This is a genomic window from Bacillus sp. FSL M8-0166, assembly GCF_038008825.1.
GTDB lineage: Bacteria > Bacillota > Bacilli > Bacillales > Bacillaceae > Bacillus > Bacillus safensis.
The window spans coordinates 1608931-1664949 of record NZ_JBBOZZ010000001.1 but is presented as its reverse complement, the minus strand read 5'-3'; the positions used below and the strand labels follow the sequence as shown (position 1 = coordinate 1664949).

Genomic DNA, 56019 nt, shown 5'->3' with positions numbered 1-56019 from the left:
AGGGAATGGGCGCACTTGTTGCCATGAGCCTTGCTGAGGAGATGCCTGAAGTGCTAAGGTCCATTGCGATGGTGAATCCATGTCTGCATCTCTCTGCACAACGAGAAAGAGAAAAAGAACACAAATTCTTTTATAAGCAGCTGATCAAAGAGTTAGCAGAGAGCTATGGCTGTTCTGAAAAGGAAGCTGAAACGTATCCACTGCCTTCTTGCCCTGTTCATTCTGCTCATGTACCGATTCATATATGGCAAAGACTAAACGGCGCACCTTATGCATATGAACTTCACGCAAAGCCTTTTATTGATCAGCATATGAAAAATCCAGAACATTGTCAGATCGATCTCACGCTGCATATGTTTGATCATCCGAGAAGAATCTTTCAATCCATTCACAAGTTTTATAAATCGCATGAAAGAGAATTGTGATGAATAGGATGATAACAGCCCTTCATAGAAAGGGCTCTTCTTTTTATTCGATATAAAAAAGGGGACATGAACATGGAAACAGGACTGATCATAGGGGCAGATGAGTTTTTTGGCCTGACACTTTGTGAATATATGATGAAAGAGGGCATTCAAGTGGATATCACGCGTCCTCATGATCTTAAAGAAGAACAAAAGGGACTGTTAGAAGAGCGGATGATGTGGCTGGGCAGAAATGATCTCGTTCGAGTCATTGACCTTCAGGATAGCAAAGACACGTATGACCTCATTTTTATTCAATCAGAGGAACCGTATAACAGGAAGGAAGAACTCAAAGCAAAGAATGGCATGTACCGGATTCTTTATGAAAAACCTGAAAACGAATCAGCGAAACAGCATGTGCCGGCAGTTATTCTTCCTCGCATGTTCGGACCATGGACACTCAATGAAGATCAAACAAAGCGTGCTGATTCACTTTTTGTAGAAGATGTGGCAAAGGACTTGTTACAATGGGCATCGGACACAGAACAAAGACAGGACATGACGTATGAATTGAAGGTAGAAAGCCAAACAGATGACAAACAAGCAGAAGACATGATTGCTGAATGGAAAAGACAAAACTCAACATTTTTCGACAAAAAGCAAGAATGATCTTCCATCTTATCTTTTTTCAGTATAAAATAAACCTATATTTAACATACAGGTTCATCACTGCATGTTGCAAAAGGGAGTTGAACATGGCATGAAGTACCAGCGGCTTGTCATGATCTTTTCGTTCCTTCTTCTATTATCTGCCTGCTCGCAGGCTCCTTTAAAAGGAAAAATTGAGAAGGTGGGTTTACTCGTCCCCGATACGATTAATGATCAAGTTTGGGGAACGAAAGGTTATAAAGGCTTATTAAGTATCCAATCAACATTTGGTGTAGATGTTTATTATAAGGAAGGAATGGTCGACAAGGAGAAAATCGTTGATGCCATTGAAGAATTCCATAAAAAAGGAGTCAATTTGATTATTGGCCATGGCAATGAATACAGTGAAATTTTCAACTTGATCAGTGAAGATTATCCAAACATACAATTTATTACGGTCAATGGAAACAAGCCTCAGGCGGACAATGTCACAAACGTGACGTTTAAAGGTGAAGCAATGGGCTTTTTCGGAGGCATGACAGCTGCACATATGTCAAAAACAAAAAAGATTGGTATTCTTGCTACATATGATTGGCAAAGTGAAGTAGACGGCTTTATCAAAGGGGCAAAATATCAAGATGAACATGTACAAGTGTTAGCGGAGTTTGTTGAAAACTGGGATGATGCTGACAAAGCGGTGGAGCTCTATCAAAAATTAAAAAAGCAGGGCGTAGATGTTGTGTATCCAGCAGGTGATGGTTATAATATCCCTGTCATTGAACAAATCAAAGCCGATAATTTATCAGCGATCGGGTATGTCACCGATCAATCCAACCTCGGCAGCCATACGGTTTTAACGAGCACTGTACAGCATGTTGATAAAGCGTACAGTATCATTGCAAAGAAGTTTAATGAAGGCAAGCTAAATGAACAAGGTGAGTACTCCTTTGATTTTAAAGAAGGAGTGATCGAAATGGGGAAATTTAGCTCCACCATAGACGACGCTTTTGTGAAAGAGATTGAAAGTGATATTGCGTCTTACAAAAAAACAGGCAAACTGCCAAATGAAAAGTGAGGAGACGACGACATGCAGCACGAAAAATCGATGGAATTTTTACAAATTGCCATGAAGTATTTTCCGCAGGCGAAGGAAGAGTTAGATAAAGCAGGGATTCAGCTTGAGCCTGAAGCACTACAGCCGCTTCTAACATTATTTACATCTGTCATGCAGGAAGCATACGAGCTTGGAAAAGCAGATGCAGAATCAGAAAAAGCCACAGAATAGTGGCTTTTTTTTATGATAATTTTTTCTTAAAAGCACTAATCATAGGCCCAACATCTTTAAACACAGGCTTCAGCTCATCGATGGAGTTCATAATGTTTCCAATTTGATTCATGACATGCATGTAGTCAATCGAGTCATCACTTGAAGATGTCTCCGCACGTTCCTCCTTTGCCTCTGTCTTACTTTTCTCCTTTTCAATCGGCTGTCCAAACATCATTGCTGAGAAAATATCTTTTTGCGCCATATCACATGTTCCTTTCTACTATTGGTATATATCATTAATCTATGAAAAAAGTGAGAGGAAAGGTTAGACGTTTGTATTGCCAAGAAGAAAAAAATAAGGTAAAATTAGTACCAGATACTAATATAAGATCACAATATCACATGCTCGTATGAGTAAAAGGAGTCTTATTCAATGAATGCTGGAATTATTGGCCTTGGCCGCTATATACCTGAAAAAGTATTAACAAATCATGATTTAGAAAAAATGGTTGAAACTTCTGACGAGTGGATTCGTACTAGAACAGGTATAGAAGAAAGAAGAATTGCATCTGATGATGTCAATACATCTCATATGGCGCTTGCTGCTGCAAAAAAAGCATTAGCTGACGCAGATGTGGCTGCAGAAGATATCGATATGATTCTTGTGGCGACAGTCACGCCAGATCAAGCATTTCCGACAGTTGCTTGTATGATTCAAGAGCAGCTCGGTGCACATAAAGCATGTGCAATGGATATTAGCGCTGCGTGTGCTGGCTTTATGTATGGGCTTGTTACTGGAAAACAATTTATCGAATCAGGAACTTTCAAACACGTGCTTGTCGTCGGTGTAGAAAAGCTTTCTCGCATTACCGACTGGGATGACCGCAATACAGCTGTTTTGTTTGGAGATGGAGCTGGAGCTGCTGTGCTGGGAGAAGTCAGCGAAGGCAAAGGAATTCTATCATTTGAACTTGGAGCAGATGGAAGCGGCGGGAAGCACTTGTACTTAGATGAAAAAGATCATACAATCATGAATGGACGAGAAGTATTTAAATTTGCTGTAAGACAAATGGGCGAGTCAAGTGTAAACGTCATTGAAAAAGCTGGACTATCAAAAGAAGACGTTGATTTCTTGATCCCGCATCAAGCAAATATTCGCATTATGGAAGCAGCACGCGAACGCTTAGAGCTGCCAGTTGAAAAAATGTCGAAGACTGTCCATAAATATGGAAACACATCAGCAGCTTCTATTCCAATTTCACTATGTGAAGAAATCGAAGCCGGAAAAATTCATGACGGCGATGTGATTGTAATGGTTGGTTTTGGTGGCGGATTAACTTGGGGCGCAATCGCTATGCGATGGGGCCGATAAAAGAGTGGGGTGCACAAATTAATGGATAAGAAACGAGTAGTTGTTACAGGATTAGGTGCTTTGACACCACTTGGCAACGATGTAGAGTCAACATGGAAAAATGCTTTAGCGGGTGTATCAGGGGTTGGGCCGATCACACGTGTCGATTCAAGTGAATATACCGCAAAAGTAGCTGCAGAACTAAAAGATTTTAACATTGAAGATTACATGGAGAAAAAAGAAGCGCGAAAAATGGCGCGCTTTACGCAATATGCAGTCGTTGCTGCTCAAAAGGCGCTGGAAGATTCACGTCTTGAAATCACAGATGAAATCGCACCGCGTGTTGGTGTATGGGTTGGGTCTGGTATTGGCGGACTTGAAACATTTGAAGAGCAGTTCGAAGTGTATTCAAATAAAGGGGCAAGACGCGTAAGTCCATTCTTCGTCCCAATGATGATTCCTGATATGGCGACAGGCCAAATCTCTATTGCACTTGGCGCAAAAGGGGTTAACTCTTGTACAGTGACAGCATGTGCAACAGGTACAAACTCAATTGGTGATGCATTTAAAGTTATTCAGCGCGGAGATGCAGATGCGATGATCACAGGCGGAACAGAAGCGCCGTTAACAAAAATGTCGTTTGCAGGCTTCTGTGCGAACAAAGCCCTTTCGACAAATCCTGATCCAGAGACAGCAAGCCGTCCATTCGACAAAAACCGTGACGGATTTGTCATGGGTGAGGGTGCAGGGATTATTGTTCTTGAAGAACTTGAGCATGCGTTAAAACGTGGTGCGACCATTTATGCAGAAATCGTTGGTTATGGTTCAACTGGTGATGCCTACCATATTACAGCGCCAGCTCCAAATGGTGAAGGCGGCGTCCGTGCAATGCAAGAAGCGATTCGAGATGCAGGTTTGTCTGTGGAAGACATTGATTATATCAATGCCCACGGTACAAGCACACCTTACAATGATAAATTTGAAACAATGGCGATTAAAGAAGTGTTCGGAGAGCATGCGAACCAGCTTGCAATCAGTTCGACAAAATCAATGACAGGTCACTTACTTGGCGCAGCAGGCGGAGTAGAAGCCATTTTCTCTATTCTTGCGATTAAAGACAGCGTCATTCCTCCAACCATTAACCTTGAAACACCGGATGAAGAATGTGATCTTGATTATGTAGCAAATGAAGCACGTTCAAAAGAAGTGCAAGTTGCTTTAAGTAACTCACTTGGTTTTGGCGGGCATAATGCGACAATTATTTTCAAAAAATACGAAGCGTAATACTTCCTGAGAAAGCGGCGATCGATAAACAGATCGCCGCTTTTTTGCATATGATGAAAATGGAGGTGTTCAGCGGTATGGGTCTGATCAATACACAATATCTCATTCATCAATCATCATCATTTCAGGAGCTTGCGGCGCGCTTTGTTCCTTATTTTAAAGGGGCCGAGGAAAAAGAATGGTCGTCTATCCTCGCTCACCTGCAGCATCATGGGATGGTTCGGTCTTGGAGTTCGTGCAAAAACATGATCGACAAGCTCAAGGAAAAAGGGTACTTCAAGCTTGTCATGAAAGAATACCAAACGCTTCAAAAGCAGTGGAAAGGCCCTGACATTCCTGTGTTTATTTTACCTGTCAACGAGAGCAGCAGAGAAATCAGAGAGCAATTTTATTATCAATCCGGCATGGCATTTGATGACAAGGTCTTTCTTTTTTTGTCTCCAAATACCCCGAAGGAGCGAATCGGTACATTGCTGACTCATGAATATCACCATGTATGCAGGCTGCATTTTCTCTCAAAAGAAGAAAAAGACTTTACATTCCTCGATACAATCATGATGGAGGGGCTCGCTGAATATGCTGTGTATCATAGATATGGAGAAAGCTATACAGCGAAATGGACCACCTTCTATAGCGAAGCTCAGCTTCAGCGCATGTACAAGAAATGGGTATCTGGTCATCTAGATCAAAAAGTCCAGGACGACGAAAGGCTGATACAGAATCTTCTTTATGGAAAAGGGAACTACCCTAAAATGCTTGGTTACGCCACTGGGTTTTATATCGTGAAAAAGTATTTCAATGAGCACCGAATCAGCGAGGAGTCTATGATTGCAGAGCCGGCAGAAACCTTTTTAAAGGCGATAGAATCACAAAGTGAATAATTCACATAAAAAAAGACATATTACAAATTTACTAAATACTTCTTGATTTCGTCATAACGATGTAATAATATACAAATAATTCTTTTTATTTTAAAAAGACGGAATATTCAGGTTCAATTCTATTGATCTATGGAGAAAGGGGCGAATGAATGAGCACGCTGCTTGAAGTGCAAAACTTAAAAACTTATTTTTTTCGAAAAAAGGAACCAATACCTGCTGTTGATGGCGTTGATTTCAGCATCAACAGAGGAGAAACTGTCGCATTAGTCGGTGAGTCTGGGTCTGGCAAAAGCATTACGTCCTTATCCATTATGGGTTTGATTCATGGAACGGGTGGGAAAATTATGGACGGTTCCATCAAACTTGATGGAAAGGACCTTGTTACATATAGTGAAAAGGAATTATGCAGCATCCGTGGAAATGATGTATCTATGATCTTTCAGGAACCCATGACCTCACTTAATCCCGTCTTAACCATCGGAGAACAAATAACAGAAATCCTCATCTATCACAAAAAACTTTCAAAAAAAGAAGCGGTCAAAAAAGCGGTTGATCTGCTGAAGCTTGTTGGTTTTTCCCGCCCGGAGCAAATCATGAAAGATTATCCGCATCGTTTATCAGGCGGCATGCGGCAAAGAGTGATGATTGCCATTGCGCTAAGCTGTGATCCGAAGCTTCTCATTGCAGATGAACCGACAACTGCCTTAGATGTAACCATTCAAGCCCAGGTACTCACATTAATGAAAGATTTATGCTCTACCTTTGGTACATCTATTCTTCTTATCACACATGATTTAGGTGTCGTGTCTGAAGTTGCAGATCGTGTGATTGTCATGTACTGCGGACAGGTTGTTGAAAATGGGACTGTCGAAGAGTTGTTTGAACAGCCGCTTCATCCTTACACAGAAGGGCTGCTTGAATCGATTCCTGTCATTGACGGAGACATACAGCCGTTAACAGCGATCAAAGGGAATGTTCCTGCGCCAGATCAGCTTCCAGCCGGATGCCGCTTTGCTCCTAGATGTCCGCAAGTGAAGGAACGCTGCCTGGGAGAACTGCCTAAGCTGAGAACATTTGAAAATGGCAGAAGCGTCAGATGTTTCTTATATGAGGAGGCAGACCAAACATGACCCTTGCTCAAAATCAATCACAAATAACGGAATTACCAGAGAAAGAAACGATTCTTGAACTGAAACAGATTCGAAAACATTTTCCGATTAAAGCGGGCGTCTTTCAGAAGAAAGTCGGTGCAGTGAAAGCTGTTGACGGCATAGACTTGAAGATTTATAAAGGTGAGACGTTAGGTATTGTTGGGGAGTCAGGATGCGGTAAATCCACATTAGGCCGGACAATGATCCGCCTATATGAACCAACTGACGGTCAAATCTTTTTTAAAGGGCAAGACATCTCGCGCGTATCAGAATCAAAGCTAAGACAATCTACACGAAAAAACATCCAAATGGTTTTTCAAGATCCCTTTGCATCACTCAACCCTAGAAAAACACTTCGAAGCATCATCAAAGAACCCTACAAAACACATCACTTATATTCCTTAAAAGAAAGAAATGAAAAAGTAGAACAGCTTTTATCAAAGGTAGGTCTTCATCCAAGCTTTGCGAACCGCTATCCCCATGAATTTTCAGGCGGGCAGAGGCAGCGAATCGGCATCGCTCGTGCGCTTGCTATGAATCCTGACATGATCATCGCAGATGAGCCTGTATCAGCACTTGATGTATCCATTCAGGCGCAGGTCATTAATCTGATGGAGGAGCTTCAGGAGGAATTTGATCTTACCTATCTATTTATCTCTCACGATTTAAGTGTGGTCAGGCATATTAGTGATAGAGTCGGCGTCATGTATCTCGGCAAAATGATGGAGCTTGCCGATAAGCATAGTCTGTACGATGACCCGCTCCATCCGTATACACTGGCTCTGCTTTCTTCCGTTCCTGTCACCCGTAAAAAAGGGCAGACGAAAAGAGAACGCATTATGCTCCAAGGCGATCTGCCGAGTCCTGCAAATCCGCCAAAAGGCTGCGTATTTCACACAAGATGCCCGCACGCGAAAGAAATCTGTAAAGAAAAAGTACCAGCATTTCAGGAATTAAAAACGAACCACTTTGTTGCCTGCCACCTCTACAACGCTTGATCCAGCTTGTATGATCTCATCTTTGAGAGGGGGGATGAAACAAGATTCGGTCATTATTTTTAAAAAAAGATAGGGGGAATTGTCTATGAAAGGTAGAAATAGAAAGTCCATTTTGGTCAGTTTACTGCTGATTTTTACATTAACCCTTGCTGCTTGTTCTGGTGGAAATAAAACGTCTGGAGACAGTGAAAAGAAATCCACTGGTAAACCTGTACAAGGCGGCGATCTTGTCATCGGCTCAATTGCAGAGCCAACATTATTTAACTCGCTGTACTCTACAGATGTGGCAAGCTCTGATATTGAGGAAAGAATCTACAGCTTTTTACTTCAAACAGACGGAAAGCTCAACCCTCAGCTATCGCTGGCAGAGGATATTAAAGAATCTGATGAAGGCAAGCAGTTTGATGTCACCATTAAAAAAGGTGTGAAGTTTCATGATGGTGAAGAACTGACTGCTGATGATGTTGTGTTTACATACAGCATTCCAATCAATAAGGACTACAACGGGGAGCGCGGATCAGGCTTTGAAGTTTTAGAGTCTGTTAAAAAGACAGGGGACTACTCGATCGAATTCAAGCTCAATAAAAAAGATCCTTATTTTTATAATGTCACACTAGGAAGCTACGGTATTTTACCTAAGCATATTTTAGGTGATGTGCCTATAAAAGATCTCGGTGAAAACGAATTTAACCGAAAAAAACCAATCGGTTCAGGTCCATTTAAATTCGCAGAATGGAAAGAAGGAGACTACGTCAAACTAGAAGCCTTTGACGATTATTGGGATGGACGTCCTTACCTTGATACTGTCACAATTAAAACCATTCCTGATCAGAATGCAGCGATTGCTCAGCTGTCAGCAGGAGATATTGATTTCTTTGCTGTACCAGGATCCGAGCTGCAAACAGCTGAAAAAGTGAGCAACATTAAAATTGAATCTGATCTAGGACTCAATTATTCATACATTGGCTGGAACCAGAAAAATGAACTCTTTAAAAGTAAAAAGGTCCGCCAAGCGCTGACACATGCCATTGATCGTCAAACGATTGTTGACCAAGTGCTAGATGGAGACGGCAAAGTAGCCAACATTCCAGAAAGTCCGCTGTCCTGGAACTATCCAAAGGATGAAAGTGTTCCAGTGTTTGAATTTGATCAAGAAAAAGCGAAAAAGATGCTGAAAGAAGAGGGCTGGGAGGATACAGATGGAGACGGCTATCTTGATAAGGATGGCAAGAAATTCTCCTTTGTCATAAAGACCAACCAAGGAAATAAAGTTCGTGAAGATATCGCTGTCGTTGTCCAGCAGCAGCTCAAAGAAATCGGTGTGGAAGCGAAGCCGCAAATTGTGGAATTCAGTGCACTCATTGAGCAGACGACACCGCCTAAGTGGGATTATGATGCGCTGCTGCTCGGATGGAGCCTTGCAACATTCCCTGATCAATTCAGCATATTCCACTCAAGCCAGTCTGAAAAAGGCTTAAATAACATCTGGTATAAAAATAAAGAGGTCGATAAGCTGTTAGTCGATGCTAAAAACTTAAGCGATCGAAAAGATTATTCAAAGGCATATGAAAAAATTTATAAACTGATCGCAGAGGATCAGCCGTATACGTTCCTTTACTATGCCAACTCACATCGCGCTATGCCATCTAATCTCCAAGGCTACTCTTACCACCCGAAAGATGAGTATTACAAAATCGAAAAATGGTGGCTTGAACAGTAGGCTGATAGTGAAGAAGGGGAGGATTCTCCCCTTTCACCGTGAGAACAATCCCTTGCATTCGGTGTCAGTTCTCTGCGGGTGCTAAAAAGATCATTTCGTTCGCTCCGCATCAGCACGAGAATTCAAGGGTTTTCATATCACGCTGAAAAGCAGACAAAGGGCTAAAATAATATCATTTTGGCCTTTTTTTCACAGAATGGCGATCCGATGAAAAAGGAGTTGTGCATATGGTTACATATATCATTAGAAGGACATTACTCTCCATTCCCATTTTATTAGGGATTACCATTTTGTCCTTTGCCATTATGAAAGCAGCACCAGGCGATCCAATGTCACTCATGATGGACCCTACCATTAGTGCGGCAGACCGGGAAGCCTTTATTGATAAGTACGGCTTGAACGATCCTGAATATGTGCAATATATGAAATGGCTTGGCAATATGCTTCAAGGTGACTTTGGCACATCCATTGTCAAAAAGGGAACGCCCGTGGCTGATTTAATTTTTGCCCGGCTGCCAAATACCCTCATCCTCATGATCTTTTCTACATTGGTTGCCCTGCTGATCGCCATCCCATTTGGTGTTCTTTCAGCAAAACGTCCGTATACAAAGCTTGACTATGGCATTACGGTTACATCTTTTATCGGACTGGCTATTCCAAACTTTTGGTTTGGTCTCATCCTCATTATGGTTTTATCCGTGAACTTAGGGTGGTTTCCAACTGGCGGAGTCTCTACCTTGAATGCCGATTTTAATGTGTTTGACCGGCTCCATCACATCATTTTACCTGCCTTTGTTTTAGCAACTGCTGATATGGCAGGGCTGACCCGGTACACAAGGTCGAGTATGCTTGATGTCATGAGGCAGGATTATATCCGCACAGCAAGAGCGAAAGGTTTTAGAGAAAACAAAGTCATTTTTAAGCATGGTTTAAGAAACGGTCTCATGCCTGTCATAACGATTTTCGGATTAATGATACCATCCTTTATTGGCGGCGCAGTCGTGGTGGAACAAATCTTCACCTGGCCTGGACTTGGAAAGCTGTTCATTGATTCTGCCTTTTCGAGAGATTATCCGGTCATTATGGCTATGACCGTTATTTCCGCAGTGCTCGTGGTGGTTGGAAATTTAATAGCGGATATTTTATATGCAATCGTTGATCCGCGTATTGAATATTAGAAGGGAGCTGAAGCACAATTGGCACAGCCTAATATGGGAACACCTCCTGTTGATATCAAATTAAAGGAGGGCCTTCCGCCAAAGCCAGAGACGATGCTGCGTTTATTTTGCGAGAAATTCTTCAAAAATAAATTGGCGGTTGCCGGCTCCGTGATCTTATTGGTCATTATCTTTTCAGCTATTTTCGCTCCAGTGATCGCTCCATATACACCAGAGCAGCAAGATTTATTGAAGCGGCTCCAGCCGCCAAGTGCTGAGCATTTTATGGGCACTGACAAGTTTGGCCGCGATATTTTCTCAAGGGTGCTATATGGCGCGCGGGTCTCTTTATTGGTCGGTTTCGTCTCAGTGGTCGGTGCAATCACCATTGGCACTGTCGTTGGCGCGGTCGCGGGGTATTTCAAAGGATTTGTTGATTCCTTGTTAATGAGGTTTGTGGATGTCGTGTTGTCGATTCCAGACATTTTTCTATTGATCACACTCGTCACCATTTTCAAGCCGGGCATTGATAAATTGATTTTAATCTTTGCTTTGACCGGCTGGACAACAACCGCCAGACTGATCCGCAGTGAATTCTTATCACTTCGAACAAGAGAATTCGTACTCGCGGCGAGAACCATTGGAACGAAAAATCATGTCATCATCTTTTCGCATATTTTACCGAACTGTATCGGTCCTATTATTGTGTCGGCTACATTAAAAGTAGGCTCCGTCATTTTAGCTGAATCAACGCTCAGCTACCTTGGATTTGGTATTCAGCCGCCAACGGCAAGCTGGGGCAACATGCTGCAAGATGCACAAAATTTCTCGATTATGGTGCAAGCATGGTGGTACCCGCTTTTCCCAGGTTTACTCATTTTGCTGACTGTTTTATGTTTTAATTTTTTAGGAGATGGGCTGAGAGATGCGCTTGATCCTAAAAAACTGAAGTGAAGTTTAAAGGGGCTCTGCGTGGGCTCTCCGTTTCCTGATTGAAATAAACATGAAGCCATCATTCGCTCAGCTTGAAGTTTTGATAAAGTTGGAATAATTTCTCTATCCCTTGCCCATACTGTGGACAACAGTTTTTATAAAGTGAGGGATTGGTTATGTTATTTCTTCATGACGTATGGGTGAATTGGTTTGAAGGGGAAGAAAATGGCTACAATGTGTGTCATTTTCATGAGTGGCGCAAGGAGGACAGCGTTGAGCTGTTAGATCAAGTGCCTTTACTTAAGGTGCAGAGTCCTTTGTTTGATTACATAGAAAATGATCTTTCAGAGCTGCCGAAGACGCTGCTAGAGTCTGTATTTGAGAAATCATATATTCGGAAAAATCATGAACGCCGTAAATTAGAGTATTGCTTTGTGGTCACAGACGGCATTCGAATCATTGCTGTGGATACGATTGGGTATTCCATACCTGTGAGAAAAAGCCGCTTGATCCCAAGGCAGGAGCAATTGGTCTATGAAATGGTGAAAGATGTGAAGGCAGAGGAATATGAATTCTCTAAGGGCAGCCTTGAATCGACGAAGGAGTATCACATTCTATCACTGCCGCCGCAGCATATCAGCGGATTAACGAGAAAAGAAAGACAGCTGAAGCAGCTGATGTTTATGGCGCTCGATCAATTAAAAGGGCTCCAAAACAGGGCGGAAATTGCATATTGGTATACGGAATGGAACCCGCGCATGTACAACCAAATCAAACGAATGTCATTCGAAGAGATTTGGAACATGCTTTACAATGAAACGATTGATGGGTGGTCAGAGAATCATTTAGCCTTCTGTGAAAAAATGATTAAAGGACAGCCATTTTTCGAAAAGCTTTGGGAAATGGAAAACGAATCAAAAGTAAATTAGAAAAAGCTTGCAGCACGACACGCTGCAAGCTTTTTTTATTTGCGTTTTCTGCCAAGACCCATCGCATTCTCCATTTTTTTTAGCATTTTGTTTGCTGCGCGGTTTGCTTTTTCAGCACCTTCGTCTAGAATGCGGTCAAGCTCGTCTGATTCAATGAGTTCATAGTAACGATCTTGAATTGGTTTTAAAGCATCAACGACAACGTTCGCAAGATCTCCCTTAAACTCACCATACCCTTTGCCTTCATACTTTTGCTCAAGCTCTGCAATTGATATGTTACCTAACACAGAATAAATCGTCAGCAAGTTGGCAATACCAGGCTTGTTCTCTTTGTCATACTTGACGATGCCTTCTGAATCCGTCACAGCACTTTTAATTTTCTTTTCAAGCTGCTTTGGTTCATCTAATAAGGTAATGAAGGATTTTTGGTTCGGATCGGATTTGCTCATTTTTTTCGTTGGATCTGTTAAAGACATAATCCGAGCGCCTTCTTTTGGAATTTTCACTTCAGGCACAGTGAAGATGTCATTGTATTTTCGGTTAAAGCGTTCAGCAAGCGTTCTAGTCAATTCAAGATGCTGCTTTTGGTCTTCTCCAACAGGGACTAAATCAGTACCATATAATAAAATATCGCCAGCCATTAATGGGGGATACGTTAATAGGCCTGAAACAACGGCTTCCTTACCAGCGGATTTGTCCTTAAATTGGGTCATTCTTTCTAATTCCCCAATATAAGCAACACATTGCAGCATCCATCCTGCCTGGGCGTGAGCAGGTACCTCTGATTGGATAAACAATGTCGCCTTCTCTGGATCAAGTCCAACAGCTAAATAAAGAGCTGCTAAGCTTCTAATATTTTGGCGGAGAGCTAATCGGTCCTGGCTCACTGTAATCGCATGCTGATCCACAACACAAAAATAGCCATTATAGTCATGCTGCAAATCGACAAATTGCTTCATTGCTCCAATATAGTTCCCTAATGTGACTGAACCGCTCGGCTGAATGCCTGAAAAAATTGTCTTCTTTGTCATACTAAAACCTCTTTTCTTCAATATAAAAAGGCCCACCCGTCACTTTTCAACAGAAAAGGGACGAATGAACCGCGGTACCACCCTTGTTATTTCACATAGAAATCACTCAAGACGTTGATAACGGAGACTGCTCCGTCTAAGCCTACTCACTTTTTAGAAGTGTTCGGTTAGCTGCTCCAAAGCCCATTCCATACATGCCATTATCTGCTCACACCGGCCGCAGACTCTCTGTAAATGGTGAATATATGTACTCTTCTTTTTCATCGCAACAATATGTCTATCTATTATAAAGGATGACCATGAAAAAGTCACGAAGCCCTTATGTGACCTTCTCATCATGCCTATTGACACTTAAAATTTTAGATAAAATAACAAATATCTGTCAGAATTTTTTAAAAAAGGATGATTAATTATATGTATAAAACATTATTCCTGCTGAATTTGTTAAATTATTTTAATCAATTTACGCTTTAATTTGTTGAAGTGATTGAGACTTTAGTTTATAAAAATCCCTCTTTATCCCCATTTACGTTTTTAAAAAATATATGAAATTGATATTGCAATAAATTATTCTATTCATTATAATGAATTTGTTCACACGTTTGTGCTAGGCTCTTTACATAGTGAAAATTCAGAAAAAACAAAAGAAATAGAAAGTAAGCTATTCAGGGACTTTTTTACGCTATTTCTTAAATCTGAATCTCATCTTCTATCGAGACCTTTGAACTAAAAACATATTATAAGGGGGAATACAGTTGAAAAAGCGTTGGTCTGTTGTTACTTTAATGCTTATTTTCACACTTGTATTAAGCGCTTGTGGTTTCAGCGGAAACAAATCAGGCGACAGCACGAGCAGTTCTGGAGAGGCTAAAACAACATTAAATGTGAATATCTCCACTGAGCCTTTTTCTCTACATCCGGGATTGGCAAATGATTCAACTTCAGGTAGTGTCATCCGTCAGACTTTTGAGGGATTAACAAGAATTAACGCTGAAGGAAAGCCAGAAAATGCAATGGCTTCTGATATCAAAACAAGTGCTGATGGTAAAACATACACATTCACACTTCGTGATGCAAAATGGTCTAATGGTGACCCTGTCACAGCTAAAGATTTCGAATATGCTTGGAAATGGGCATTAGATCCTAAAAATGAATCTCAATATGCTTACCAGCTTTACTATATTAAAGGTGCTGAAGCAGCAAACAAAGGGAAAGCGAAAGTTGCTGATGTTGGCATTAAAGCTAAAGACGACAAAACGCTTGTAGTTGAGCTAGAGAACCCAACACCGTTCTTTACTGAACTAACTGCATTCTATACTTATATGCCAGTCAACAAAAAAGTGGCTGAAAAGAATAAAAACTGGTACACAAATGCTGGTGAAAACTACGTATCTAACGGACCATTCGTTCTTTCTAAATGGAAACATGGCGGTTCTATCACGCTTGAAAAGAACAATGAATACTGGGATAAAGATACTGTGAAATTGAAAAAAATCAACATGTCTATGATCAAAGATACAAACACTGAGCTTAGCATGTTCAAAAAAGGCGAGCTTGACTGGGCTGGTTCTCCAACTGGAAGCCTTCCAACTGAGTCTTTAAAAACATTGAAAAAAGAAGGCGGTCTTAAAATCCAAACGATCGCTGGTATCTATAACTACAAATTCAACACAGAAGTAAAACCTTTAAACAATGCAAACATCCGTAAGGCTCTTGCATACTCAATCAACCGTCAAGCGATCGTTGACAAAATTACGCAAGGTGAACAAGTTCCAGCTATGGCAATCGTTCCACCAACAATGGAAGGATTCACTGATAACAAAACTGGCTACTTCAAAGATCACGATGTAGATACAGCTAAAAAACTTCTTGAAAAAGGTGCGAAAGAATTAGGTTATAAGTCTGTTTCTGATCTTCCAACATTGAAACTTTCTTACAACACAGATGAAGGCCACCAAAAGATTGCACAAGCAATTCAAGAAATGTGGAAAAAAGATTTAGGTGTGAAAGTTGAACTTGATAACTCTGAGTGGAACGTATACATCGACAAAATCCACAGCGGAGACTACCAAATCGGACGTATGGGCTGGTTAGGTGACTTCAACGATCCAGTGAACTTCCTTGAGCTTTACAAAGATAAAGACGGTGGAAACAACGACACTGGATGGGAAAGCAAAGAGTACAAACAATTGTTGAATGATTCTGCAAAAGAAACAGATAAAACGAAGCGTGAAGAAATGCTGAAAAAAGCAGAAGAAATCATCATCAACGATATGCCTGTAGCACCAATTTACTTCTACACTCAGCTTTGGGTACAAGATCCAAAACTTAAAGGTGTAGTTGTATCTGGACTAGGTGATGTTCAATACAAATGGGCACATTTCGAAAAGTAAGAGTAATAGTGTAAGAGATCTACGGCAAGGATCTTAAGGTATATGGAGGATGTCTCTCCATATACCTTTCTTGCTGATTAGAGAAATTGTTGTAAAATCATGGAGGTGCAATTCCGTTGCTTAAATATATCGGTAAGCGATTAATATATATTTTAATCACACTGTTTGTTATTGTAACTGCAACTTTCTTTCTCATGCAGGCAGCACCTGGTGGTCCATTCTCTGGTGAGAAGAAACTTCCTGCTGAAATTGAAGCAAACCTAAACGAGCACTACGGATTGGACAAGCCCTTATTTGTTCAATATGTAAACTACCTAGGTTCAGTTGCAACATTAGATTTTGGTCCCTCATTTAAATATAAAGGACAAACCGTAAATGACTTAATCAGTTCTGGATTCCCCGTTTCCTTTACCCTCGGAATTGAGGCAATTCTCCTCGCATTAGCATTTGGTGTATTGTTTGGGGTCCTTGCAGCGCTCTATCATAACAAGTGGCAAGACTATACGATTGCCATTTTAACGATCTTTGGAATTTCAGTTCCAAGTTTCATTTTAGCGGCGCTACTACAATATGTATTTGCATCTGAGGCAAGCATTATAGCGATCTTCCCAGTTGCAGGATGGGAGTCTTGGGCCAGCACCGTACTACCTTCTATTGCACTTTCCTTCATGCCAATGGCATTTATCGCTAGACTTGCACGGTCAAGTATGCTTGAAGTACTAAATAGTGACTACATTAGAACGGCTAGAGCGAAAGGATTAACAAAATCTGCTGTGACGATCAAACACGCCATCCGAAACGCATTGTTACCTGTTATCACATACATGGGACCAATGGCTGCTTCAGTTTTAACAGGTAGTTTTGTCGTTGAGAAGATTTTTGGTATTCCTGGCTTAGGCTCTCACTTTGTCACAAGCATTACAAACCGTGATTACACCGTCATCATGGGTGTCACAGTCTTCTACAGTATTATTCTATTAATCAGTATTCTAGTCGTTGACGTCCTCTACGGTATTATCGATCCTAGAATTAAACTGACGAAGGCGAAGAAAGGGGTCTAACACATGGAAGAGATGAAAAAAGATTTATTTGTGCCTGCGACAGCTGACGCAGCAGAATCTGAAAAAATTTCTAAACCTAGTCTATCTTTATGGAAGGATGCTATGCTTCGCTTCCGTGCCAATAAACTTGCAATGGTTGGGCTTTCAATCATTTTTATTATTGTGATGCTTGCCATCTTTGTTCCGGTGTTTTCTAAATACGATTACTCCACGACTGATTTGCTGAATGCTGACCAGCCGCCTTCAAAAGAGCACTGGTTTGGTACAGATGATTTAGGACGTGACATGTTTGTCCGTACATGGGTCGGGGCAAGAATTTCGATCTTCATTGGTCTTGCTGCAGCGGTCCTTGACGTGATCATCGGTATTATTTGGGGAAGTATTGCTGCGTTCAAAGGCGGACGTACAGATGAAGTCATGATGCGTATCGCAGACGTTTTATGGGCAATTCCAACACTATTAATGGTTATCTTAATGATGGTTGTTCTGCCAAAAGGATTATTAACGATTATCCTCGCCATGACAGTCGTAGGCTGGATTAACATGGCACGTATTGTTCGGGGACAGGTTTTACAATTAAAGAGTCAAGAGTACGTTCTTGCAGCACAAACATTAGGTGCGAAAACATCTAGACTTTTATTTAAACACTTAATTCCAAACTCAATGGGACCAATTCTTGTGACGATGACATTAACGATTCCTTCTGCTATCTTCACAGAGGCATTCCTAAGCTATCTAGGGCTTGGAGTACCGGCTCCGTTAGCGAGCTGGGGAACAATGGCGTCTGACGGAATTCCGGCCATGACGTACTACCCTTGGAGATTATGGTTCCCAGCCGCATTTATCTGTATTACAATGTTTGGTTTTAACGTGGTTGGAGACGGACTAAGAGACGCTTTAGATCCGAAGTTGCGTAAATAAGGAGTGATTAGGATGGAACGTGAACGTATTCTAGAGGTGAAAGACCTTGCAATCTCATTTAAAACATATGGTGGAGAGGTTCAAGCCATTCGTGGTGTGAACTTCCACTTAAATAAAGGCGAGACACTTGCTATTGTAGGTGAATCTGGCTCTGGTAAAAGTGTGACATCACAAGCCATCATGAGATTAATTCCGATGCCGCCGGGTTATTTCAAGCGCGGACAGATCCTGTTTGATGGGCAAGATATTGTCAAGAAAACCGAGAAACAAATGCAAACCATTCGAGGAAAAGACATCTCAATGATCTTCCAAGATCCGATGACGTCTTTGAATCCAACGATGAAAGTTGGGAAACAAATTACAGAAGTGCTTTTCAAGCATGAACAAATTTCAAAAGAAGCGGCTGAAAAAAGAGCCATTGAACTATTGGAACTTGTTGGAATTCCAATGCCTGAAAAAAGAATTAAACAATATCCGCATGAATTTAGTGGCGGGATGAGGCAAAGGGTTGTCATCGCAATGGCGCTCGCAGCAGATCCCAAGCTGTTGATTGCCGATGAGCCGACGACTGCACTTGATGTAACAATTCAGGCACAAATTTTAGAATTAATGAAAGAAATTCAGCAAAAGGTCGATACTTCGATTATCTTTATTACGCATGATCTAGGTGTTGTTGCCAATGTCGCTGATCGTGTAGCTGTTATGTATGCAGGACAGATTGTGGAGACAGGGACTGTCGATGAAATTTTCTACAATCCAAAGCATCCGTATACATGGGGACTTTTAGCATCAATGCCGAGCCTTGACACAGATGGCGGAGATGAAGGAAAGCTGACTGCAATTCCAGGAACACCGCCAGATCTGACAAACCCGCCGAAAGGAGATGCATTTGCACTCCGCAGCGATTATGCAATGAAAATTGACTTCGAACAAGAACCGCCAATGTTCAAAGTATCAGATACGCATTATGTGAAATCATGGCTACTTCATCCGAATGCACCTAAAGTTGAACCGCCTGCTTCTGTAAAGGCGAGAATGCGTGAACTAGAAGGTAGCTACGAAAAACCTGTATTAGTAAAAGAGGGTGAATAGCATGGCAGAAAAACTGTTAGAAATTAAAAATTTGAAGCAGCATTTCCATACAGCAAGAGGAACTGTGAAAGCAGTTGACGGTGTTTCATTTGATATTTACAAAGGTGAAACGCTAGGTCTTGTAGGTGAGTCTGGTTGTGGTAAATCCACTACGGGCCGTTCGATCATTAGACTTTATGATGCGACGGATGGTGAGGTTATTTATAAAGGGGAAAATGTACACGGGAAGAAATCAAGACAAAAAATGCTTGAGTTCAACCGTCAAATGCAGATGATCTTCCAAGATCCATATGCTTCACTCAACCCTAGAATGACAGTGCTTGATATTATTGCAGAGGGCATCGATATTCATGGCCTTGCGAAAACAAAGCAGGCGCGTAAAGAACGTGTGTACCAATTACTTGAAACGGTTGGCTTGAACAAAGAGCATGCGAACAGATACCCGCATGAATTCTCAGGTGGTCAAAGGCAGCGTATCGGAATTGCACGTGCATTAGCAGTAGAGCCAGATTTCATCATCGCCGATGAACCAATCTCTGCATTAGACGTGTCGATCCAAGCGCAGGTCGTCAACTTATTGAAAGAGCTTCAAGAGGAAAAAGGCTTAACGTACTTATTCATTGCCCATGACCTGTCCATGGTAAAATACATCAGCGATCGTATCGGCGTGATGTATTTCGGAAAATTGGTTGAGCTGGCACCAGCGAATGAATTATACGAAAACCCGCTGCATCCATATACAAAATCATTGCTGTCTGCGATTCCGCTTCCAGATCCTGATTATGAGCGTAACCGCAAACGAATCAAGTATGATCCATCTGTTCACAAAGGAACAAACACCGAGTTCCGTGAAGTGAAGCCAGGTCACTTTGTGAGCTGCACAGAGGAAGAATTCAAAGAGCTTCAGGCGAAACAATCATAAGAAGAAAGAAGCACTGATAAGTCAGTGCTTCTTTTTTTATTTTACAAAAAAACAAGATGATGGTAATTTTTAGTTAAGTACAAGCAGATACCGGAGGAAATCAGATGTCCAATTGGAAAACTTATCGTTATTCATTGCTTCATGTTCTCATTGTATTTATGCTTTTTTCATCGTCTTTTTTCAGGAAACCAAACGGAGGAAAGTGGATGCTCGTGTTTATGGTGCTCATTGGAATTGTGTCTTTTTCGGTGGAATATATGCTTAACCGAAAGACAAGCGGTCAGAAGCAAGAGGCACGGCGTGTAAAATATATTTATTTGATCATGTTTCAAATTGCGATGACACTTATCCTGTTTGTCTGCATTCAACTCGTCATGAATCGTTCGTTATAAAACTTTTTTTACGTTAATTGAAAAAAAGTGAAACTACTTTAGACTTTGCTGCGTCTTACTAGTACAGGCGTTTAAATAGCAGGAAATCGGGAATATCTAAGGAAGTGGTTCTTAACTATAGCATAAGGAGCAGATCCATGAATTGGTATGAAAAGCTCAGTGAATACTTCCCGATAGAAGAAATGAAGTCAAAAGAGCATATGGAAGCTTTATTAAAGGAAAGAAGTGATATTTATCATAAGGAGGAAGGACCTCATCATGTGATGATGTACGCCGAATTTGATTCTTTCATCTTTATTGATTATTTATTTGTTTCCAAAGATGCAAGAGGTGAAGGCCTCGGATCAAAGCTTATTCATAAGCTGAAGGAAAAAAAGAAACCGATCTTGCTTGAGGTCGAGCCTGTAGATGAAGATGATGCAGATACTGCAAAACGCTTAAAGTTTTACCAAAGAGAGCACTTCAAACATGCAGAATCAATCGGTTATAAACGCAGGTCACTTGCAACAAATGAAGTGAACCGCATGGAAATTCTTTATTGGTCGCCTCTTACAAATCATGAGGAAGAGATCATGGAAGCCATGAGGAAGACCTATGAACGAATCCATACGTATAAAGATGAAGAATGGTATGGACAATCGTATGAGGACGTTGATGATGTATTGAAGGTCATTGAAAATAGAAAGCAAAAAAATATTTTCGATCATCTCGACTTAATGAGAATGTTCAGACATCAAGCAGCACCACAAAATGAATGAAATTGTCTAGTTTTTGTCACAAAAATTGCAAGAAAATCTGTTCACACTTACTTTTTTATAGTATAATCACTATAAAGATTACTTATTTAGAACAATTTTAATTTAAGAATACAGATCAATATTCATTCTACAAATTGAGGAGTGAAGATTTATGGTAACATTATACACATCACCAAGCTGTACATCATGTAGAAAAGCAAGAGCGTGGTTAGAAGAGCACAATATCCCATATCAAGAGAGAAACATTTTTTCTGAGCCTCTTTCAATCGATGAAATCAAAGAAATTCTTCGAATGACAGAAGACGGTACAGATGAAATTATCTCAACACGTTCAAAAGTATTCCAAAAACTAAATGTCAATGTTGAGACAATGCCGCTTCAACAATTGTATAAACTAATCAATGAGCATCCAGGTCTTCTGCGTCGTCCAATTATCTTGGATGAAAAAAGATTACAAGTTGGATACAATGAAGATGAAATTAGACGTTTCTTACCAAGAACGGTTCGTACATTCCAACTAAGAGAAGCTCAGCGACTTGCTAACTAATAGAAAAACGAAAAGCTGCCAATCATTTGGCAGCTTTTTTTATTTGTTTTCAGCCGTTTGTTCGTAAAAGAGGCTGGCTAATATGACCGCTATGACGGTTAAAAACGGAAGCATCAATTCAAGCGTGGCATGCTGTGCCATAAATTCAGTCAATTTCACATCACGCACAATCATTTCACCGCCTGTAAAGGCCAAGAGCGCACTTCCTCCGTATAAAAGAAACGGAAATTTGGTTAAAGCTGCATGAATCAGCTTGCTTCCCCAAATAATAATCGGTACAGAAATCATGAGGCCAAAAGCGGTCAGTAGCATGTTGCCTTTTGCTGCACCTGCAACTGCGATGACATTATCAAGTGACATAAAGAGGTCGGCAATCACAATGGTTTGAACCGCACGCCAAAGGGAACCGCTGCTCTTAATCCGAATGGATTCCTTCTTTTGTTCAATTAACAGATTGTATCCTATATAAAGGAGAAAAAGACCGCCAATAAATTGCAAATAAGGGATAGTCAATAAATAAACTGCGGCACCAGTCATTGTAATTCTCATCAGCACGGCCAAAAGTGTGCCGATCCAAATGGCTTTATTGCGTTTCTCATGTGATAAGCTTCGACTGGCCATCGCAATAATGAGCGCATTATCTCCGCCTAAAATCAGGTCTATGCCAATAATCATCAGTAAGGATACGATCCACTCTGTTTCCATCCATTTCACCTCATGTCCCAAATAGAGCTCGTACAACCAATATATGAAGACAATTCAAATATATGTTTCTGCAAGTTTTCTCTGCAAAAAATGCGTTTTTATTTCTTTTATTCATGTTTTATCATAAAATAGACAGTACGAAGCAATACCTCAATTCTTTAAAAGGTTAACATGTAGACGGAACGGGTAAAGTGTAGTAAAGTACTATTAATTGGGAGCTTGTATGTCCCTTCAACATCTTATATAGAAGGGAAGGTTGGCAAAATGGAAATCGAAAGAATAAATGAACATACAGTCAAATTTTATATTTCCTACGGTGATATTGAAGATCGCGGATTTGACCGTGAAGAGATTTGGTACAATCGAGAGCGCAGTGAAGAGCTGTTTTGGGAAGTAATGGACGAAGTGCACGAAGAAGAAGAATTTGCAGTAGAGGGGCCGCTTTGGATTCAAGTACAGGCACTTGACAAAGGTCTTGAAATTGTCGTGACAAAAGCCCAACTTTCTAAAGATGGACAAAAGCTCGAATTGCCGATTCCAGAAGATAAAAAAGGTCAAACAGATGAAGAAAGCTTAGACGCACTGCTTGATGATTTTAATAAAGAAGAGCAAGATCAAGAAGAACATAATGAGAAGGACAAAAAACTTCAACTTCAATTTGTGTTAAAAATGGATGACTTTGAAGATTTGATTGCACTTTCTCAATTAAATATGCAGGATTTTACCACAAGTTTATATTCGTTTGAAAACCGTTATTATCTATATGTTGACTTCCACGAGGATTTGTCAGATGAGCAAGTGGAGAATAAGCTCAGCATTTTGCTTGAATATGCTCATGAATCAGTGGTCAGCATCTACAGACTGAAAGAATACGGTCAGCTGATTATCGAAGGGAATGCCCTTGAAACGATTCAACAGCACTTCTCGTAACTAACAAAAAGTCGATTTCTGTAGAGGAATCGGCTTTTTTATCTGAATGAATAGGTAAATAAAGAGATCGGCAAGGAGAAAAATGAAATGAGAAATTTAGTCAAAGTTCTATTTTTTCTAATCATTACGATAGGTGCTTATTTAATCATCCAATTGATTGTCGGTGATTTAGCGGTAAGTGTATTAAGTTCTGTCAGTGTTCTATTTACTTTATCGATTATTTTCATCGGATTTGTTATTTTCTTGGAGAACCGGAATCCGTCTCAAACGATTACATGGCTTGTCCTGCTTGGCAGCTTTCCGTTATTCGGCTTTTTGTTCTACATTTTCTTTGGACGCAATATCAAAAAGCGCCGGCTGTTTGAAAAGAAGGCGGTATTGGACGAGAAGTTAATCCAGGAAGATGAACGTATCCATAGAGAAGCGATTGAAAAAATGACGCATATGGGTGATCATCAGCAGCTCTTATTTAAGCTGGCCCACAGACTTGGACATACTCCTATTACATATCGCACGTCCTCTAAAGTCTTAACCAATGGTGAAGAAACATTCTCTCATATTTTTGAAGAGATTAAAAAAGCAACACATCACATTCATTTAGAATATTACATTCTCCGCCACGATGACCTTGGACAAGAATTAAAGGACATTCTCATTGAAAAAGCGAAAAATGGCGTGATTGTCCGCTTTTTATATGACGATGTAGGAAGCTTAAATCTCTCCCGTCAATATATTGCTGACCTAGAAAAGGCTGGCGTTCAGATCGTTCCGTTCTTACCAGTAAGGCTCCCCCTTTTAAATAATAAAATCAACTTCCGAAATCATAGAAAAATTGTTGTGATTGATGGAGAAGTAGGATTTGTCGGCGGGCTTAACATTGGAGACGAATACTTGGGCAGAAGCAGACAATATGGATTCTGGCGTGATACACACCTGATGATTAAGGGCGAAGCTGTTCGCGACCTCCAGCAGATTTTCATGCAGGATTGGTATTATATGACGAATGAAAGATGCTCAGGTGTGGACTATTTCAAAGATTTCAGCCAACTTGAGAGTACAACAGAAGGCGTACAAATGATTGCTGGCGGGCCTGACAAGCAGTGGGAGGTCATTAAAAATCTCTTTTTCTCCATGATCATCTCCGCCAAAAAATCCATTTGGATCGCTTCCCCGTATTTTGTGCCGGATGATGATATTTTGTCCGCATTGAAAATTGCCGCATTGAGCGGAGTAGATGTACGGATTATTGCTCCAAAGAATCCTGATAAACGAATTGTCTTCCATGCGTCTCGTTCATACTTCCCGGAGCTTCTTGACGCAGGGGCAAAGGTGTACGAGTATGATCAAGGCTTTATGCATAGTAAATTTATTATTGTGGATAGCGAGCTGGCTTCGATTGGAACGGCAAACATGGATATGAGAAGCTTTCATTTGAACTTTGAAGTGAATGCCTTCCTTTATAAAACGAAAAGCACAGAGAAGCTCGTCAACGATTTCTTAGGTGATTTAGAGCAGTCACATGAAATTGTTCCAGAAGAGTTTGCAAAGAGACCATTGAGGGTCAGACTGTTTGAATCAACAGCAAGACTATTATCACCACTTTTATAAAGATTGTATTTTCCCCCTTTTCTATAAGGGGGATTTTTTATTTTACTGAGGAAATGATCAGTAAAATCATCTTTTGATACGATAAAAATTCATTTTGCCTATTCGCTTCCTTATAGACGAACAAGCTATAATACGGTCATCAAAGAGCAAGGGGCGAACTGAATGAATGCAGCAATTATGGATAACGGTAAACTTATCCGAATTACACATCATCTATCGAAAAGCCGGCTGGAGCATGTAAGAACGACGTGCAAATTTTATTGTCCTGAATGCAGGGAGGAGGTGCAATTAAAGCTAGGGGAGCATCGTGTCTATCATTTTGCGCATAAACAGCTGACAGCATGTCCGTTAGCCTCAGGCGAAACGGCTTATCATCAGGCCGGAAAGGAAGCCATTATGAATTGGCTGAAGCGGCTTGGGTATAAACCGGCGCTGGAAAAGTATATGTCAAAGATTCATCAGCGTCCTGATGTGACCGTCTCTATAGGAAGTGCAACCTATGCAATCGAATTTCAATGTGCAAATATTTCCCGGCAAGAGCTGCGAAGAAGAACAGCAGGTCTTCGTGAAGCAGGGCTCTTACCTATATGGATGATAGGGGCAAATCGTTTAAAACGAAAATCTGCCCAGCTTTTTTCTTTCTCCTCCATTCATTGGGGAATTTTAAGGGAATCAGAGAAAAGTCGGTTGATTTTTTTCTGCCCGATCCAGAATAGGTTCATCCATCTTGATCAATTCCTCGTGTTTCAACCAACGAAAGTATGTGCCGCAATGACTGTCAGGCCACCTTCAGCATACCGCGAACTTCCGGCACTCTTATCTCCGCCCTCAAGCAAGTGTCAAGTAAACCAACAATGGCTTAAATGTATACAGCAATTTAGGCAGCGTCCTCCTCGCATTTTATCAAATGAAAGCAAACGTTTGAGAGATATTTTTTATGAGCATCATCAAACGGCATTCCCTTTTTTGCCAACTGAATTATTTATCCCGCTGCAAGAAGCGTATATCTTTACAAGTCCCGTGTATGTTTGGCAGGGGTGTCTCTATGATTGGATGATAAGGAAAAAAGGAAACGGAAGAGTGACGATTCAACAGCTGATGATGGAAATCAATCGATGTGTGCAGATGAAAGAAGTAAAACTCCGATATGGCGATGTTTCAAGAGAAGAAATAAAAGAGGTGATTACTGCATATGTAAAGGGGCTTGTTAGACAAGGGTTTTTATATATGACGAAAGAGGGTAATTATGAAGTATCGTCGAATCAAATGCCTATACGAACAGTAGATGAAGTGTTAAAACGGGATGCTTTCTTATTTCATTAGCATGTTTCATGACCACTTTGATCATGATAAGAAAAAGGTGGTGCTGCTATTGAATCGAAAGAAACGCTTTTTTCTCATTTTTTTAGTCTGTTTGGTATTTATTTCTGCATATGATTTGACAAATATAGTTCAAAACAAAGAAGATAAATACAACACCAATTTTTTTCACTTTCCGAAAGGTTGGTTCAACACAACTCATGCAAGGGGGATTCATATGACTTCACAAAACAAAAACAATCATTTACCAGACAGAAGCGAAGTAAAAGAAGAAAACAAATGGCGTCTTGAAGATATTTTTGAAAGCGTCGATGCATGGAACAAGGAATTCGAAGCGGTCAAAAAAGAAATTCCAAAGCTGGCTCAATTTAAAGGCAAGCTGGCCCATTCTGCTGATGTCCTGTATGAAGCCCTAACCTTTCAGGATCAACTTTCTGAAAAGCTTGGCAAGCTTTATACATATGCGCACATGAAATACGATGAAGATACAACGAACTCATCATTTCAGGCGTTAAATGATAAAGCATCGAATCTCTTTACACAGCTGTCTAGTACATCTGCTTATATTGTTCCGGAGATTTTATCGATTCAAGAAGATAAATTGCAGCAATTCATACTAGAAAAAGAAGAATTAAAACTGTATTCACATGCTCTCGAAGAAATTAATAAAGAGCGTCCACATATTTTAAGTGAGGAGCAGGAAGCTTTATTAGCTGAGGCATCTGAACCACTTTCATCTTCATCTACTACTTTTAGTATGTTTAACAACGCCGATATTTCGTTCCCTTCTGTAAAGGATGAGAATGGAGAGGAAAAGAAAATTACCCACGGCAACTTTATCACATTTTTAAATAGTGATGATCGTGAAGTGAGAAAGAATGCCTTTAAAGCTGTGTATAAAACGTATGATCAGTATAAGAACACACTTGCTTCTACACTGAGCGGTTCGATTAAGAAGGATAATTTTTATGCAAAAGTACGAAATTATAAATCGGCAAGAGAAGCAGCACTATCACGAAACAGCATCCCGGAAGAAGTGTATGACAATCTAATTGATACAGTTCATCAATATTTACCGTTATTACACCGCTATATTGAATTACGTAAAAAGGTATTAAAGCTTGATGAAGTGCACAATTACGATTTGTATACACCACTTGTGAAAGATGCTGGCATGAAGCTAACCTACGATGAAGCAAAGGATTATATGCTGAAAGGGTTAGCGCCATTAGGAGAAGAATATGTGTCCGTGTTAAAAGAAGGACTCGACAATCGCTGGGTAGACGTTTATGAGAATAAAGGGAAGCGAAGCGGTGCGTATTCATCTGGAAGCTATGGTACAAATCCTTATATCCTCATGAACTGGCAAAATAATATTGATAATTTGTTTACGCTGGCTCATGAATTTGGCCACTCTGTCCACAGCTATTATACAAGAAAGCACCAGCCATATCCGTATGGAAACTATAGTATCTTTGTAGCTGAAGTGGCTTCCACTACAAATGAAGCGTTACTAGGCGAATACCTGCTTAATCATTTAGACGATAAAAAGCAGCGTTTGTATGTATTAAACCACTTATTAGAAGGATTTAGAGGAACGGTATTCAGACAAACGATGTTTGCTGAGTTTGAGCATCTTATTCATGTGAAAGCACAAGAAGGAGAGGCTTTAACGCCAGAATTTATGACGAACCTTTATTACGACCTGAACAAGAAGTATTTTGGTGACGGCATGGTGGTTGATAAGGAAATTGGATTAGAGTGGACGAGAATCCCTCATTTCTATTACAACTATTATGTGTATCAATACGCGACAGGCTATAGTGCGGCGCAGGCATTAAGCAAGCAAATATTACAAGAAGGAAAACCAGCGGTAGAGCGCTACACAGATTTCCTTAAAGCAGGAAGCTCTGATTATCCAATCAATGTGCTGAAAAAAGCAGGTGTTGATATGGCTTCTAAAGAACCAATCGAAGCAGCATGTCAATTGTTCGAAGAAAAACTAAAAGAAATGGAAGAGCTCATCTCCAAAACAGGTGAGTAATGAAAAGACTTCTGTCAGACGTGTGAGTGCTATCTCATCTTTTGACAGGAGTTTTTTTCGCATAAAAAAAGACCTCTTCAGATGTCGAGGCCGTTCCTTGTCAATCATCAACCTTTAAAACCTCTAAAGGTCTTACGGTGATTCATTCGATAAAGCGTAAAAAGAATCGAAGCAAATAAGAGTGGAGACGTCAAATAAAGAGGAAGCATCTTCATTAAGCCTAATATATTTAAAAAGAAACATAAGCCAATGGCAACAAGTCCAATAGTTGTGCTGCGCATGCAGATCCCCCCATTTTTTTGTTACTTTTACTATATGAAAGTGACAACCCTCTTATGTTTTGTGACAAAAATATGAACATATAGTATATCTGTTGTCATAAGTCGACAAAATTTGATATACTACAGATGTGAAATTAATCACATACAAACATTACCCCTTTGTTTGACCGTGAAAAATTTCTCCCATCCCCTTTGTTGTCGTTAAGACATAGTGAAACCGCGCTTATCCCGGCGCGGTTTCTTCGTGTTTATAATTAGAACAAACGTTCCTTGTGGAGGTAAAGAAAAAACATGGGTCAGCACCCATGTTCATTCTCACAGCGATAGACATCAAGATCTGTATGGTGATCATTCTCTTTATAGCGCCAAAACATTTCTTGCTGCACTTGTACACGTTCTACCTTTTGAGCGAAAGCCAGCTTCTTCATTTCTCGTTCAACTTCTTCAAGCGTCAAGTCATAGACAACGGCTATCTCTTTTGCGGAAGCAAATTGAAAATAAGCAATAAACCATTCAATTGGAGGCCGTTCTGAAGGTGTTGGTTTTTCACCAATCATTTCAAAAAGAATTTCCTCGTATATATCATAAGAGTAGGCACCTGAAATTTTTAATCCTTCATCTCCATTTACGGTATTAAAAAAGGCGAAGGTTGGGAGCTCAGATACGTCCATTTCAGCTGCAATTTTCATATCACATTGTAGGGCTTTAACAGCACTTTGAGAATGAATGTCACGCTGGAATTCTTCGATGTCCAGTCCAGCATTTTTTGCATTTTCTAGCAGCACCTGCTCACTTGTGACATCCTGCTGATGGCAAAAAAGTGATTCTTGAATGAGACGCAAAAATTTCATTCCGCATTTTCTGCCTTGAAGCTCCGCCGCTTTTAGTGCGAGTGAGGCGAGGTAGGGTGATGTCACAATTTGTTCAGACAGCATTTGTTCTTTTTTGGTCTGTGTTTTAGTGGCAAATTTCCCCCATGCTTCAGTCAGTAAATGCTTTTTTCTTTTCCGATTCAATGCATTAATACTAGAGCTTGTTACCGTTCGTAAAGTGAAAAAACGGCCATATTTCATTTTTAATTTTTTAATGGATGGCTCTAATAACCAGCAGTCTGGGCTTAGAGGATCAATGAATACATAGATTTCAATCGGCTTTTGAGGATGTCCGTGACAGTGTGAGAAATATTGATCGTGCGTATTGCAGCTCAAGATCGTCCATCCTTTTCAGGTGTTTGGTTGACCATATGGCGAGCCGTCAGAGAAAGCCGCTCAAATAAAAAGTCACGAATATCGCCGGTTAATCCTACTTGATCCATTGCATCCTCCATGCATTCAAGCCATGCGTCAGCCCGCTCCTCAGTAATCGGAAAAGGGAGATGTCTCGCCCGCAGCATTGGGTGGCCATGCTCCTCTGTATAAAGCGGTGGTCCGCCTAAATATTGCGTTAAGAACTGTTTTTGCTTTCTTGCTGTTTCTTTTAAGTCATCCGGGAAAATAGGATGAAGCAAAGGATGACACTTTACATTTTCATAAAAAGTATCAACAAGTTGCGATAGAAGTTCCTCTCCAACCGCTTCGTAAGGTGCGTTAAACGATTGTACCATGTTGACTACTCCTTTTACTCGTAGTTAATAGGATGACTCACCCTATTGCGCATTTCATTTATTTCAAAAGTGATATTCAGTTTGTTCTATTTTATTGTTTCTATTCTTGTACTTATTTTAACAACCTCAACTCGATTCCACAAACAAACCGCTTTGGTCTGCTCGAAATAAAGAGAGAAACGGATTCCGTGATCAATTGACCATATCATAACACATTCAGTCAAAAAAGGGGGAAAAGCGACATACAAAAAACCGAAGAGGTTATTCTCTTCGGTTTAAGCGAAATATTGAGCTGTGATTTTCTTGACATAATTTTGTGTTTCTTTAAATGGAGGAATGCCCCCGTATTTATCTACATTTCCTGAACCTGCATTATAGGCAGCTAAGGCGAGTGAGATATTTCCGTTATATTTATGGAGCATTTGTTTTAAATACTTCGTTCCGCCTTCAATGTTTTGGGACGCATCAAAGGCGTTCTTCACGCCAAGTGACTTAGCCGTAGATGGCATGAGCTGCATGAGCCCAAGCGCACCTGCATGGCTGACAGCATTCGTGCGATAGCCGGATTCCTGCTTGATGACCGCGTGAATCAGCTTTTCAGGAACGCCATGCTTTTGAGCCATTTGTGAGACGATTTGATTAATTTCTTTTGATGATGACCCGCTTGAGACAGCCTTTTGAAGCGGCGGGGTGTAGCTGTTGTTTAAGACATTTCCAATGCCATTCGCTGTATTCAATTGATTGTCATTTGCATACAAAGATTGGGCCTCAAGCTGATCACTACCGGCAATCGCAGATAAATATGGGTTTGTACGCGCATATTGCGTGTTCGGAGCCGTTGATGGGTCCGTGCCCATAAAAGCAGAGATGGAAAGCGGGAGACGTGATAATTCTGATCCGCCTAAAAAATCTTGCAGCAGCGACTGAAATGACGCTTGGGCATTTGATTCTTGACCGTCAGACATTTGCGTTTGTGCTGAATCTGTCTGTAACGTTTTAAGCGCTTGAAGCTGCATAAAGGATTGAAGTTGATTAACGTTCATCATGTTCCTCCTTCAAGGAATTCATCTATTCTGTGTTTTCATTTTCTCTTCATAAAAACGAACTACTTTGTTTTTCGTGTTTCGTACTGGGATATGAAATTTGCGGAGCAATGCGGAGAAAGCGGCTTGTCCGATTTCCAGGTCGCTCACTTCAAATTCAAGTTCATAGTCCTCTACTGTTAAATATCGGCTGTGATCCAAAACAATTAAGCCTTCTTCAATCATTTTTTCTGCTCTTGACGTTTCAAGCGAACCAAAGTACACAATTTGATCCTTTTGAATGTTCAGGTGGTCTAATCTGTCCGCAACTTCACCTTCTGGCAGCTCAAAATCGTCAAGTTGTGATGGGGGAGCGATCGTTTGGTGGGTTTCGAGCAAGCCTATCTCGTGCGGTTCCTTTAATGTGAGAACCCAATGACCGTCTTTTTCTCTCATTCTTAATGCAGCCAATTGAGATTTTATATCAAATTGAGGTGTATCAAAATAATAGTTGGTTTGCGTGTGGAAATCCGCATTCTTCAATTGAAAATGCTGTTTCAGCTGTTCAAATTCTTCTTTCATTAATAATTGCTTTAGTTCTATTTCAATTTCCTGTGCCATTTTGACATCAACCTTTCATTTAGAGGAAATATGATTATTGTACATGAAGTGTGTTCACCATGTAAAAGACTGTTTTTTCTCTATATTTTCTTTAGGCATGGACCAAAATGAATGAAGAATCATGTAAAAGGATCATTTAAAAGAGAAAAACAGGATTTTCTTAAAAAGTTCGGTTTATCAATATTGAACTTGATATGATAAAATAAAGCTGTACTTTGTTGTAAAGGAGATCATGATGCAAAACAGAATTGAAATCACAGAAGCAACTTTAAAAGAAGACAGGCTGATTTTGACAATCCAGTCAGAAGAGCAAATCCAAAAAGCAAAAGCATCAGGACAAATGCTTGTTGATTCTGATCACTTTGCGTTCGTTTACATACTTGAAACCGAGGAGTCCTTTTCGTATCTTATTTTAGGGGAACATACATGGGCTCCATTAAAAGAAGCAATGATTCGTGACATCCCTGTCTATTTGGCATCGGATGAACATTCGCTAGAACTCATTCAGCTTCAACAGGAATTAGATTATTTAATCGACAATATTAAAGACAATGCCAATTACGGAGATATGGAAGAGAAAGTGAAAAGCACATTCCTCTGAAATAATTAGGTATATGGAATTGGGGGAAGTTTCATGGACAAAAAACAATGGGATCAATTCCTCGCACCGTATAAACAAGCAGTCGAAGAATTAAAAGTGAAACTAAAAGGCATTCGAAAGCTGTATGAATTCGAGGATGACCATTCACCAGTAGAGTTTGTCACAGGCCGAGTGAAACCCGTTGCCAGCATATTAGAAAAGGCAAAGCGTAAAAACATCCCGATGCATGAGATTGAAACGATGCAGGATATTGCTGGGCTTCGCATTATGTGCCAGTTTGTAGAAGATATACAAGTCGTGAAAAAAATGCTCCAGTCACGTAAAGACTTTGTGGTTGTTGATAAACGCGACTATATTGCAGAACATAAAGAAAGCGGATACCGCTCGTACCACCTTGTTGTGTTATATCCGCTGCAAACCGTAAGCGGAGAGAAACAGCTCCTCGTCGAAATCCAAATTCGTACGCTTGCCATGAACTTTTGGGCGACCATTGAGCATTCTCTGAATTATAAATATAGCGGGAATATCCCGGAGAAGGTCAAGCTGCGCCTTCAAAGAGCATCTGAGGCAGCATCTCGTCTCGATGAAGAAATGTCCGAAATCAGAGGGGAAATTCAAGAAGCTCAAGTGGCATTTTCCCGGAAAAAGAAAAACGACAGCTGAGCCAGTTTGATCAAATATGATGCTGCCCTCTCATAGCAGCAAGGTGAAAAAGGAGAAGAATTCATGAAATTTGCAGTTTCTTCAAAAGGGAATTCTGTATCTGACACGCTCAAAAGTAAAATTCAGACCTACTTATTGGATTTTGGTATGGAACTAAATGAAGAGGAACCGGACCTTGTCATTACGGTTGGTGGAGACGGCACCCTTCTTTATGCTTTTCACCGTTATAGCGACCGTCTAAATGAAACAGCTTTTGTCGGTGTTCATACAGGTCATCTTGGTTTTTATGCTGACTGGGTGCCAAGTGAAATTGAAAAACTTGTCTTAGCCATTGCGAAAACGCCTTATCATATTGTGGAATATCCGATCTTAGAAGTCATTGTCAGATACAACGACGGCGGCAGAGAAGAGAAATATTTAGCGATGAATGAATGTACGATTAAAAGCATGGAAGGGACACTTGTGGCAGATGTTGAAATTAGGGGTCAGCTGTTTGAAACATTTAGAGGTGACGGTCTTTGTCTGTCTACACCATCTGGCAGTACGGCCTATAATAAGGCACTGGGTGGTGCCATTATTCACCCTTCCATTAGAGCCATTCAGCTGGCAGAAATGGCTTCAATCAACAACAGAGTGTTTCGGACGGTCGGTTCACCGCTTATTTTGCCTGACCACCATACTTGTGTGATTAAACCAAGGAATGATGTCGATTTTCAGGTGACCATCGATCATTTGACACTGCTTCATAAAGACGTCAAATCCATTCAATGCCGGGTGGCAGACGAGAATGTCCGTTTTGCCAGATTTAGACCGTTTCCGTTTTGGAAAAGGGTGCAAGATTCCTTTATCGGAAAAGGAGAATAAGAAAGAGGTTGTTCCCGCTGGAATACTTTACGTTAAACAAAACCATAACAGCCAAAGAAGAAGGGATGCTTTTAAAGGAGTATCTAAATGATCTTGGCATTTCGAAAAGAATGCTGACAGATATTAAATTTGATGGCGGTGACCTCCTCATCAATGGAGAGCATGTTACCGTGAAGTGCGAGCTGCATGAAGGGGACAGTCTCACCATTTTATTCCCCGAGGAAAAAGTGAGTGAAGGGCTGAAGCCTGCACCCATTCCGCTTGATATTATATTTGAGGACGAGCATGTCCTTGTGCTGAATAAAAGGCCATATATTCCTTCAATCCCATCTCGGGAGCACCCTGAGCACAGTATTGCGAATGGATTGCTGCATCATTATGCCAAGCAGTCTGTTCGGCATACGGTTCATTTGGTGAACCGCCTTGATCGTGACACATCTGGCGTCATGCTTGTGGCGAAGCATCGCTTTGCTCATAGCCTTTTATCAAAAGCGCAAAAAAGTGGAGCGGTTAAGCGAACGTACAGAGCGTTTACACATGGTATGATCACAGAAAAACATGGAACGATCGCTGCAAAAATTGCCCGAAAAGGGGATAGTATCATCGAGCGGATGGTGGATGATGCTGGGCAGGAGGCAGTGACGCATTATTCCGTGCGAGCGGTAATCGCTGAGTTGAACATGTCAGATGTGTCTCTCTCACTTGAAACCGGGAGAACACATCAAATTCGTGTTCATATGCAATTTCTTGGGCATCCGCTCATCGGAGATACGCTGTATGGCGGAACGACAGAGCGGATAGACAGGCAGGCACTGCATAGTGAGACGCTTGTGTTTCCTCATCCGATGACAGGTGAGCAAATGACATTTTCAGCTCCGCTTCCTGATGACATGAAATCCTTGCTTCTTTAAATAGAGAAACCCGGTCACCTGCAGCGCAGGGCCGGGTTTTTTTATGATGTGAAATGCTGAAACCTTGAATCGTCATAAGGCATAGAGGAAGAAACAGAGACTGTTTTAAGCTCAGGGTATGTGAGGGCAGACAGCTGGTTGCCAAATACGCAGCCTGTATCAATATTGACGGTTCTGCCAACGAATCGAGGTTCTTTCACTGGTGTATGGCCGTACACAATCCACGGTTTTCCGTGATACTCCTTTGCCCAGTCCTTCCGAACAGGCCGTCCATCTGGCCATGTTTCTCCTGTGACGGCACCAAATAATAGATAGGACCGCATCTGTTTATTCGGCTTTTTTCCAATATCCTTTTCCTTCATCGCTGCGTGCGCAATAATCAGCTCATCAGGAATGAGTACATCATAAAGCGGAGCCTTCTCGAATAACTGCTTAAATTCATGTGACAATTTGTTTTGTTCATGAATTGGCAGTTTTTTTATTTCGTTCACTGTGGTTTCGATGCCATGAAGCAATTTGACGGGATTTCCTTTTAAATAGCGGTAAAGCTTAAAGCAATGGTTGCCAGGTACATAGCGGATTGCGCCGTGTGAATAGGCATGAATGACAAATCGCATGACGTCTACTGACTGAGGTCCTCGATCTGTTAAATCACCAACAAGGGCCAGCATTCTCTTATCAGGATGGACGGGTAATCCATGTTTGAGTTCGTATCCTAGTTTGTATATGAGGGTAAGCAGCTCTTCGTAGCAGCCGTGGATATCGCCAATAATATCGAATTTCATAAGGTTTCCTCCTGATTTTTTCATCCATTCCTCGGATATAAAGAAGTTTGAATTTTAGAAAATATAACGAATGGCTTTCATTTCATTTGGGCAATTGTTAGAATCAATGCTTTAACGTAAGACTTAAAAAATTAAACATGAATGTTAGGAGGCTTTAGCCAATGGAGCATACATCTGTTTCATCACTCGTTGTCGTTATTATTGTCGCCTTTTTCACCCCTATTTTATTGCACCGATTTAAGCTGACCATTCCGGTCGTTGTAGCTGAAATCATCATGGGGCTCATCATTGGGAAAAGCGGTCTTCAACTGGTTGTCGAACATGATGCGTGGTTAGATACATTATCCATGCTCGGTTTTATTTTTCTGATGTTTTTAAGTGGGCTTGAAATAGATTTTTCTTCTTTTGAGTCAAAGAAGAAAGCAAGAGAACTTCCAAATGGTTTAAAAGAACCAAATACATTTAAAGCAGCCACCATTATTTTTCTCGGGGTATTTTGTATGTCCTTTATCCTGTCCTATGCGTTTGTACTCGCAGGGTTTATCCAAAATGCCTTTTTAATGACGCTCATTATCTCTACCATCTCATTAGGCGTAGTGGTTCCAACCTTAAAAGAGGAGAAGTTGATGCAGACGAATATCGGTCAAATCATTTTGCTTGTAGCTGTCATTGCTGATTTGGTCACGATGATTTTACTTGCTGTGTTTTCCTCCATTTATGGAGATGGAACAGGGAACATGTGGCTCCTGCTCTTATTATTTGCTGCAGGCATTCTTCTTTATTTATTTGGCCGCGTATTTAAGACAAAGTCAATTTTTCAGTCGATGTCTAAAGGAACCGTGCAAATTGGGACAAGGGCAATCTTTACTCTCATTATAGTCTTAGTTGCCTTATCTGAATCACTCGGGGCTGAAAATATTCTTGGGGCGTTTTTAGCTGGCGTGCTTGTGTCCCTTCTTTCGCCAAATAAAGAGCTCGTTCAGCAGCTGGACTCATTTGGCTACGGATTTTTAATCCCGATCTTTTTTGTGATGGTCGGAGTAGATCTGAATATATGGGCACTGTTTAAGGACCCAACCATCATGATCATGATTCCGCTGCTGTTTATTGCGCTGCTTATGAGTAAGCTCATCCCGATTCTTTATTTGAAAAAATGGTATGACATGAAAAAGGTCATTGGCTCCGGCTTTTTATTAACTTCAACGCTATCACTTGTCATTGCAGCTGCGACGATTGGTGAGCGGCTCGGGGTCATTGATCATAAAATGTCAGGAGCGCTGATTTTAGTTGCTGTGTTAACGAGTATTTTAACACCTGTTTGGTTTAAAGCGCTGTTTAAAAAAGAACAAGCGGCAAGCCATAAGAAGCGTGTGACCTTTATTGGTGCAAATCAGCTGACCTTACCTGTCACACTTGATTTGCATCAGGATGAATATGACATTCGGATTTTGCATGTTTTTCAAGAAAATAAGGAAGCGCTGCTGGCAGATTCTATCTTTGAAGTCGAATCAATTGAACAATACGATGATGAGACGCTGAGAAAGGCAGGCGTCGGCCAAGAGGATGTCCTTGTCGTCGCAACAGGCAGTGAGACGAAAAATAAGGAAATTGCTTTATTTGCAAAAGAAGAAGGAGCAAAACAGGTCATTGCAAGTGTCAACAAAGCAGAGGCAGAGCTGACATTGAAGGAAGCGGGCATTGATACGTTTTCTACTTTCCTTTCATCTAAAACGGTGCTAAGAGCTTTGATTGAAGCACCTGATGCGATTCGATTGCTGACAAATGAGGATTCTTCTTTGTATCAAATTCAAATGAACAATCATCGTTATCATAATGTCATGCTGAGAGAATTTCCTTTCACCGGTGATTTGGTATTTGTCCGTATTTTCAGAGGGGTAGACAGCTTAGTACCGCATGGAGATACGACACTTAGAAGCGGCGACCGTGTGCTTGTATCGGGCTCCCGGGAGTATGTGGCAGGACTAAGAGCCCAATTAGAATGACAATGAACCCTTGACCAATGAACAATTCCTGATTAAGATAGAGGTACAACATCATATATTTGATCCACTAGGGGAGTCCTTTAAAAGGGCTGAGATAAAAGTGTCGACTTTTAGACCCTCATTACCTGAACAGGTTCATACCTGCGTAGGGAAGTGGTGCGGTTTTTGACTATGCTTTTTACAAATTCCAAGCCACTTTCCACGCGGAAAGTGGCTTTTTTATATGGAAAAACAGGAGGAGAGGAACATGACGTTTTCAACAGAATGTAAAGAGGCTGCAGCAGCATGGTGGAATGGAAGCTTTACGCATCCTTTTGTCAAAGGGATTGGAGATGGCACACTTTCACTCGATCGTTTCACCTATTATGTGATGCAGGATTCGTATTATTTAACTCATTTTGCAAAGGTGCAGGCATATGGAGCGGCGATTAGTGATGACTTACATACGACGGGCAGAATGGCGTATCATGCTCAGGGCACGTATGAAGCAGAGCTGTCGCTGCATAGGAAATTTACAGAGCTTCTGCAGATTTCTGATGAAGCCATTGAGAACTTTAAGCCTTCCCCCACTGCTTATGCGTATACCTCTCATATGTACCGATCTGTAAAAAGCGGACGGTTTGAAGAGGTTTTAGCCGCATTATTACCATGTTACTGGCTCTATTATGAGGTAGGTGAAAAGCTGAAACAAACAACACCTGACCATCCGATTTACCAAGAATGGATTTTGACATATGGAGGCGATTGGTTTAAGGAACTTGTCTTCGAACAGGTGAACCGCTTTGATGAACTCGCGGAAAAAGCACCAGAACATGTACGGGCCAATATGAAAGAAAATTTTGTGATTTCAAGCTATTACGAATATCACTTCTGGGAGATGGCGTATCAAAAAGAAATGTGGCAAACAGCATGCTTAGATGGGGTTGGTGCAAATGGAACTCCACGCAGTGACAAATGATTCGTTTCCTGCGGGTGAACTGATCAAACAAATAAAAGCCATTGCGACTGAAGTGGATTTTATTCATATTCGGGAACGGTCTAAAACAGCAAGTGAGCTTGTTGATCTCGTGAAGAATCTCCTTTTAGAAGGTGTGCCGAAAGAAAAGCTCGTGATCAATGACAGAGTAGACGTTGCGCTGCTTACCAATATTCACAGGGTGCATCTCCCGGGCCACAGCTTTTCGCCAAAAGAGCTGCGAAAAAAATTTCCTCACCTTCATGCGGGAGTGTCTGTCCATTCGATAGAAGAAGCGAAAGCAGCAGAGAAAAATGGAGCAGAGTATGTCATGTTTGGTCACGTATATGCCACCTCTTGTAAACCAGGACTTCAGGCAAGAGGTGTACAGCTTGTGAAAGAACTGACTTCTGCACTAACCATTCCAGTGGTGGCCATCGGCGGGGTGAACCCAGAACGAGTTCCAGAATTGAAACACGCAAATGTGAAAGGAATCGCTGTCATGTCTGGGATTTTTACTCATCATCACCCGCGTATGATGGCACAAGCATTTTCTGAAAAGGTAAAGGAGAATCCTTATGAAGAAGCATTATGACGTAGCAATCATTGGTGGTGGAATCATAGGGATGTCAATCGCCTATCACCTTGCAAAAGCAGGAAAACAAGTGGTCTTATTTGAAGCGAGTGAGATAGGGAAGCAAACGACAAGTGCGGCTGCCGGGATGCTCGGTGCACATGCTGAAGGAGAGGGTCACGAGGATATTTTCTTTCAGGCAGGCAGAGCAAGCCAGGCATTGTACGAAAAATTAAAGGTCGATCTTTTGCATGAATCAGGCATTGATATTCGAACTTCAGCGGGCGGTATCATGAAGGTCGCCTTTACAGAAGAAGAGAAACAAACCCTTTGCCGGATGCAGCATTTGTCTACATTTAAGTGGCTTGACGCAAGCAGTGTAAAAAAATGCATGCCTCAAATCACAGATCACATGCTGGGAGCAGGTTTAATTGAAGAGGATGTGCATGTGGAGCCTTACGCTGTATGCAGGGCTTTATGGCAGGCGGCCGTCCGGTACGGAGCAGATGTGAAAGAGTGTACACCGGTGATCGAAGTGAAGCGGGACAAAGAAGTGTTAACTGTCAGAACATCGAAGGGCACATTCACATGTGATGACCTGACAGTCGCAAGTGGTGTATGGTCTGGCCGTTTTTTTGAAGAGCTCGGATTATCGCATTCTCTTTATCCAGTAAAAGGGGAATGTGTGTCTGTATGGAATAACGGTCCAGCGCTCGCACACACCATTTATCATGATCATTGTTATATCGTTCAGCGAGATAGCGGAAAGCTTGTCATCGGCGCAACGATGAAGCCAAACGAGTGGCAGGCTGTTCCAACGCTTGGCGGCATGGAAGCTGTGATTCAAAAGGCGTCTCAGCTTATGCCTTCTATTAAGGAGATGCCGATTGAAGAGTGCTGGGCAGGCCTTCGTCCGGCGACAAACGACCGGCATCCTTATATCGGAAGACATCCAGAAGACAAGCGTATTCTTTTTGCTGCAGGGCATTACAGGAATGGCATTTTACTTGCGCCGATTACTGGAGAAATCATTCGTGACCTGATATTAGACGAACCGGTCAAAGAGGAATGGCTTCATGCGTTTCGTATTGGACGAAAGGAGGCACTATTCGTATGAAGATTCAATTGAATGGCAGAATCATTGATTTCGATCAAGAGAATGGAACGATCTATGATCTGCTATCATCCTATCAGCTTGAAAACCGTGTGGTGATCGTTGAAAAGAACCATGAAATCATTGATAAAGAAGCGTTTCAACAAGTAGAAATTCAACCAAATGACACGATTGAAATCGTTCACTTTGTAGGAGGAGGATGACCCAATGCTGCACATTGGCGGAAAAACATTCACATCGAGACTATTACTCGGAACAGGGAAGTACCCATCATTTGAAATTCAAAAAGAAGCGGTGAACGTATCGGAAGCCGAAATTTTAACCTTTGCTGTCAGAAGAATGAACATATTCGAAGCATCTCAGCCTAATTTTTTGGAGCAGCTTGATTTATCAAGATATACGCTGCTTCCGAATACAGCTGGTGCAAGTACAGCAGAAGAGGCAGTGCGTATTGCCCGTTTAGCAAAGGCTTCTGGCTTGTGTGACATGATCAAGGTAGAAGTCATTGGCTGTTCAAGGTCTCTTCTGCCAGATCCAGTTGAAACATTAAAAGCATCTGAAATGCTGCTCGAAGAAGGATTTATCGTGCTGCCATATACATCTGATGATGTGGTGCTGGCAAGAAAATTAGAAGAACTCGGTGTCCATGCCATCATGCCTGGTGCTTCTCCAATTGGTTCAGGCCAAGGCCTGCTAAATCCTCTGAACCTCTCATTTATTATCGAGCAGGCGAAGGTGCCGGTCATTATTGATGCTGGCGTAGGCTCTCCGAAGGATGCAGCTTATGCGATGGAGCTTGGAGCTGACGCTGTATTACTAAACACCGCTGTCTCTGGTGCAAAGGATCCTGTGAAAATGGCAAAAGCAATGAAACTCGCGATTGAATCAGGAAGACTAGGCTACGAGGCAGGACGTATTCCGCTGAAAAACTATGGGACAGCGAGCAGTCCACAGGAAGGAATGCCGTCATTTTGAGCACTCGTTACTCACGCCAAGAGCTTTTTCAGCCAATCGGAACAGAGGGGCAAAATCGGCTAAAGGACTCAAAGGCGGTCATTATTGGAGCGGGGGCACTTGGAACCGCTAGTGCTGAAATGCTCGTTCGTGCCGGCGTTGGATCTGTCACCATTTTGGACCGAGATTATATTGAATGGAGCAACCTTCAGCGTCAGCAGCTTTACACGGAGCAAGACGTGAAGGATCGGCTGCCAAAGGCTGTGGCGGCTGAAAATAGACTCAAGCAAGTAAACAGTGACGTGCACCTCAAAGGAATCGTGATCGATGTGACTGCTCACAATATTGACGAACTTGTCAGTGGGGCATCGATCATTGTGGATGCAGCGGATAATTTTGAGGTGAGAATGATCGGAAATGATGCCGCTGTCAAACATCAAATTCCGTTCCTTTATGGGGCCTGTGTAGCGAGTTACGGCATTCAATTCACTGTGATCCCTGGTGAGACGCCGTGTTTACACTGTCTGCTTGAACATTTACCCGCACAAGGCATGACATGTGATACAGCAGGTATCATTAGTCCAGTTGTGCAGCAAGTGGCGGCATATCAAGTGGCAGATGCACTTAAATATTTAACAGGACATCAAGTGACTCCAATATTAAAATCCTTCGATTTATGGAAAAACGAACGGTCTGATATTCGATCGGCCGCGTCTTTAAAGAAGAAGCAATGTCCAAGCTGTGGACTGAAGACCTATCCATTTCTTTCATATGACAAGAGAGCGAAGGCGGATGTACTATGCGGCCGCAATACGGTACAAATCCGCAGTGCAGCAGAAACACCGCCGCCTTTACATGAAGTAGCTCTTCGGTTAAAGCAAGCAGGGATGGATGTGCTTGAAAATCCATATTTGCTTTCTTGTCAAAAGGATGAGTTTAAACTTGTCTTATTTAAAGATGGCAGAGCGCTTGTTCATGGTACGAATGATATTGCCAAAGCAAGAACCATTTATCATCAATGGATTGGGTAATGAGAGGTGTGAAGAAATGACGATCAAAAAAGCATTCACAATCGCGGGTTCTGATTCTGGCGGCGGAGCAGGGATTCAGGCAGATTTGAAAACTTTTCAGGAGCTCGGTGTGTATGGAATGTCTGCGATCACAGCGATTACTGCGCAAAACACACTAGGTGTTCACGGGATATACCCGCTTTCAATCGAGGCGTTAGAGCGTCAAATAGATGCAGTGGCAGAAGACTTACTGCCAGATGCTGTAAAAACAGGGATGCTGTGGAGTTCTGAAATGATCAGTGCTGTGGCCGAAAAAACGAATCAATATGACTTGAAGCTCATTGTCGATCCAGTCATGATTGCCAAAGGCGGCGCCTCTTTATTAAATGAAGATGCTGTCTCTGCTATGAAAACACAGTTACTGCCTGTCAGTTATGCCGTAACACCGAATCTCCCGGAGGCAGAAGTACTGACAGGTATACGTATTCAGACAAAAGACGATCGCTATCGAGCAGCAGAACGTCTTTATGAGCTAGGCACGAAACATGTCGTGATCAAAGGCGGCCATGGTCCATCTGATGGGATGATTACAGACCTGCTGTATGATGGAAAAGGCTTTATTGAAGTCACAAATGAACATATTGATACACCACATACACATGGTACAGGCTGTACGTTTGCAGCAGCATTAACAGCTGAAATTGCGAAAGGATTTTCGATGAAGGAAGCCTTTGAAACAGCAGAAACCTTTGTCTATGAAGCCATCAAATTCCCTTTACGTATTGGATCTGGACACGGGCCTACCAACCATTTTGCTTATCAGCAAAACAGAATCAAACGATAACGGAATTGAACCGTCTTCACTTGTGAGGGCGGTTTTTTCGCGAAAATGAAACTTTCTTTCAGCGGAAATTGTCATTCTCTTATGATCTGTGATAATATTATGATCAGGTACTAATACTATGTCTTGAAAAAATAGGAGGCTTTATTACATATGAACTTTTCTTTAGAAGGCCGTAATATCGTGGTGATGGGTGTTGCCAATAAACGAAGCATCGCTTGGGGAATTGCCCGCTCACTTCATGAAGCTGGAGCTCGTTTGATTTTTACTTATGTTGGAGATCGTCTTGCTGAATCGGTAAAAGAGCTTGCAAGCACACTTGAGCGTGATGATTCAATCATTCTTCCATGTGACGTGACAAGTGATGAAGAAATCGAAAAATGTTTTGCTGCAATTAAAGAAAAAGTACAAGTCATTCATGGCGTTGCGCATGCAATTGCATTTGCAAACAAGGAAGAGCTTGTTGGCGAATACTTGAACACGAACCGTGAAGGTTTCCTTTTGGCGCACAACATTAGTGCATACTCATTAACTGCTGTAGCAAAAGCAGCACGTCCATTAATGACAGAGGGTGGAAGCATTGTGACGCTTACATACCTAGGCGGAGAGCGTGTTGTATCAAACTACAACGTCATGGGTGTAGCGAAAGCATCACTTGAAGCAAGTGTGAAATATTTAGCAGCTGATTTGGGCGCAGAAGGCATCCGCGTGAACAGTATTTCTGCTGGTCCAATTCGTACGTTATCTGCAAAAGGCATCAGCGGCTTTAATACCATTCTGAAGGATATTGAAGAGCGTGCACCGCTTCGCCGTACAACAACTCCTGAAGAAGTTGGCGATACAGCTCTATTCTTATTCAGTGATCTATCTCGCGGCATGACAGGTGAGAATCTGCATGTTGATTCTGGCTTCCATATCATTGCCCGCTAAACGAATACATGACTTGCAGCATACCGATGAAGGGTATGCTGTTTTTTTATTTTTCTTCTGATTTGAGGCCTCCGTTCATATATATAAGGAATGAATCATTCGGGAGGGATTAGTATGTCAAATAAAGGTGATGAGAATCAAAAGCCGCTGATGTATATTGTTCAGCCGAGCTATCATGAATCAAAGCCGGCCATGCAAAATATTGTGAGAAAGCGAAAGAAATCAGAAAAACAGCCAGAAAGTGATACCAATGAAAAAGACGTGATCGAAGAAAGCAAGCAGGAGGAACCTGCAGCTCAAGAAATAGAGCATAAAAAAGAAGCCGAGCCGCCTAAACTTCAACAAGAACGAGATATGACACAAGAAGCTGAGTTTACAGAAGAACAAGAGATCACACAAGAAGCCGAGCCTGCACAGGAACAAGAGGCAACACAAGAAGCCGAGCCTACGCAGGAACAAGAGGCTACACAAGAAGCCGAGCTTACACAGGAACAAGAGATCACACAAGAACCAGAGCTCATACAAAAGCGAGAGTCTCAAGAAGAAGAGGGAAATCAGCCAGAAGGTGTCTTTCATGAAACAAAAGAAGAACCAAGAAGAAAACGAGTGAAAAAGCCTTTAAGTCAGATGAGTATTGATGAAAAAGTCGATTTTCTCACAAGACTGCCTCATAATATGCCAAGAGCTCTTTGTCTAATTGAAGCTGATGGTAAAACATATAGAGGAATCATCATGGATCGAAATGATGATACAGTGGTCATTCGTACAGCAGGCGGGGGGAATCCAGTCGAATTAGCGATTGCTGAGATTTCTTCCATCCACCCGCTAGGTTTTTAACTAATAAAAAAAAGTCCCATATAGGGACTTTTTTTGTTAGCAGTTACGATTGATGAGTCGTGGGTTTAGGCACTCGATTGCGCAGAAGCAGTCAAGGTCTACTTCAACGCAATACTTCGATTTTTCTAATCGGAACACATCACATAAGGAATCTTTATCTGTAAAATCTAAAATATGACGGTCTTTGTCAAATGCGATAAGCAAGCTGAGTGTTGCACAGTGATCACAGATATGTTCGACTCTGAAAAATGCAGTGCTGAAGCAAGGGCCTGCGTCTACTTCTCCGACATTTCCGAATGCGACGAATGGTTTTGATTTGGATGTAAAGAGAACAAACGGGACAGTGTCACCTAATGAATGTGATGGAGAAAGGAGATTGCTGTAACAGCTGGTCGGGCAATCTTCTTTGACAGCATTTTGCAAGTCGCTAATGTTTTCAACAGCCTCTGTTACACAGCTCCATGAATGATTGCGGCTCATATTCAACCCTCCTATACTAGGAAATTTGTTTGAGTGTTTGAGCACTGTCATCATCTTCTAGCTATCTTTGCCGGCTCGTGCATCTACTTTTAACCAATGCGGAAGCGGCCGCTTCTTATGCTGACTGCTCCGCATGATTGGCTGTCATTTGTGAGGAAGGGGATGCTTTGACTCATGAAAAGTTAGATGAGCGGCCTGTTGATTTAGCCGTGGTGATGATGCTTTTTATCTTTTGATGGCATGACTCTGTCGACAAGCTCTGGGTTTAAGCATTGGATTGCGCAGAAGCAGTTTAGATCAACCTCAATACAAAAGTCAGTTTTTTCTAGACCAAAGAAGTCAGGGTCACAAGGGTGACACACGCTTAGCGTATGTCCGTGTACATCAACAGGTCTTAATACAGATAACGTAGCACAGCAGTCGTGTAATTTTTCAACCCGGAAGAAAATAGATTCGAAGCATTGGCAATCGTCAACGAATCCTCCGATGTTTCCGAAAGTAGAGAACAACCCGCCCTTTTTATCAAAAAGTAAAAACGGAATCGTATCTTTTCCAGAAACGGTTGGGCTTAATAAATTACTGTAGCAGCTCGTAGGACATTTATCTTCTACAGCTTCCTGCTCTGCTAAAATCTTATCAACTGCATCGCATACACAGTTTTCATCATGTCGGCCATGGTGTTTTCCGCAGCTCATGGATTTCAGCTCCTTTAACAAGGTATTTGACTTTAGTCCTTAACAACATATGTATGCGCCCTCTAGTTGGTGTGGGTAAATGACCAATTATATTTGATGTATTTTGATAAAAAGGAAAAGCAGAGCTTTTCGCTCTGCTTTTGTACATTAGAGGATACCGATTGCAACGATTGTCGCAACAAGTGTTTGAGTAAGTGTTTGGATTGCGATAGAGATGTCCGCATCGATTGTAGATACTGTAACGTTTCTTGAATTTTCGATGACAAGTTTTTGGCGGTTTGTTTGTTTGTGAGTAGCGGCTTGTAAAAGATCCTGCGTAACGCGGTCTGCCAAATCACCGTCAGCGATTGAGATATTTGTAATAGTGATGATCGCTGTTTGAATCGCTACTTGGATAGATGCTGCAACCTGTGCATCAACAGAAGAGACGTTAATGTCACAAGAGTCTCTGACGATAATGACTTCTTCAGATGTCTGCTTTGTGAAGCTTACTTGATCCAAGTCTTGTAAGACATCTTCATCATCATAATAGTCGTCACAAAGTGCTTTTCTTTCATAGTTGTAATCGTCGTGGTGTCTGTGGTGTCCGTGGTGTGTACAGTTACGATCTAGAGCGACCCAAGAATATGGTTTAGAATCCATTTCTATTCCTCCTTCCGTTTACTTTATTAAATGCTGGAATGCGTGGTTTTGTCTCGGGCATTTACCCTAGCAGGCAACCCATTTTTATTTAATCGTTATTACGCTGTGCATCACGGCGCTGCTGAATACGATTTCGAAGTGAATTTCGTTTTGGACGTACTTTTGGTTCAGGCTCTACTTGTTCCGGATGTTTTGCTGCCTCAGCCTGCCTTTTTTTCTCTTGCTGCTGTTCTACGAAATCATTTGCTTTCTTTTGTAAATCCTCCACTAATTTCAAAATCATTCTTCTTTGATCATCTGAGATATTTGCTTTCTGATCATCAGTGATATTGTTTTTGTTTAACACATCACTTACAAGAAGACTCGTTAGTGGATCAATATCAGTATTGATTTGAAACTCCTTTTTTTCGTTCTCTTCAGCCACGATGATTTCACCTCTTTCATACGTCATGTTAGAAAAAGAAAGGGTCAAAGAATGCCGGCTTCAACTAAGAGTACATTCAATGTTTGAGTGAGAATTTGGACGGAGGTCATAATGGATGCATCTGATAATGTAATCGTAATGTTATGGCAGTTGATGATTTGAATCACAGTTTTCTTTTGGACTGTCACTTGTTGTGTGGATAAAAGCTGATCTGTGATGTCGGCAGCCACTTCATCGTCTGGTACAAGAATTTGGATTAAAAGAGTAATGATTGTCGTTACGGTCGCTTGAAGGGAGAGTGCAGCTGTTACATCTGTTTTATGAATTGTGACATTTTCGGAATCTTTGATCTCAATGAAATCATCATAATTGCTGATTAATTCGTTTAACAGTTGTGTATATAATATTTCAGCACTTTCTTCAATAGACAATACTTTCACTCCTTTCTTATCTATACATTATTTAATGCAACAAGGACGCAAGGTGGAATCGGAAAGTGTGAAAAAGTACAACCCAATTTTATTTCCACCCGATTCATCATGGCGGTCTTTTTTTTTGCATATATAAAGAAAGGACGGAAAAAGAAGAAAGAAGGAGGTGGAGGCTTCTGAGCGGTGCTTTGTCATTTGTCGTGTTTGCCCTCGCATCCTTTAGACTGACGAGACTGATTGTGTTTGATACCATTACTGCCCCTTTCCGCCGTCTATTTCATGAAGAACAGGAAGAGGTAAACGAACAAGGTGAGGTCGAAACATATATCATCATTAAAGGGGAAGGACTGCGGTCTTGGATTGGAGAACTGTTAAGCTGTTATTGGTGTACTGGCATATGGTGCACTGCTGCCTTACTTCTGATATACATACTTTTTCCTGTCATCAGCATGTGGCTTAATTTACTATTAGCGATTGCCGCAGCAGCAGGCATCATTGAAGCGGTCGTCTCAAAGCTTGTGAAATAAACAGGCATTCTGATCAGACACGCTTTCAACAAATGCATATACTATCATGGAATAGGAAAGGAAGGGTTGCGATGAAACCAAACGAAACGCCGTCACATACGCTTCAAGGTTATCCAGCGCAGTCAAATCAACAATCTGTATATACGAAGAAAATCAAGAAAACGGGCTGCGGCTGTGGAAACAAAAAGAAACCTCAATAGAAGAGAAAAACAAAAGCCGGATTTATCCGGTTTTTTTGTTGCCCTTTTTTTGAGTGGTGCATATGTAAGAGAGAAGGGGTGACCAGAATGGATGCATTCGAACAATTAATTGGTTCCTTGTTCACTAAACCCCATGATGGGAAAGAACAAGCGCACGAAAAGGCTGAAATGGATCTAGCGGATAAAGCGAATGATCTTGAGGAGCACTTAAAAGCATTTGGTGTGAAGATGGATGCTTTTGCGAAAGAAACAGAAGCATTCATGATGCGTCATAGAGAGGCAGATTACGTCTTTAAACAGCAGAAATAAAAAATCCGCACTTTTTTATGTGATCGTCCAAACCATTTCTTTCATTTTTCATACTTTGTAAGGGAGAAGAGGAGGTGCTTATATATGAGTTACGGTTACGGTGGCGGTTCTTGCGGCGGCTACGGTGGTGGCTACGGCGGCGGATATGGATCAACATTTGTTCTTGTCGTTGTGCTTTTCATCCTTCTAATCATCGTTGGTGCTTCTTTCTTTAACTACTAAAAAGTAAGAAGGTGAGGGAAGCAAGGGGGAAGCCTTTTGCTTTCCTTTCTCTTTGGTCAAACAAGGCTTTAGGATAGGCACATATCTCGCCTATTTTCATATAGTAAGGTGATTACTCCACAAAGAGGAGGCAAATGAATGGATAATAAATTCTTTAAAAGCGTAGAAAACAAAACCGGTGTGAATATGAATGATGTGTTTAAACTTGCAGGTTCTTTGCAAAATGCCAACTTTAAAGATGAGAATACCGTTCGAGGCGTCATTAAAAAAGTAGCGCAGCTTGCGAACAAACGTGTACCTAAAGAAATGGAAGACAAAATCGTTCAATCGATTACAAGTGGGAAAGAAAAGCTTGATTTCAATACAATCGCTAAAATGATGAACAACAAAAAATAAACAACAGGCTCTCCGTTTATAGGGGGGCCTGTTGTTTTTGCGTAAATAATTCACGGTTTTTCTTTAGAAGAGGATACAAAAAACGAGAACGATGAGCCGTTTTTCCTCGTCTAAATGATGGAACAGACAGATAAAGAGATTGTTCTGCTCTTGTCATGGCAACATATAATAAACGGCGCTCTTCTTCCAGCGCTTCTTCATCACCGTTTCTGAGTTCATCCAGTGAGAAATCATGAGGCAGTGCCCCGTCGACCACACAAGTGATGTATACTGTCTGGAACTCAAGTCCCTTTGCGCGGTGGATCGTCATGAGCTGAACACCGGGTTCATCTGTTTTTTCCTTTTCGGCAGACTTCATATGTTCGGCATGTGCGAGAAAGGCTTCAATCGTTTCAAAGCGTTTGGCGGCCGTTTTCACATCACGTACATCATCCGCCCCTTTTTCAAGTACATTCGTATCGTTAACCCGTTTTTTTAAGTAATCACCGAGTCCCATCTTTTGTTCAATAAATGTCACTGCGTCCGATGGCTTTAATGTACGTAACGTTCGGAACAAAGGAACTATTGATTGCAGCTTTTTCCGTTGAAACGGCTGTATATCTGTCAGTTTTCCGAGCGCTTCTACCATTGAGCAATCTTCTGTGATGGTCAGTGCCTTTAGTGTATTCAGGGTTTGCTGCTTTAAAAAGAAAACCGACAGCAGCTGTTTCATGGCTGCCACATCATCTGCATCCTGACTTAAAGAAAGAAAGGCGAGGAGAACCCGAACCATTCGTCTGCTGTAGAAGGCTTTGACGCCGGTATCCGTTTCATAAGGGATCGCCGATTGATGCAGCCGTTCATAAATTGCCCGGCCGCCTGTATTCGTTCGAAACAGTACGCAGAAGTCATTCGGCTTTGCACCGTTTTTAATTTTCTCCTGAATATCTGCGACAATCATCGTCGCTTCCTCTTCTTCATCATATGGATAAAAAAGCGTCGGAGGAATTTTCTCCTCGCGCACGGCTTTTAACGTCTTCTCATAACGATGCTGATTTTTCTTAATAATAGCATCTGCACTTGCGACAATCGTATGGTGAGACCGGTAATTCGCATGTAAATGGACGATCTGAGCCGAAGGATAGTCCTGTTTGAATTCAAGAATGAAAGCAGGATTGCTCCCTCTAAAGGCGTAAATGGCTTGATCATCATCACCTACACAAAATAACTGCTCTGATTCTCCGGCTAAAAGCTGAATCAATTGATATTGTACTGGATTAATATCCTGAAATTCATCCACTAAAATATACTGGAATCGTTCTTGATACCGTTTTAGCAGTTCGGGCTGTTCTGTCAGCATATGTAAGCAGGCAATCGCCATATCATCAAAGTCAAATTGCTGATTGTCTCGTTTTTGCTGTTCATATGATTGGTAGATCGTCCACATGTGTTTTTCCTTTTCATCCTTCAAATCAGGAAGTTCACCTGGTAAAAAGGCATTTTTCCAATAGCCGATGGATTGCAGTACTTGATCGGTAGGGTAGTCTTTCTCATCAAGTCCCTCATTCATAATGGCTTTTCGGATGTATTGCTCCTTTTGCCAGTCAAACTTGATCAGATGCTGGCCGTTCCATTTGTTTGCGTCATCGTGAAGCAGCATTTTATAAAAAAGACTGTGGAAGGTGCCTGTCACTACTTGGCTGGCTTGTGAAGGATGAAGCTGGTATTGCTTGCGCAGCCTTTCTTTCATCTCACTGCTCGCTTTGGTCGTGAAAGTCACGAGTAAAATATGGTGAGCAGGAATATGATGATGGGACATGAGATAAGCTGCTCTAGCCGTCAGGACTCTTGTTTTCCCGCTGCCGGCACCAGCCAGCACAAGCATCGGACCATCTTGATGTGTGACAGCTTGAAGCTGCGGTGTGCTAAAGGTGATATGCGGAAAGAGGTCGATCGTATGAACTTGTTCATTCTCTTCTAAATGTAAGGCGTCGCTAAATTGAATCGACCTAGGTTCCTGCCAGTCATTTGATTCGTTCGTTTGTGAGATGATCTGTTTGCCGGTTGGAAAACGGAAGCCGCCAAGTTCTTTATAGGAGGCCCTTTCCTCTTGCTCTGCTGTTTGATTATGATCTGCTTGTTCTTCAGTTTTTTCACAGATCTCTTGCTGAGACATGTGCTTATGAATAAAGGCAGGTTCATCATGTATATTTAATCTAAAAAAGACCGGTTGTCCGCAATATGGGCAGAATAATTGTCCTTTTTTTCCCTCGGCATGGAGGAATTGATAGTGTTCTCTCGAATACGTATGTAATGAGATCGTTCGATCATGTCGTCGTGCGCATTTCAAAGCTAGTCCTCCAATAGTCAATCAATCTTAAAATGAAACACATCTAATCATATCAAATGAGGCGTGTTTCAAACAGTCATAATTAGGGAATAGTAGAGTAAGAGAGAAGCAAAGGAGGCGTTCTTGATGGGATATATAGTCCCGATTCAGCCGGATCTGTATTTTCAATATATCAATCGTCCAGCTCCTCAGGATAAAGAAGACTACGCAAAAGTAACAAAGGTTACTCGCACCTTTCATGACAAGGTATACAGAGAGCTGGAGAAAAAAGAGGACTTAGTGACAGAAGCGGAAACGAAAGTACAGCAAAAAAAGCGGGAACGCTTTGTACGAGATATGTTTATGGAGGAAGGCAAGGGCATTCATATCAATACGTATATATAAATGATTGCGCTTTCTTCGAACGATAATGAAAAAGAAAAAGCCAGGGCATCTTGAATGCTCTGGCTTTTCTTTTGTTCAAACAGACAGTGTTTTTGTCATTTTGACATGTTTGATTCCTGCTTCTTCAAACGGTTCAGAAACCGCTTTGTAGCCTTTCTTTTCGTAGAAAGGAAGAGCTTGGACTTGGGCATGCATAACCGCTTCTTTTGCTCCATTAGCAATCGCTTCTGCTTCTAGCGCTTCTAATAGCTTGTGGCCAAGGCCGAAGGAGCGCGCCTCTTTTAACACACAAATTCGTTCAAGCTTTGCCTTTGATCCCTCAATGATCCGCAGTCTAGCGGCTGCCTGAGGCTTTTTGTCATCATTGTAAATGACAAAATGGGTGGCTTTGTCTTCTAGTTCATCTATTTCGATCTCAATTGGGACTTCTTGTTCTTTTACGAATACTTCTTTTCGAACGTAATATGCATCTTCTCGTTGTGTTTGTGCTGTTGCGATGACTGTTTTCAAATGTCTTTAACCCTCTTCTCCTAAAATAAATGTTTCATAGACGGTCCAAGACCCGTTCTCTAATTGATATAAAAGGTGGAAGCGATCCACTGTTTCTTCATGGTCAATCTTTCTCAGCTTTAATGTGCCAAGTACGTCTGAATGCTCATCATCTGATAGTTTTTGAGCTACTGTCACATGCGGAACAAAGGCATATTCAGGTGTACCAGCAAGTGGATCTGCGTACAATCTCTCATTGAGCGCCATGATGTCCTCGTTCGGTTCTACTTTCATATAAATGACGTTGTTTACAGGAGCGAATGAACTGAATTTTTTAATACGTAACGTAATAGGAGAAGCATTTTTTGCATAATCTCTTAACGTTGAGACGACCTCAGCCGCTTCTAGATCCGTTAATTCAAAAGGTGTTCTTAATGTTAAGTGAGGCGGTATGAGTGCATAGTTCGGATCATAACGCTTCCGGTAAGAGTTCGCAATATCTTGCAATTTTTTTGATGGAAATATAACAACTCCGTATTTCATCATGTTCCCTCCTGAATAAGAAAGTATTTATTATTGTTTATTATAACAAAATTCAGTTGATTAACGAATATGGGAGCATTCTTTTTAACGAAGGCGCAATGAGCGGCTGCCAAAACGTCCATTTATGATCCCCTTCGAATGTCTCAAATAAATAATCTGCACCAGATTGTTCAAGAAGGGCCTTTAAATCTTCGTTCGGCTGAACAAAATCAAGCACTTGGCCATCTGTTGTTTTCACAGCTGTTTCTTCCAGCCCAATTTGATGAATAATGGCATAATGAGAAAGGGCTGTCGACTGTTTGACGGCTTCAAGGACCGACTCGTCAACGTAAGGAGACTGCAAAATCAGCCCGCCAAATAAAGAAGGATAATCAATGGCTGTCATAAGGGAAATCGTCGCACCAAGCGAATCACCAATAAACGTACGTCCTGATCCAATTTGATAGGTTGGATAGTGTTCATCAATATAAGGGACAAGTTCATTTGCTAAGAAGCGTTTATACGCTTCAAACTTTGTGCCGTCTGGATGATACGTGTTTCGTCTTTCCGTGACATTTTCATAAGGGACACCAATGATAATCGAACGCTCCATTTCTTTGTTTTGCATCAATTCTTCTGCCTGTCTGCCGATTTTGCCTAGGCGGAAATAATCATGACCATCCTGGGCAATGATGACATGATATGTATAAAGGGGGGAGTAATTGACTGGCAAATAGATCAAAATGGTCATGTCCGCCCCAAGTTCTTTTGACTGTAAGGTTTCTTCTTGAATGATTCCTGTTTTCTTCACCATAATCCATTCCTCCAGCTAACCAAATTCATCATAAAGTGAAACGTTTCCATTCATTGTAACATGAAAAACAGCGTTGTTCCTATATGCTAACATGCAATCAAATCGTATAACATCGATTCTGTTATAAAATACAGAAAATTTTAATTAATCATGACATTTCCCCTTGAAAAATGAGATTTAATGGGTTACAGTATTAAGAATTAGAACAGACAGACAACACATTCTTATCGTGAGAGGTGGAGGGACTGGCCCTTTGAAACCTCAGCAACCGGTATGCATCACTTCATGTGATGTACCAAGGTGCTAAATCCAGCAAGCAGCTTTTTTTGCTTGGAAGATAAGAGGAAGCGATTAAACCCCTTCTTCTTATGAAGAAGGGGTTTTCTGTTTTGAAATCAGATTTTACTTAGGATGGTGTCAAATGACAGAACATGTGGAAACGAAATTAGCGCAAATTGGAAACCGTAGCGAAGAGGTGACTGGCACTGTCAGCCCTCCCATTTATCTTTCGACAGCATACAGACATAGAGGCATAGGAGAATCAACAGGATTTGATTACATTCGAACGAAAAATCCAACTAGACAGCTTGTAGAGGATGCAATTGCTTCACTCGAAGAAGGGACGGCCGGTTTTGCCTTCAGTTCGGGAATGGCTGCGATCCAAACGATTATGGCTCTATTTGAAAGTGGAGATGAACTCATCGTCTCATCAGACCTATATGGCGGTACATACCGTTTGTTTGAAAACGAATGGAAAAAGTACGGCTTACGTTTTCTTTATGATGATTTCTCAGATGAAGACTGTTTACGCTCAAAAATCACGCCAAACACAAAAGCGGTCTTTATTGAAACGCCGACAAATCCACTCATGCAGGAAGCAGATATTCAAAAAATAGCGAAGATTGCAAAAGAACATGGCGCTTTGGTGATTGTCGATAACACCTTTTACACACCAGTCTTGCAAAAGCCGATTACGCTTGGTGCGGACATTGTCATTCATAGCGCAACCAAATATTTAGGCGGACACAATGATGTCCTTGCCGGGCTTGTGGTGACAAAGGGAGAGCAGCTGTCTGAAGACATGTTCCAACATCAAAACGCAATTGGAGCAGTTTTAGCTCCATTTGACTCATGGCTTTTAATGAGAGGAATGAAAACACTGGCACTTAGAATGCGCCAGCACGAGGCAAATGCGAAGGAGCTGGCACAGTTTTTAGAGAAGCAACCAGAAATTCAAGATGTCCTTTATCCAGGAAAGGGAGGCATGCTGTCATTCCGAGTAGCCAAAGAGGACTGGGTCAATCCATTTTTGAAGCAGCTGAAAACGATTTGTTTTGCTGAAAGCCTTGGCGGAGTCGAAAGCTTCATTACGTATCCTGCAACACAAACGCATATGGATATTCCAGAAGAGATTCGCATTGCAAACGGTGTGTGTAACAAGCTGCTCCGTTTCTCTGTTGGCATTGAGCATGTAGATGACCTAAAAGCAGATTTGAAACAGGCACTATCACAAGTGAAAGAGGAGGTACACGCTAAATGACCACACACGATTGGACACTCGAAACACAACTAGTTCATAATGCGTTTAAAACAGACCGTTCAACAGGTGCAGTCAGTGTACCGATTCAGCATGCGTCCACGTTTCATCAAAGCAGCTTTGATGAATTTGGTCAATATGACTACTCCAGATCGGGGACTCCTACACGGCAAGCATTAGAGGATACGATTGCCGCGCTAGAAGGAGGAACGAGAGGGCTTGCCTTTGCATCTGGCATGGCAGCCATTTCAACCGCTTTTCTTCTATTATCAAAGGGAGATCACGTCCTTGTCACAAGAGATGTGTACGGCGGGACTTTCCGAATGATCACCCAAGTTCTTTCAAGATTTGGGATTGAGCATACCTTCGTGGATATGACGGATTTGAATGAAGTTAAAAGAGGCATTCAATCGAATACAAAGGTCATTTACATGGAAACACCGTCAAATCCAACACTAGGCATTACAGATATTGTAGGTGTCGTACAGATTGCGAAAGAGCATGACTGTTTGACTTTCTTAGATAATACGTTTTTAACGCCTGCTCTTCAGCGTCCGCTGGACCTTGGTGTTGATGTTGTTCTGCACAGCGCAACGAAATTT

General features: G+C 41.4%; 65 protein-coding genes, 2 riboswitches and 1 other annotated feature (2 of these 68 cut by a window edge). Of the genes, 47 read left to right on the top strand and 18 right to left on the bottom strand.

What is annotated here, in order from left to right:
- The 4 genes from NSS92_RS08885 to NSS92_RS08870 form a co-directional block, all read left to right on the top strand.
- A protein-coding gene (locus NSS92_RS08885) for a hypothetical protein (protein ID WP_142944495.1) crosses the window boundary here: on the top strand, window positions 1–425 show its 3' portion. The gene continues 316 nt to the left of window position 1, outside the view; only the last 425 of its 741 coding nucleotides appear in the window; the start codon falls outside the window, past its left edge; its stop codon occupies window positions 423–425.
- A 72-nt stretch (window positions 426–497) separates the two neighbouring features.
- A complete protein-coding gene (locus tag NSS92_RS08880; protein ID WP_267586006.1) occupies window positions 498–1073 on the top strand; it encodes a nad binding enzyme in 576 nt (191 codons plus the stop codon).
- Between the two features lie 91 nt (window positions 1074–1164).
- Complete coding sequence (locus tag NSS92_RS08875) at window positions 1165–2127, top strand: BMP family ABC transporter substrate-binding protein (RefSeq protein ID WP_267586007.1); 963 nt, start codon at window positions 1165–1167, stop codon at window positions 2125–2127.
- A 12-nt stretch (window positions 2128–2139) separates the two neighbouring features.
- Window positions 2140–2337 (top strand): ComZ family protein, encoded by a 198-nt coding sequence (locus NSS92_RS08870; protein WP_024425054.1) that lies wholly within the window; start codon window positions 2140–2142, stop codon window positions 2335–2337.
- A gap of 10 nt (window positions 2338–2347) precedes the next feature.
- On the opposite strand, the gene NSS92_RS08865 is transcribed toward NSS92_RS08870, so the two are convergent.
- Complete coding sequence (locus NSS92_RS08865) at window positions 2348–2581, bottom strand: hypothetical protein (protein WP_142944498.1); 234 nt, start codon at window positions 2579–2581, stop codon at window positions 2348–2350.
- Window positions 2582–2752: 171 nt separating this feature from the next.
- Here NSS92_RS08865 and NSS92_RS08860 point away from each other — a divergent pair, with 171 nt between their 5' ends.
- From NSS92_RS08860 to NSS92_RS08820, 9 genes are all read left to right on the top strand, one after another.
- On the top strand, window positions 2753–3691 hold the full coding sequence (locus tag NSS92_RS08860; RefSeq protein WP_267586008.1) for a beta-ketoacyl-ACP synthase III: 939 nt from the start codon (window positions 2753–2755) through the stop codon (window positions 3689–3691).
- A gap of 21 nt (window positions 3692–3712) precedes the next feature.
- Window positions 3713–4954: a beta-ketoacyl-ACP synthase II gene (gene fabF, locus NSS92_RS08855; protein WP_267586009.1), complete on the top strand. Its 1242-nt coding sequence runs from the start codon at window positions 3713–3715 to the stop codon at window positions 4952–4954.
- Window positions 4955–5031: 77 nt separating this feature from the next.
- Window positions 5032–5835 (top strand): DUF2268 domain-containing protein, encoded by an 804-nt coding sequence (locus tag NSS92_RS08850; RefSeq protein WP_340867357.1) that lies wholly within the window; start codon window positions 5032–5034, stop codon window positions 5833–5835.
- A gap of 149 nt (window positions 5836–5984) precedes the next feature.
- Window positions 5985–6965 carry an ABC transporter ATP-binding protein gene (locus NSS92_RS08845; protein ID WP_142944501.1) on the top strand — a complete coding sequence of 327 codons (981 nt, stop codon included), beginning with the start codon at window positions 5985–5987 and terminating at the stop codon, window positions 6963–6965.
- Window positions 6962–7984 carry an ABC transporter ATP-binding protein gene (locus NSS92_RS08840; RefSeq protein WP_340867356.1) on the top strand — a complete coding sequence of 341 codons (1023 nt, stop codon included), beginning with the start codon at window positions 6962–6964 and terminating at the stop codon, window positions 7982–7984. Before NSS92_RS08845 ends, NSS92_RS08840 begins: the two co-directional genes overlap by 4 nt.
- 85 nt (window positions 7985–8069) lie before the next feature.
- On the top strand, window positions 8070–9704 hold the full coding sequence (locus NSS92_RS08835; protein ID WP_340867355.1) for a peptide-binding protein: 1635 nt from the start codon (window positions 8070–8072) through the stop codon (window positions 9702–9704).
- Window positions 9705–9931: 227 nt separating this feature from the next.
- Window positions 9932–10882 carry an ABC transporter permease gene (locus NSS92_RS08830; RefSeq protein WP_034621771.1) on the top strand — a complete coding sequence of 317 codons (951 nt, stop codon included), beginning with the start codon at window positions 9932–9934 and terminating at the stop codon, window positions 10880–10882.
- Window positions 10883–10915: 33 nt separating this feature from the next.
- Window positions 10916–11815, top strand: a complete 900-nt coding sequence (gene opp4C, locus NSS92_RS08825) for an oligopeptide ABC transporter permease (RefSeq protein ID WP_203129960.1) — start codon at window positions 10916–10918, stop codon at window positions 11813–11815.
- A 155-nt stretch (window positions 11816–11970) separates the two neighbouring features.
- Window positions 11971–12723 (top strand): YjbA family protein, encoded by a 753-nt coding sequence (locus NSS92_RS08820; RefSeq protein WP_073979845.1) that lies wholly within the window; start codon window positions 11971–11973, stop codon window positions 12721–12723.
- Window positions 12724–12758: 35 nt separating this feature from the next.
- Here the strand turns inward: NSS92_RS08820 and trpS are convergent, their stop codons facing one another.
- Entirely contained in the window at window positions 12759–13754 is a 996-nt protein-coding gene (trpS, locus tag NSS92_RS08815) for a tryptophan--tRNA ligase (protein WP_024425046.1), read from the bottom strand.
- 53 nt (window positions 13755–13807) lie between these two features.
- Window positions 13808–14027, bottom strand: a binding site (T-box leader).
- A 482-nt stretch (window positions 14028–14509) separates the two neighbouring features.
- Here trpS and NSS92_RS08810 point away from each other — a divergent pair.
- The 8 genes from NSS92_RS08810 (at window position 14510) to spxA (ending at window position 21840) form a co-directional block, all read left to right on the top strand.
- Window positions 14510–16147, top strand: a complete 1638-nt coding sequence (locus NSS92_RS08810) for a peptide ABC transporter substrate-binding protein (RefSeq protein ID WP_249857052.1) — start codon at window positions 14510–14512, stop codon at window positions 16145–16147.
- A 116-nt stretch (window positions 16148–16263) separates the two neighbouring features.
- On the top strand, window positions 16264–17208 hold the full coding sequence (locus NSS92_RS08805) for an ABC transporter permease (RefSeq protein WP_024425044.1): 945 nt from the start codon (window positions 16264–16266) through the stop codon (window positions 17206–17208).
- 3 nt (window positions 17209–17211) lie between these two features.
- Entirely contained in the window at window positions 17212–18129 is a 918-nt protein-coding gene (locus NSS92_RS08800; RefSeq protein WP_267586014.1) for an ABC transporter permease, read from the top strand.
- 12 nt (window positions 18130–18141) lie between these two features.
- Window positions 18142–19221 (top strand): ABC transporter ATP-binding protein, encoded by a 1080-nt coding sequence (locus NSS92_RS08795; protein ID WP_024425042.1) that lies wholly within the window; start codon window positions 18142–18144, stop codon window positions 19219–19221.
- Window position 19222: 1 nt separating this feature from the next.
- Window positions 19223–20143 carry an ABC transporter ATP-binding protein gene (locus NSS92_RS08790; RefSeq protein WP_267586015.1) on the top strand — a complete coding sequence of 307 codons (921 nt, stop codon included), beginning with the start codon at window positions 19223–19225 and terminating at the stop codon, window positions 20141–20143.
- Between the two features lie 104 nt (window positions 20144–20247).
- Window positions 20248–20535 (top strand): hypothetical protein, encoded by a 288-nt coding sequence (locus NSS92_RS08785; protein ID WP_340867354.1) that lies wholly within the window; start codon window positions 20248–20250, stop codon window positions 20533–20535.
- A gap of 137 nt (window positions 20536–20672) precedes the next feature.
- The gene (locus NSS92_RS08780; RefSeq protein WP_340867353.1) at window positions 20673–21293 is read left to right on the top strand and encodes a GNAT family N-acetyltransferase; all 621 of its coding nucleotides are present in this window, start codon (window positions 20673–20675) and stop codon (window positions 21291–21293) included.
- Between the two features lie 151 nt (window positions 21294–21444).
- Complete coding sequence (spxA, locus tag NSS92_RS08775) at window positions 21445–21840, top strand: transcriptional regulator SpxA (RefSeq protein WP_003211421.1); 396 nt, start codon at window positions 21445–21447, stop codon at window positions 21838–21840.
- A gap of 39 nt (window positions 21841–21879) precedes the next feature.
- Here spxA and NSS92_RS08770 read toward each other — a convergent pair whose 3' ends face one another.
- The gene (locus NSS92_RS08770; RefSeq protein WP_267586018.1) at window positions 21880–22545 is read right to left on the bottom strand and encodes a TerC family protein; all 666 of its coding nucleotides are present in this window, start codon (window positions 22543–22545) and stop codon (window positions 21880–21882) included.
- Between the two features lie 264 nt (window positions 22546–22809).
- On the opposite strand from NSS92_RS08770, the gene mecA reads away from it, so the two are divergent.
- The 4 genes from mecA to pepF all read left to right on the top strand — a co-directional run bounded on the left by mecA (window position 22810) and on the right by pepF (window position 28447).
- Entirely contained in the window at window positions 22810–23475 is a 666-nt protein-coding gene (gene mecA, locus NSS92_RS08765) for an adaptor protein MecA (protein ID WP_251215649.1), read from the top strand.
- An 87-nt stretch (window positions 23476–23562) separates the two neighbouring features.
- Entirely contained in the window at window positions 23563–25083 is a 1521-nt protein-coding gene (gene cls / locus NSS92_RS08760) for a cardiolipin synthase (RefSeq protein WP_340867352.1), read from the top strand.
- A 162-nt stretch (window positions 25084–25245) separates the two neighbouring features.
- Entirely contained in the window at window positions 25246–26406 is a 1161-nt protein-coding gene (locus tag NSS92_RS08755; protein WP_340867351.1) for a competence protein CoiA, read from the top strand.
- A 214-nt stretch (window positions 26407–26620) separates the two neighbouring features.
- Window positions 26621–28447, top strand: coding sequence for an oligoendopeptidase F (gene pepF / locus NSS92_RS08750; protein WP_282707040.1), 1827 nt, complete (start codon window positions 26621–26623; stop codon window positions 28445–28447).
- Window positions 28448–28554: 107 nt separating this feature from the next.
- Here the strand turns inward: pepF and NSS92_RS08745 are convergent, their stop codons facing one another.
- The 5 genes from NSS92_RS08745 to NSS92_RS08725 all read right to left on the bottom strand — a co-directional run bounded on the left by NSS92_RS08745 (window position 28555) and on the right by NSS92_RS08725 (window position 31974).
- Complete coding sequence (locus NSS92_RS08745; protein ID WP_024425034.1) at window positions 28555–28728, bottom strand: hypothetical protein; 174 nt, start codon at window positions 28726–28728, stop codon at window positions 28555–28557.
- A gap of 296 nt (window positions 28729–29024) precedes the next feature.
- A complete protein-coding gene (locus NSS92_RS08740; protein WP_046310562.1) occupies window positions 29025–29936 on the bottom strand; it encodes a ClpXP adapter SpxH family protein in 912 nt (303 codons plus the stop codon).
- Entirely contained in the window at window positions 29933–30331 is a 399-nt protein-coding gene (locus NSS92_RS08735; protein WP_008355333.1) for a globin domain-containing protein, read from the bottom strand. The genes NSS92_RS08740 and NSS92_RS08735 overlap by 4 nt, the downstream gene beginning before the upstream one ends.
- A gap of 275 nt (window positions 30332–30606) precedes the next feature.
- On the bottom strand, window positions 30607–31374 hold the full coding sequence (locus tag NSS92_RS08730) for a lytic transglycosylase domain-containing protein (protein ID WP_340867350.1): 768 nt from the start codon (window positions 31372–31374) through the stop codon (window positions 30607–30609).
- Window positions 31375–31395: 21 nt separating this feature from the next.
- Window positions 31396–31974 (bottom strand): CYTH domain-containing protein, encoded by a 579-nt coding sequence (locus NSS92_RS08725; RefSeq protein WP_267586022.1) that lies wholly within the window; start codon window positions 31972–31974, stop codon window positions 31396–31398.
- Between the two features lie 235 nt (window positions 31975–32209).
- On the opposite strand from NSS92_RS08725, the gene NSS92_RS08720 reads away from it, so the two are divergent.
- The 4 genes from NSS92_RS08720 to NSS92_RS08705 all read left to right on the top strand — a co-directional run bounded on the left by NSS92_RS08720 (window position 32210) and on the right by NSS92_RS08705 (window position 35013).
- Entirely contained in the window at window positions 32210–32575 is a 366-nt protein-coding gene (locus tag NSS92_RS08720; protein WP_142944517.1) for a UPF0738 family protein, read from the top strand.
- 33 nt (window positions 32576–32608) lie between these two features.
- The gene (locus NSS92_RS08715; RefSeq protein ID WP_024425028.1) at window positions 32609–33238 is read left to right on the top strand and encodes a GTP pyrophosphokinase; all 630 of its coding nucleotides are present in this window, start codon (window positions 32609–32611) and stop codon (window positions 33236–33238) included.
- 63 nt (window positions 33239–33301) lie between these two features.
- Window positions 33302–34102, top strand: coding sequence for an NAD kinase (locus NSS92_RS08710; RefSeq protein WP_003211364.1), 801 nt, complete (start codon window positions 33302–33304; stop codon window positions 34100–34102).
- Between the two features lie 8 nt (window positions 34103–34110).
- Window positions 34111–35013, top strand: a complete 903-nt coding sequence (locus NSS92_RS08705) for an RluA family pseudouridine synthase (RefSeq protein ID WP_340867349.1) — start codon at window positions 34111–34113, stop codon at window positions 35011–35013.
- Between the two features lie 41 nt (window positions 35014–35054).
- Here the strand turns inward: NSS92_RS08705 and prpE are convergent, their stop codons facing one another.
- Window positions 35055–35798 (bottom strand): bis(5'-nucleosyl)-tetraphosphatase PrpE, encoded by a 744-nt coding sequence (gene prpE / locus NSS92_RS08700; protein WP_267586025.1) that lies wholly within the window; start codon window positions 35796–35798, stop codon window positions 35055–35057.
- Window positions 35799–35959: 161 nt separating this feature from the next.
- Here prpE and NSS92_RS08695 point away from each other — a divergent pair, with 161 nt between their 5' ends.
- The 10 genes from NSS92_RS08695 (at window position 35960) to NSS92_RS08650 (ending at window position 45016) form a co-directional block, all read left to right on the top strand.
- A complete protein-coding gene (locus tag NSS92_RS08695; protein WP_075622822.1) occupies window positions 35960–37801 on the top strand; it encodes a monovalent cation:proton antiporter family protein in 1842 nt (613 codons plus the stop codon).
- A gap of 59 nt (window positions 37802–37860) precedes the next feature.
- Window positions 37861–37970: riboswitch (TPP riboswitch) on the top strand.
- A 78-nt stretch (window positions 37971–38048) separates the two neighbouring features.
- On the top strand, window positions 38049–38759 hold the full coding sequence (tenA, locus tag NSS92_RS08690; protein ID WP_340867348.1) for a thiaminase II: 711 nt from the start codon (window positions 38049–38051) through the stop codon (window positions 38757–38759).
- Window positions 38734–39351, top strand: a complete 618-nt coding sequence (gene tenI / locus NSS92_RS08685; RefSeq protein WP_340867347.1) for a thiazole tautomerase TenI — start codon at window positions 38734–38736, stop codon at window positions 39349–39351. The genes tenA and tenI overlap by 26 nt, the downstream gene beginning before the upstream one ends.
- A complete protein-coding gene (thiO, locus tag NSS92_RS08680; protein ID WP_340867346.1) occupies window positions 39335–40447 on the top strand; it encodes a glycine oxidase ThiO in 1113 nt (370 codons plus the stop codon). Before tenI ends, thiO begins: the two co-directional genes overlap by 17 nt.
- Window positions 40444–40647 (top strand): sulfur carrier protein ThiS, encoded by a 204-nt coding sequence (gene thiS / locus NSS92_RS08675; RefSeq protein WP_267586029.1) that lies wholly within the window; start codon window positions 40444–40446, stop codon window positions 40645–40647. The genes thiO and thiS overlap by 4 nt, the downstream gene beginning before the upstream one ends.
- 4 nt (window positions 40648–40651) lie before the next feature.
- Window positions 40652–41419 (top strand): thiazole synthase, encoded by a 768-nt coding sequence (locus tag NSS92_RS08670; protein WP_142944524.1) that lies wholly within the window; start codon window positions 40652–40654, stop codon window positions 41417–41419.
- Complete coding sequence (locus NSS92_RS08665; RefSeq protein ID WP_340867345.1) at window positions 41416–42429, top strand: thiazole biosynthesis adenylyltransferase ThiF; 1014 nt, start codon at window positions 41416–41418, stop codon at window positions 42427–42429. The genes NSS92_RS08670 and NSS92_RS08665 overlap by 4 nt, the downstream gene beginning before the upstream one ends.
- A gap of 16 nt (window positions 42430–42445) precedes the next feature.
- Window positions 42446–43252, top strand: coding sequence for a bifunctional hydroxymethylpyrimidine kinase/phosphomethylpyrimidine kinase (thiD, locus tag NSS92_RS08660; protein WP_267586032.1), 807 nt, complete (start codon window positions 42446–42448; stop codon window positions 43250–43252).
- 150 nt (window positions 43253–43402) lie between these two features.
- Window positions 43403–44179, top strand: a complete 777-nt coding sequence (gene fabI / locus NSS92_RS08655) for an enoyl-ACP reductase FabI (protein WP_024425017.1) — start codon at window positions 43403–43405, stop codon at window positions 44177–44179.
- A gap of 114 nt (window positions 44180–44293) precedes the next feature.
- Window positions 44294–45016: a CotO family spore coat protein gene (locus NSS92_RS08650; protein ID WP_340867344.1), complete on the top strand. Its 723-nt coding sequence runs from the start codon at window positions 44294–44296 to the stop codon at window positions 45014–45016.
- A 36-nt stretch (window positions 45017–45052) separates the two neighbouring features.
- Here NSS92_RS08650 and NSS92_RS08645 read toward each other — a convergent pair whose 3' ends face one another.
- The 5 genes from NSS92_RS08645 to NSS92_RS08625 all read right to left on the bottom strand — a co-directional run bounded on the left by NSS92_RS08645 (window position 45053) and on the right by NSS92_RS08625 (window position 47697).
- Window positions 45053–45496, bottom strand: a complete 444-nt coding sequence (locus NSS92_RS08645) for a CotY/CotZ family spore coat protein (RefSeq protein ID WP_024426462.1) — start codon at window positions 45494–45496, stop codon at window positions 45053–45055.
- A gap of 203 nt (window positions 45497–45699) precedes the next feature.
- On the bottom strand, window positions 45700–46191 hold the full coding sequence (locus NSS92_RS08640) for a CotY/CotZ family spore coat protein (RefSeq protein WP_003211658.1): 492 nt from the start codon (window positions 46189–46191) through the stop codon (window positions 45700–45702).
- Window positions 46192–46338: 147 nt separating this feature from the next.
- Window positions 46339–46833 carry a spore coat protein gene (locus NSS92_RS08635; RefSeq protein ID WP_267586033.1) on the bottom strand — a complete coding sequence of 165 codons (495 nt, stop codon included), beginning with the start codon at window positions 46831–46833 and terminating at the stop codon, window positions 46339–46341.
- Between the two features lie 88 nt (window positions 46834–46921).
- Window positions 46922–47257, bottom strand: coding sequence for a spore coat protein (locus NSS92_RS08630; protein ID WP_095408678.1), 336 nt, complete (start codon window positions 47255–47257; stop codon window positions 46922–46924).
- Window positions 47258–47301: 44 nt separating this feature from the next.
- Window positions 47302–47697, bottom strand: a complete 396-nt coding sequence (locus NSS92_RS08625; RefSeq protein WP_267586034.1) for a spore coat protein — start codon at window positions 47695–47697, stop codon at window positions 47302–47304.
- 167 nt (window positions 47698–47864) lie between these two features.
- On the opposite strand from NSS92_RS08625, the gene NSS92_RS08620 reads away from it, so the two are divergent.
- The 5 genes from NSS92_RS08620 to NSS92_RS08600 all read left to right on the top strand — a co-directional run bounded on the left by NSS92_RS08620 (window position 47865) and on the right by NSS92_RS08600 (window position 49342).
- Window positions 47865–48215, top strand: coding sequence for a DUF1360 domain-containing protein (locus NSS92_RS08620; protein WP_024425011.1), 351 nt, complete (start codon window positions 47865–47867; stop codon window positions 48213–48215).
- Between the two features lie 71 nt (window positions 48216–48286).
- On the top strand, window positions 48287–48415 hold the full coding sequence (locus NSS92_RS08615) for a hypothetical protein (RefSeq protein WP_255290946.1): 129 nt from the start codon (window positions 48287–48289) through the stop codon (window positions 48413–48415).
- Between the two features lie 87 nt (window positions 48416–48502).
- Complete coding sequence (locus NSS92_RS08610) at window positions 48503–48724, top strand: hypothetical protein (protein WP_267586035.1); 222 nt, start codon at window positions 48503–48505, stop codon at window positions 48722–48724.
- Between the two features lie 84 nt (window positions 48725–48808).
- Window positions 48809–48946 (top strand): YjcZ family sporulation protein, encoded by a 138-nt coding sequence (locus NSS92_RS08605; RefSeq protein ID WP_024426457.1) that lies wholly within the window; start codon window positions 48809–48811, stop codon window positions 48944–48946.
- Window positions 48947–49084: 138 nt separating this feature from the next.
- Window positions 49085–49342 carry a stage VI sporulation protein F gene (locus NSS92_RS08600; RefSeq protein ID WP_008348417.1) on the top strand — a complete coding sequence of 86 codons (258 nt, stop codon included), beginning with the start codon at window positions 49085–49087 and terminating at the stop codon, window positions 49340–49342.
- Window positions 49343–49358: 16 nt separating this feature from the next.
- On the opposite strand, the gene NSS92_RS08595 is transcribed toward NSS92_RS08600, so the two are convergent.
- The gene (locus NSS92_RS08595; protein WP_340867343.1) at window positions 49359–51671 is read right to left on the bottom strand and encodes an ATP-dependent helicase; all 2313 of its coding nucleotides are present in this window, start codon (window positions 51669–51671) and stop codon (window positions 49359–49361) included.
- A gap of 126 nt (window positions 51672–51797) precedes the next feature.
- On the opposite strand from NSS92_RS08595, the gene NSS92_RS08590 reads away from it, so the two are divergent.
- A complete protein-coding gene (locus tag NSS92_RS08590; RefSeq protein ID WP_340867342.1) occupies window positions 51798–52055 on the top strand; it encodes a hypothetical protein in 258 nt (85 codons plus the stop codon).
- 75 nt (window positions 52056–52130) lie between these two features.
- Here NSS92_RS08590 and NSS92_RS08585 read toward each other — a convergent pair whose 3' ends face one another.
- Genes NSS92_RS08585 through NSS92_RS08575 form a run of 3 tightly spaced genes read right to left on the bottom strand, consistent with a single transcriptional unit; the run spans window position 52131 to window position 53880 of the window.
- Entirely contained in the window at window positions 52131–52565 is a 435-nt protein-coding gene (locus NSS92_RS08585) for a GNAT family N-acetyltransferase (protein ID WP_340867341.1), read from the bottom strand.
- 6 nt (window positions 52566–52571) lie between these two features.
- Window positions 52572–53087 carry a YjcG family protein gene (locus NSS92_RS08580; protein WP_024426454.1) on the bottom strand — a complete coding sequence of 172 codons (516 nt, stop codon included), beginning with the start codon at window positions 53085–53087 and terminating at the stop codon, window positions 52572–52574.
- A 52-nt stretch (window positions 53088–53139) separates the two neighbouring features.
- Complete coding sequence (locus NSS92_RS08575) at window positions 53140–53880, bottom strand: alpha/beta hydrolase (protein ID WP_151039292.1); 741 nt, start codon at window positions 53878–53880, stop codon at window positions 53140–53142.
- A 221-nt stretch (window positions 53881–54101) separates the two neighbouring features.
- A riboswitch (SAM riboswitch) is annotated at window positions 54102–54224 on the top strand.
- Window positions 54225–54301: 77 nt separating this feature from the next.
- Between NSS92_RS08575 and NSS92_RS08570 the strand changes: the two genes are divergently transcribed.
- Both NSS92_RS08570 and metC read left to right on the top strand, forming a co-directional pair.
- Complete coding sequence (locus NSS92_RS08570; protein ID WP_340867340.1) at window positions 54302–55420, top strand: methionine biosynthesis PLP-dependent protein; 1119 nt, start codon at window positions 54302–54304, stop codon at window positions 55418–55420.
- Window positions 55417–56019, top strand: the 5' portion of a protein-coding gene (gene metC / locus NSS92_RS08565) for a cystathionine beta-lyase (RefSeq protein WP_340867339.1). It continues 576 nt past the right edge of the window; 603 of the gene's 1179 nt are visible here — the first part of the coding sequence; it begins with the start codon at window positions 55417–55419; its stop codon lies off the right edge, out of view. The genes NSS92_RS08570 and metC overlap by 4 nt, the downstream gene beginning before the upstream one ends.

What these genes read in the sequence shown, in the direction of transcription:
- NSS92_RS08720 (WP_142944517.1), top strand. Translation starts at nt 32,210, where the DNA reads ATGCAAAACAGAATTGAAATCACAGAAGCAACTTTAAAAGAAGACAGG.
- NSS92_RS08670 (WP_142944524.1), top strand. Translation starts at nt 40,652, where the DNA reads ATGCTGCACATTGGCGGAAAAACATTCACATCGAGACTATTACTCGGA.
- NSS92_RS08600 (WP_008348417.1), top strand. Translation starts at nt 49,085, where the DNA reads ATGGATAATAAATTCTTTAAAAGCGTAGAAAACAAAACCGGTGTGAAT.
- NSS92_RS08605 (WP_024426457.1), top strand. Translation starts at nt 48,809, where the DNA reads ATGAGTTACGGTTACGGTGGCGGTTCTTGCGGCGGCTACGGTGGTGGC.
- NSS92_RS08745 (WP_024425034.1), bottom strand. Translation starts at nt 28,728, where the DNA reads ATGCGCAGCACAACTATTGGACTTGTTGCCATTGGCTTATGTTTCTTT.
- NSS92_RS08860 (WP_267586008.1), top strand. Translation starts at nt 2,753, where the DNA reads ATGAATGCTGGAATTATTGGCCTTGGCCGCTATATACCTGAAAAAGTA.
- NSS92_RS08865 (WP_142944498.1), bottom strand. Translation starts at nt 2,581, where the DNA reads ATGGCGCAAAAAGATATTTTCTCAGCAATGATGTTTGGACAGCCGATT.
- NSS92_RS08795 (WP_024425042.1), top strand. Translation starts at nt 18,142, where the DNA reads ATGGAACGTGAACGTATTCTAGAGGTGAAAGACCTTGCAATCTCATTT.
- NSS92_RS08830 (WP_034621771.1), top strand. Translation starts at nt 9,932, where the DNA reads ATGGTTACATATATCATTAGAAGGACATTACTCTCCATTCCCATTTTA.
- mecA (WP_251215649.1), top strand. Translation starts at nt 22,810, where the DNA reads ATGGAAATCGAAAGAATAAATGAACATACAGTCAAATTTTATATTTCC.
- NSS92_RS08820 (WP_073979845.1), top strand. Translation starts at nt 11,971, where the DNA reads ATGTTATTTCTTCATGACGTATGGGTGAATTGGTTTGAAGGGGAAGAA.
- NSS92_RS08640 (WP_003211658.1), bottom strand. Translation starts at nt 46,191, where the DNA reads ATGAGCTGCGGAAAACACCATGGCCGACATGATGAAAACTGTGTATGC.
- NSS92_RS08725 (WP_267586022.1), bottom strand. Translation starts at nt 31,974, where the DNA reads ATGGCACAGGAAATTGAAATAGAACTAAAGCAATTATTAATGAAAGAA.
- NSS92_RS08800 (WP_267586014.1), top strand. Translation starts at nt 17,212, where the DNA reads ATGGAAGAGATGAAAAAAGATTTATTTGTGCCTGCGACAGCTGACGCA.
- NSS92_RS08635 (WP_267586033.1), bottom strand. Translation starts at nt 46,833, where the DNA reads ATGGATTCTAAACCATATTCTTGGGTCGCTCTAGATCGTAACTGTACA.
- NSS92_RS08710 (WP_003211364.1), top strand. Translation starts at nt 33,302, where the DNA reads ATGAAATTTGCAGTTTCTTCAAAAGGGAATTCTGTATCTGACACGCTC.
- NSS92_RS08780 (WP_340867353.1), top strand. Translation starts at nt 20,673, where the DNA reads ATGAATTGGTATGAAAAGCTCAGTGAATACTTCCCGATAGAAGAAATG.
- thiD (WP_267586032.1), top strand. Translation starts at nt 42,446, where the DNA reads ATGACGATCAAAAAAGCATTCACAATCGCGGGTTCTGATTCTGGCGGC.
- NSS92_RS08770 (WP_267586018.1), bottom strand. Translation starts at nt 22,545, where the DNA reads ATGGAAACAGAGTGGATCGTATCCTTACTGATGATTATTGGCATAGAC.
- NSS92_RS08790 (WP_267586015.1), top strand. Translation starts at nt 19,223, where the DNA reads ATGGCAGAAAAACTGTTAGAAATTAAAAATTTGAAGCAGCATTTCCAT.
- NSS92_RS08610 (WP_267586035.1), top strand. Translation starts at nt 48,503, where the DNA reads ATGGATGCATTCGAACAATTAATTGGTTCCTTGTTCACTAAACCCCAT.
- NSS92_RS08695 (WP_075622822.1), top strand. Translation starts at nt 35,960, where the DNA reads ATGGAGCATACATCTGTTTCATCACTCGTTGTCGTTATTATTGTCGCC.
- NSS92_RS08650 (WP_340867344.1), top strand. Translation starts at nt 44,294, where the DNA reads ATGTCAAATAAAGGTGATGAGAATCAAAAGCCGCTGATGTATATTGTT.
- NSS92_RS08735 (WP_008355333.1), bottom strand. Translation starts at nt 30,331, where the DNA reads ATGGTACAATCGTTTAACGCACCTTACGAAGCGGTTGGAGAGGAACTT.
- NSS92_RS08845 (WP_142944501.1), top strand. Translation starts at nt 5,985, where the DNA reads ATGAGCACGCTGCTTGAAGTGCAAAACTTAAAAACTTATTTTTTTCGA.
- spxA (WP_003211421.1), top strand. Translation starts at nt 21,445, where the DNA reads ATGGTAACATTATACACATCACCAAGCTGTACATCATGTAGAAAAGCA.
- opp4C (WP_203129960.1), top strand. Translation starts at nt 10,916, where the DNA reads ATGGGAACACCTCCTGTTGATATCAAATTAAAGGAGGGCCTTCCGCCA.
- NSS92_RS08570 (WP_340867340.1), top strand. Translation starts at nt 54,302, where the DNA reads ATGACAGAACATGTGGAAACGAAATTAGCGCAAATTGGAAACCGTAGC.
- fabF (WP_267586009.1), top strand. Translation starts at nt 3,713, where the DNA reads ATGGATAAGAAACGAGTAGTTGTTACAGGATTAGGTGCTTTGACACCA.
- NSS92_RS08870 (WP_024425054.1), top strand. Translation starts at nt 2,140, where the DNA reads ATGCAGCACGAAAAATCGATGGAATTTTTACAAATTGCCATGAAGTAT.
- fabI (WP_024425017.1), top strand. Translation starts at nt 43,403, where the DNA reads ATGAACTTTTCTTTAGAAGGCCGTAATATCGTGGTGATGGGTGTTGCC.
- NSS92_RS08755 (WP_340867351.1), top strand. Translation starts at nt 25,246, where the DNA reads ATGAATGCAGCAATTATGGATAACGGTAAACTTATCCGAATTACACAT.
- NSS92_RS08575 (WP_151039292.1), bottom strand. Translation starts at nt 53,880, where the DNA reads ATGGTGAAGAAAACAGGAATCATTCAAGAAGAAACCTTACAGTCAAAA.
- NSS92_RS08840 (WP_340867356.1), top strand. Translation starts at nt 6,962, where the DNA reads ATGACCCTTGCTCAAAATCAATCACAAATAACGGAATTACCAGAGAAA.
- trpS (WP_024425046.1), bottom strand. Translation starts at nt 13,754, where the DNA reads ATGACAAAGAAGACAATTTTTTCAGGCATTCAGCCGAGCGGTTCAGTC.
- NSS92_RS08730 (WP_340867350.1), bottom strand. Translation starts at nt 31,374, where the DNA reads ATGAACGTTAATCAACTTCAATCCTTTATGCAGCTTCAAGCGCTTAAA.
- NSS92_RS08880 (WP_267586006.1), top strand. Translation starts at nt 498, where the DNA reads ATGGAAACAGGACTGATCATAGGGGCAGATGAGTTTTTTGGCCTGACA.
- NSS92_RS08615 (WP_255290946.1), top strand. Translation starts at nt 48,287, where the DNA reads ATGAAACCAAACGAAACGCCGTCACATACGCTTCAAGGTTATCCAGCG.
- NSS92_RS08645 (WP_024426462.1), bottom strand. Translation starts at nt 45,496, where the DNA reads ATGAGCCGCAATCATTCATGGAGCTGTGTAACAGAGGCTGTTGAAAAC.
- NSS92_RS08590 (WP_340867342.1), top strand. Translation starts at nt 51,798, where the DNA reads ATGGGATATATAGTCCCGATTCAGCCGGATCTGTATTTTCAATATATC.
- NSS92_RS08850 (WP_340867357.1), top strand. Translation starts at nt 5,032, where the DNA reads ATGGGTCTGATCAATACACAATATCTCATTCATCAATCATCATCATTT.
- cls (WP_340867352.1), top strand. Translation starts at nt 23,563, where the DNA reads ATGAGAAATTTAGTCAAAGTTCTATTTTTTCTAATCATTACGATAGGT.
- NSS92_RS08580 (WP_024426454.1), bottom strand. Translation starts at nt 53,087, where the DNA reads ATGAAATACGGAGTTGTTATATTTCCATCAAAAAAATTGCAAGATATT.
- NSS92_RS08875 (WP_267586007.1), top strand. Translation starts at nt 1,165, where the DNA reads ATGAAGTACCAGCGGCTTGTCATGATCTTTTCGTTCCTTCTTCTATTA.
- thiO (WP_340867346.1), top strand. Translation starts at nt 39,335, where the DNA reads ATGAAGAAGCATTATGACGTAGCAATCATTGGTGGTGGAATCATAGGG.
- prpE (WP_267586025.1), bottom strand. Translation starts at nt 35,798, where the DNA reads ATGAAATTCGATATTATTGGCGATATCCACGGCTGCTACGAAGAGCTG.
- tenA (WP_340867348.1), top strand. Translation starts at nt 38,049, where the DNA reads ATGACGTTTTCAACAGAATGTAAAGAGGCTGCAGCAGCATGGTGGAAT.
- NSS92_RS08785 (WP_340867354.1), top strand. Translation starts at nt 20,248, where the DNA reads ATGTCCAATTGGAAAACTTATCGTTATTCATTGCTTCATGTTCTCATT.
- tenI (WP_340867347.1), top strand. Translation starts at nt 38,734, where the DNA reads ATGGAACTCCACGCAGTGACAAATGATTCGTTTCCTGCGGGTGAACTG.
- NSS92_RS08835 (WP_340867355.1), top strand. Translation starts at nt 8,070, where the DNA reads ATGAAAGGTAGAAATAGAAAGTCCATTTTGGTCAGTTTACTGCTGATT.
- thiS (WP_267586029.1), top strand. Translation starts at nt 40,444, where the DNA reads ATGAAGATTCAATTGAATGGCAGAATCATTGATTTCGATCAAGAGAAT.
- NSS92_RS08715 (WP_024425028.1), top strand. Translation starts at nt 32,609, where the DNA reads ATGGACAAAAAACAATGGGATCAATTCCTCGCACCGTATAAACAAGCA.
- pepF (WP_282707040.1), top strand. Translation starts at nt 26,621, where the DNA reads ATGACTTCACAAAACAAAAACAATCATTTACCAGACAGAAGCGAAGTA.